This is a genomic window from Enhygromyxa salina, assembly GCF_000737335.2.
GTDB lineage: Bacteria > Myxococcota_A > Polyangia > Nannocystales > Nannocystaceae > Plesiocystis > Plesiocystis salina_C.
The window spans coordinates 1-57,671 of the sequence record NZ_JMCC02000045.1 but is presented as its reverse complement, the minus strand read 5'-3'; the positions used below and the strand labels follow the sequence as shown (position 1 = coordinate 57,671).

The 57,671-nt window shown below is 67.2% G+C and carries 51 protein-coding genes (1 of these 51 running past the window's edge); 18 read left to right on the top strand and 33 right to left on the bottom strand.

Going from position 1 to position 57,671, the window contains the following annotated elements:
• Positions 1 to 340, bottom strand: the 5' end (the start) of a protein-coding gene (locus DB30_RS18400; protein WP_052550719.1) for a prolipoprotein diacylglyceryl transferase. 683 nt of this gene lie to the left of the window's left edge; the window shows 340 of its 1,023 coding nt (coding positions 1–340); its start codon is at positions 338 to 340; its stop codon lies off the left edge, out of view.
• Positions 341 to 403: 63 nt separating this feature from the next.
• Here DB30_RS18400 and DB30_RS18395 point away from each other — a divergent pair, with 63 nt between their 5' ends.
• Entirely contained in the window at positions 404 to 709 is a 306-nt protein-coding gene (locus DB30_RS18395; protein ID WP_052550717.1) for a hypothetical protein, read from the top strand.
• 440 nt (positions 710 to 1,149) lie between these two features.
• Here the strand turns inward: DB30_RS18395 and DB30_RS18390 are convergent, their stop codons facing one another.
• The 6 genes from DB30_RS18390 to DB30_RS42800 form a co-directional block, all read right to left on the bottom strand.
• Complete coding sequence (locus DB30_RS18390; RefSeq protein ID WP_052550715.1) at positions 1,150 to 2,175, bottom strand: S1 family peptidase; 1,026 nt, start codon at positions 2,173 to 2,175, stop codon at positions 1,150 to 1,152.
• Complete coding sequence (locus DB30_RS18385; protein WP_146659488.1) at positions 2,175 to 2,747, bottom strand: hypothetical protein; 573 nt, start codon at positions 2,745 to 2,747, stop codon at positions 2,175 to 2,177. The genes DB30_RS18390 and DB30_RS18385 overlap by 1 nt, the downstream gene beginning before the upstream one ends.
• The gene (locus DB30_RS18380) at positions 2,744 to 3,583 is read right to left on the bottom strand and encodes a hypothetical protein (protein WP_146659486.1); all 840 of its coding nucleotides are present in this window, start codon (positions 3,581 to 3,583) and stop codon (positions 2,744 to 2,746) included. The genes DB30_RS18385 and DB30_RS18380 overlap by 4 nt, the downstream gene beginning before the upstream one ends.
• A 594-nt stretch (positions 3,584 to 4,177) precedes the next feature.
• Complete coding sequence (locus DB30_RS18375) at positions 4,178 to 6,004, bottom strand: hypothetical protein (RefSeq protein ID WP_146659484.1); 1,827 nt, start codon at positions 6,002 to 6,004, stop codon at positions 4,178 to 4,180.
• Between the two features lie 106 nt (positions 6,005 to 6,110).
• Entirely contained in the window at positions 6,111 to 7,310 is a 1,200-nt protein-coding gene (locus DB30_RS18370; RefSeq protein WP_052550707.1) for an OmpA family protein, read from the bottom strand.
• Complete coding sequence (locus DB30_RS42800) at positions 7,310 to 7,864, bottom strand: DUF4398 domain-containing protein (RefSeq protein WP_146659482.1); 555 nt, start codon at positions 7,862 to 7,864, stop codon at positions 7,310 to 7,312. The genes DB30_RS18370 and DB30_RS42800 overlap by 1 nt, the downstream gene beginning before the upstream one ends.
• 451 nt (positions 7,865 to 8,315) lie before the next feature.
• On the opposite strand from DB30_RS42800, the gene DB30_RS18360 reads away from it, so the two are divergent.
• Complete coding sequence (locus DB30_RS18360; RefSeq protein WP_052550702.1) at positions 8,316 to 9,206, top strand: Ig-like domain-containing domain; 891 nt, start codon at positions 8,316 to 8,318, stop codon at positions 9,204 to 9,206.
• Between the two features lie 140 nt (positions 9,207 to 9,346).
• Here DB30_RS18360 and DB30_RS18355 read toward each other — a convergent pair whose 3' ends face one another.
• The 5 genes from DB30_RS18355 to ribF all read right to left on the bottom strand — a co-directional run bounded on the left by DB30_RS18355 (position 9,347) and on the right by ribF (position 14,950).
• Complete coding sequence (locus DB30_RS18355; RefSeq protein ID WP_146659480.1) at positions 9,347 to 9,700, bottom strand: hypothetical protein; 354 nt, start codon at positions 9,698 to 9,700, stop codon at positions 9,347 to 9,349.
• A 121-nt stretch (positions 9,701 to 9,821) separates the two neighbouring features.
• On the bottom strand, positions 9,822 to 11,039 hold the full coding sequence (locus DB30_RS18350) for a DUF4215 domain-containing protein (RefSeq protein WP_052550697.1): 1,218 nt from the start codon (positions 11,037 to 11,039) through the stop codon (positions 9,822 to 9,824).
• A 128-nt stretch (positions 11,040 to 11,167) separates the two neighbouring features.
• On the bottom strand, positions 11,168 to 13,300 hold the full coding sequence (locus DB30_RS18345; RefSeq protein WP_052550695.1) for a protein O-mannosyl-transferase family: 2,133 nt from the start codon (positions 13,298 to 13,300) through the stop codon (positions 11,168 to 11,170).
• Positions 13,301 to 13,304: 4 nt separating this feature from the next.
• The gene (locus DB30_RS18340) at positions 13,305 to 13,859 is read right to left on the bottom strand and encodes a tetratricopeptide repeat protein (RefSeq protein WP_052550694.1); all 555 of its coding nucleotides are present in this window, start codon (positions 13,857 to 13,859) and stop codon (positions 13,305 to 13,307) included.
• A complete protein-coding gene (gene ribF / locus DB30_RS18335; RefSeq protein WP_052550691.1) occupies positions 13,856 to 14,950 on the bottom strand; it encodes a riboflavin biosynthesis protein RibF in 1,095 nt (364 codons plus the stop codon). Before ribF ends, DB30_RS18340 begins: the two co-directional genes overlap by 4 nt.
• Before the next feature lie 160 nt (positions 14,951 to 15,110).
• Here ribF and dapA point away from each other — a divergent pair, with 160 nt between their 5' ends.
• The 5 genes from dapA (at position 15,111) to metH (ending at position 22,086) form a co-directional block, all read left to right on the top strand.
• A complete protein-coding gene (gene dapA, locus DB30_RS18330; RefSeq protein WP_052550689.1) occupies positions 15,111 to 16,007 on the top strand; it encodes a 4-hydroxy-tetrahydrodipicolinate synthase in 897 nt (298 codons plus the stop codon).
• A gap of 46 nt (positions 16,008 to 16,053) precedes the next feature.
• Positions 16,054 to 16,866 carry a 4-hydroxy-tetrahydrodipicolinate reductase gene (gene dapB / locus DB30_RS18325; RefSeq protein WP_205633019.1) on the top strand — a complete coding sequence of 271 codons (813 nt, stop codon included), beginning with the start codon at positions 16,054 to 16,056 and terminating at the stop codon, positions 16,864 to 16,866.
• The gene (locus DB30_RS18320) at positions 16,863 to 17,204 is read left to right on the top strand and encodes an AgmX/PglI C-terminal domain-containing protein (protein WP_052550688.1); all 342 of its coding nucleotides are present in this window, start codon (positions 16,863 to 16,865) and stop codon (positions 17,202 to 17,204) included. Before dapB ends, DB30_RS18320 begins: the two co-directional genes overlap by 4 nt.
• A gap of 196 nt (positions 17,205 to 17,400) precedes the next feature.
• Complete coding sequence (locus DB30_RS18315; RefSeq protein WP_052550686.1) at positions 17,401 to 18,333, top strand: ArsR/SmtB family transcription factor; 933 nt, start codon at positions 17,401 to 17,403, stop codon at positions 18,331 to 18,333.
• 9 nt (positions 18,334 to 18,342) lie between these two features.
• Positions 18,343 to 22,086, top strand: a complete 3,744-nt coding sequence (metH, locus tag DB30_RS18310) for a methionine synthase (RefSeq protein ID WP_276204365.1) — start codon at positions 18,343 to 18,345, stop codon at positions 22,084 to 22,086.
• A gap of 305 nt (positions 22,087 to 22,391) precedes the next feature.
• On the opposite strand, the gene DB30_RS18305 is transcribed toward metH, so the two are convergent.
• A complete protein-coding gene (locus tag DB30_RS18305; RefSeq protein ID WP_276204366.1) occupies positions 22,392 to 22,709 on the bottom strand; it encodes a WD40 repeat domain-containing protein in 318 nt (105 codons plus the stop codon).
• A 545-nt stretch (positions 22,710 to 23,254) separates the two neighbouring features.
• On the opposite strand from DB30_RS18305, the gene DB30_RS18300 reads away from it, so the two are divergent.
• On the top strand, positions 23,255 to 24,073 hold the full coding sequence (locus DB30_RS18300) for a HEPN domain-containing protein (RefSeq protein WP_146659474.1): 819 nt from the start codon (positions 23,255 to 23,257) through the stop codon (positions 24,071 to 24,073).
• A gap of 198 nt (positions 24,074 to 24,271) precedes the next feature.
• Here the strand turns inward: DB30_RS18300 and DB30_RS18295 are convergent, their stop codons facing one another.
• The 11 genes from DB30_RS18295 to DB30_RS18245 form a co-directional block, all read right to left on the bottom strand.
• Entirely contained in the window at positions 24,272 to 24,589 is a 318-nt protein-coding gene (locus tag DB30_RS18295; RefSeq protein WP_052550680.1) for a hypothetical protein, read from the bottom strand.
• 124 nt (positions 24,590 to 24,713) lie between these two features.
• Complete coding sequence (locus tag DB30_RS18290) at positions 24,714 to 25,766, bottom strand: hypothetical protein (RefSeq protein WP_146659472.1); 1,053 nt, start codon at positions 25,764 to 25,766, stop codon at positions 24,714 to 24,716.
• A gap of 76 nt (positions 25,767 to 25,842) precedes the next feature.
• Positions 25,843 to 29,016, bottom strand: a complete 3,174-nt coding sequence (locus tag DB30_RS18285; RefSeq protein ID WP_165703830.1) for a serine/threonine-protein kinase — start codon at positions 29,014 to 29,016, stop codon at positions 25,843 to 25,845.
• 226 nt (positions 29,017 to 29,242) lie between these two features.
• Entirely contained in the window at positions 29,243 to 30,145 is a 903-nt protein-coding gene (locus DB30_RS18280; protein WP_146659468.1) for a hypothetical protein, read from the bottom strand.
• Between the two features lie 136 nt (positions 30,146 to 30,281).
• A complete protein-coding gene (locus tag DB30_RS18275) occupies positions 30,282 to 31,190 on the bottom strand; it encodes a PP2C family protein-serine/threonine phosphatase (protein WP_052550673.1) in 909 nt (302 codons plus the stop codon).
• Positions 31,191 to 31,203: 13 nt separating this feature from the next.
• The gene (locus tag DB30_RS18270) at positions 31,204 to 32,007 is read right to left on the bottom strand and encodes a serine/threonine-protein kinase (RefSeq protein ID WP_052550671.1); all 804 of its coding nucleotides are present in this window, start codon (positions 32,005 to 32,007) and stop codon (positions 31,204 to 31,206) included.
• Positions 32,008 to 32,189: 182 nt separating this feature from the next.
• The gene (locus DB30_RS18265) at positions 32,190 to 33,056 is read right to left on the bottom strand and encodes an acyl-CoA desaturase (protein ID WP_052550669.1); all 867 of its coding nucleotides are present in this window, start codon (positions 33,054 to 33,056) and stop codon (positions 32,190 to 32,192) included.
• 223 nt (positions 33,057 to 33,279) lie between these two features.
• Positions 33,280 to 34,023 carry a hypothetical protein gene (locus DB30_RS18260; RefSeq protein WP_052550667.1) on the bottom strand — a complete coding sequence of 248 codons (744 nt, stop codon included), beginning with the start codon at positions 34,021 to 34,023 and terminating at the stop codon, positions 33,280 to 33,282.
• A 295-nt stretch (positions 34,024 to 34,318) separates the two neighbouring features.
• Complete coding sequence (locus DB30_RS18255; protein ID WP_052550736.1) at positions 34,319 to 35,035, bottom strand: response regulator transcription factor; 717 nt, start codon at positions 35,033 to 35,035, stop codon at positions 34,319 to 34,321.
• Positions 35,036 to 35,052: 17 nt separating this feature from the next.
• Positions 35,053 to 35,985 carry a sensor histidine kinase gene (locus DB30_RS18250; protein WP_052550665.1) on the bottom strand — a complete coding sequence of 311 codons (933 nt, stop codon included), beginning with the start codon at positions 35,983 to 35,985 and terminating at the stop codon, positions 35,053 to 35,055.
• Between the two features lie 9 nt (positions 35,986 to 35,994).
• On the bottom strand, positions 35,995 to 36,942 hold the full coding sequence (locus DB30_RS18245) for a hypothetical protein (RefSeq protein ID WP_146659462.1): 948 nt from the start codon (positions 36,940 to 36,942) through the stop codon (positions 35,995 to 35,997).
• 29 nt (positions 36,943 to 36,971) lie between these two features.
• Here DB30_RS18245 and DB30_RS18240 point away from each other — a divergent pair, with 29 nt between their 5' ends.
• Both DB30_RS18240 and DB30_RS18235 read left to right on the top strand, forming a co-directional pair.
• Positions 36,972 to 37,586 carry a MiaE family protein gene (locus DB30_RS18240; RefSeq protein ID WP_052550661.1) on the top strand — a complete coding sequence of 205 codons (615 nt, stop codon included), beginning with the start codon at positions 36,972 to 36,974 and terminating at the stop codon, positions 37,584 to 37,586.
• Positions 37,587 to 38,032: 446 nt separating this feature from the next.
• Positions 38,033 to 38,635 (top strand): hypothetical protein, encoded by a 603-nt coding sequence (locus DB30_RS18235; protein ID WP_146659460.1) that lies wholly within the window; start codon positions 38,033 to 38,035, stop codon positions 38,633 to 38,635.
• Positions 38,636 to 38,781: 146 nt separating this feature from the next.
• Here DB30_RS18235 and DB30_RS18230 read toward each other — a convergent pair whose 3' ends face one another.
• On the bottom strand, positions 38,782 to 39,039 hold the full coding sequence (locus DB30_RS18230; RefSeq protein WP_052550657.1) for a hypothetical protein: 258 nt from the start codon (positions 39,037 to 39,039) through the stop codon (positions 38,782 to 38,784).
• Between the two features lie 161 nt (positions 39,040 to 39,200).
• On the opposite strand from DB30_RS18230, the gene DB30_RS18225 reads away from it, so the two are divergent.
• Positions 39,201 to 39,365: a hypothetical protein gene (locus DB30_RS18225; RefSeq protein ID WP_153258357.1), complete on the top strand. Its 165-nt coding sequence runs from the start codon at positions 39,201 to 39,203 to the stop codon at positions 39,363 to 39,365.
• Positions 39,366 to 39,442: 77 nt separating this feature from the next.
• Here DB30_RS18225 and DB30_RS18220 read toward each other — a convergent pair whose 3' ends face one another.
• The gene (locus tag DB30_RS18220; RefSeq protein ID WP_052550655.1) at positions 39,443 to 40,771 is read right to left on the bottom strand and encodes a hypothetical protein; all 1,329 of its coding nucleotides are present in this window, start codon (positions 40,769 to 40,771) and stop codon (positions 39,443 to 39,445) included.
• Between the two features lie 953 nt (positions 40,772 to 41,724).
• Here DB30_RS18220 and DB30_RS18215 point away from each other — a divergent pair.
• Entirely contained in the window at positions 41,725 to 41,913 is a 189-nt protein-coding gene (locus DB30_RS18215) for a hypothetical protein (protein WP_052550653.1), read from the top strand.
• 156 nt (positions 41,914 to 42,069) lie between these two features.
• A complete protein-coding gene (locus DB30_RS18210; protein ID WP_052550651.1) occupies positions 42,070 to 43,626 on the top strand; it encodes an FG-GAP-like repeat-containing protein in 1,557 nt (518 codons plus the stop codon).
• A 122-nt stretch (positions 43,627 to 43,748) separates the two neighbouring features.
• Here DB30_RS18210 and DB30_RS18205 read toward each other — a convergent pair whose 3' ends face one another.
• The gene (locus DB30_RS18205; protein WP_052550649.1) at positions 43,749 to 44,393 is read right to left on the bottom strand and encodes an RNA polymerase sigma factor; all 645 of its coding nucleotides are present in this window, start codon (positions 44,391 to 44,393) and stop codon (positions 43,749 to 43,751) included.
• A 371-nt stretch (positions 44,394 to 44,764) separates the two neighbouring features.
• On the opposite strand from DB30_RS18205, the gene DB30_RS18200 reads away from it, so the two are divergent.
• Positions 44,765 to 45,253, top strand: a complete 489-nt coding sequence (locus tag DB30_RS18200) for a VOC family protein (RefSeq protein WP_052550734.1) — start codon at positions 44,765 to 44,767, stop codon at positions 45,251 to 45,253.
• Complete coding sequence (gene pip, locus DB30_RS18195) at positions 45,250 to 46,221, top strand: prolyl aminopeptidase (RefSeq protein ID WP_052550647.1); 972 nt, start codon at positions 45,250 to 45,252, stop codon at positions 46,219 to 46,221. The genes DB30_RS18200 and pip (DB30_RS18195) overlap by 4 nt, the downstream gene beginning before the upstream one ends.
• On the opposite strand, the gene DB30_RS18190 is transcribed toward pip (DB30_RS18195), so the two are convergent.
• Positions 46,210 to 46,872 carry a hypothetical protein gene (locus DB30_RS18190; protein ID WP_205633018.1) on the bottom strand — a complete coding sequence of 221 codons (663 nt, stop codon included), beginning with the start codon at positions 46,870 to 46,872 and terminating at the stop codon, positions 46,210 to 46,212. The two genes, pip (DB30_RS18195) and DB30_RS18190, sit on opposite strands and share 12 nt — an antisense overlap.
• A 486-nt stretch (positions 46,873 to 47,358) precedes the next feature.
• On the opposite strand from DB30_RS18190, the gene pip (DB30_RS18185) reads away from it, so the two are divergent.
• Positions 47,359 to 48,318 carry a prolyl aminopeptidase gene (gene pip / locus DB30_RS18185; RefSeq protein WP_052550732.1) on the top strand — a complete coding sequence of 320 codons (960 nt, stop codon included), beginning with the start codon at positions 47,359 to 47,361 and terminating at the stop codon, positions 48,316 to 48,318.
• A gap of 12 nt (positions 48,319 to 48,330) precedes the next feature.
• The gene (locus tag DB30_RS18180; RefSeq protein ID WP_146659451.1) at positions 48,331 to 49,143 is read left to right on the top strand and encodes a lysophospholipid acyltransferase family protein; all 813 of its coding nucleotides are present in this window, start codon (positions 48,331 to 48,333) and stop codon (positions 49,141 to 49,143) included.
• A gap of 107 nt (positions 49,144 to 49,250) precedes the next feature.
• Here the strand turns inward: DB30_RS18180 and DB30_RS18175 are convergent, their stop codons facing one another.
• The 5 genes from DB30_RS18175 to DB30_RS18155 all read right to left on the bottom strand — a co-directional run bounded on the left by DB30_RS18175 (position 49,251) and on the right by DB30_RS18155 (position 56,202).
• The gene (locus DB30_RS18175) at positions 49,251 to 49,760 is read right to left on the bottom strand and encodes a hypothetical protein (protein ID WP_146659449.1); all 510 of its coding nucleotides are present in this window, start codon (positions 49,758 to 49,760) and stop codon (positions 49,251 to 49,253) included.
• 311 nt (positions 49,761 to 50,071) lie between these two features.
• Positions 50,072 to 53,155 carry an efflux RND transporter permease subunit gene (locus DB30_RS18170; RefSeq protein ID WP_052550639.1) on the bottom strand — a complete coding sequence of 1,028 codons (3,084 nt, stop codon included), beginning with the start codon at positions 53,153 to 53,155 and terminating at the stop codon, positions 50,072 to 50,074.
• Positions 53,152 to 54,357: an efflux RND transporter periplasmic adaptor subunit gene (locus DB30_RS18165; RefSeq protein WP_052550637.1), complete on the bottom strand. Its 1,206-nt coding sequence runs from the start codon at positions 54,355 to 54,357 to the stop codon at positions 53,152 to 53,154. Before DB30_RS18165 ends, DB30_RS18170 begins: the two co-directional genes overlap by 4 nt.
• Before the next feature lie 129 nt (positions 54,358 to 54,486).
• A complete protein-coding gene (locus DB30_RS18160) occupies positions 54,487 to 55,098 on the bottom strand; it encodes a class I SAM-dependent methyltransferase (RefSeq protein WP_052550635.1) in 612 nt (203 codons plus the stop codon).
• A gap of 12 nt (positions 55,099 to 55,110) precedes the next feature.
• Positions 55,111 to 56,202, bottom strand: coding sequence for a glycosyltransferase family 2 protein (locus DB30_RS18155; RefSeq protein WP_052550632.1), 1,092 nt, complete (start codon positions 56,200 to 56,202; stop codon positions 55,111 to 55,113).
• A 232-nt stretch (positions 56,203 to 56,434) separates the two neighbouring features.
• Here DB30_RS18155 and DB30_RS18150 point away from each other — a divergent pair, with 232 nt between their 5' ends.
• Complete coding sequence (locus tag DB30_RS18150; RefSeq protein WP_052550630.1) at positions 56,435 to 57,397, top strand: calcium/sodium antiporter; 963 nt, start codon at positions 56,435 to 56,437, stop codon at positions 57,395 to 57,397.
• Positions 57,398 to 57,671 lie beyond the last annotated feature (274 nt).

Here is a 57,671-nt window from a genome sequence, read left to right as displayed (position 1 = left end):
CCCCAAAGAAGCCGCCGACGCTCGACAGCCCGTTCCACAGCATCAGCAGCACCCACGGGTTCTCGCTGATCTTCTCGGGGAAGTAGAACAGCACCGAGATCCAGTGGGAGATCACGAAGCCGAACACCAGGACCCAGAAGATCTGGTCGCGGAACATCCACTCGTCGAGGTCCTTTTGCTTGGAGTAGACCTTGACCGCGACCTGGATGCCCAGCAGCACGCCGATCGCAACGAGGATCCCGAACACGCCGATCGTGAGGTGGTCGCCAAGCAGCGGAATGTCGCTGCCGAACTCGAAGGTCTTCTCGGGGGCGACGACGTAGGGGATGGCGCCGAGCATCAGTGGGGGAAGGTAGCAGCCCAGCGCGGTTCTCGACAGCTGCCGACAGGGCGGTTGGCGTAGATGGCGCAGGGACAGCTCGGGGTGCGGGCTGCGCCCTGGACGACGCCGGCGGCCCACGAGGACGACCCGTTGTTTGTCCGCCATGCATCCTGTTTCATCGCCATGCAGATGGTCCGTCGGCTCCTTCGTGAGCTCGGCGTGGCAAAGAAGACCCACGATGAGTTTGCTCGGGCCCGGGAGTTGGTGACCGATGCGGACGCGATCGCGGCGCTCTACGCTGAGGCTCTCGACGATGTCCGCGATGCGCTCAACCGCTTCTACGGAGCCCAAGATGTCTCTCGCCAACAACTCGCCGCGACGATCTGATTGAGCGGCTCTGGTCGAAAGAGGTGGCCTGAATCAGAAGGTGATCGCCGGCCCGACCGTGATGTAGGGCCACACTGGCTTTCGTCAATCACCGTTGCTCGACGACTCCGGCGGGGTCCGCCGGAGAATGCGGGCGGGAGGTGGGCCGGGGGGATCACAGCGTTTCACCGTGCACCCTCGAACACCAGGTTCGTAGCACTGACAGGTGTTGCAGTCTTCCATCCACCGAGTCCCCACTTCCCCTTCCTCACAGACTCGCTCTCCCCCTGCTCGAAGGCGCTCACGCGCGACGGCCCGGCGTTCTCGCTCCTCTGCTTCCACCTTCGTCTCCGTCGGTTGCGGAGGTGGGGTATCGACGCTCCCAGTCCCAGGGACGGCGTCATCGGACCCGCCACATCCAGCGATGAGAGAGAGCAACAACACGACCAACGCTACGTATTTCATGGGTTCACCCGAATGATGATCTCTGATGCACGGTGGGCGTGGAATGGATCAACTAGTCGGACCTCGACAGATGCCTCGAGAATCTTGGCTGTGCCCGCGATGAACTCATCCGACACCTGGAGTAGGGTTGGGACGACCACATCTGGATCACCATCAAACGGGTCTATGCTCGCAAGGCTGCCGTCGATATCACTCGGCAGAAACTCCAAGATCGAGTTCATCGCCACGAACGCATCATCCGTGGGCCACGTGGCATCTACGCATGTTTGGTACGAGCGCCCGTCAAAGTTCTGTGAGTAGATACCCAACAACCCACCGTCCTCGGTGAGCAGCGGACCGCCTGAACTGCCTTCCGCGGTCTCCCCCGCCTCCCAAAACTGCACCACGTACCAGTTGACCCCGACCGCCTGTTGGTAGATCGTGGTATCGGGGAGCACGACCGAGATTCGCTTTGGCCCGTTGCACGGATGCGTGATGGCCGCGGCGGCGAAGAGATCTCGAGGTGTGGAATCCCATCCCATGAAGTAGGGCGCCGCCGCCTCCGGAATTGTGGTGGAGAGCTGCAGCAATGCGAGGTCCTTTTGTGGATCGACCTTCAACAGGGTGGCGTGGTCGACCGAGATCGCATCTCCAGGCGTGTCGCCTCCGCAGAACACGTTTTCATACCCCACCGTAAACAACGTCTCATTCTCCAGCGCGTAAACCTGGTTTTCCGTGGGTTGATTGGCCCAGGGAGCAAATGTGTGAGCGGCGGTGAGCATATAGGGTGTTTGGCACCCATTTTCGTTCACCGCGCAATCCCTGTTGTTGATCAGGACACCTGTTCCGTTGATATCCGGGCCGTAGATATGGACGACAGACCGCTTGACGTCCCAATACTCTGCGTACCCTGGGCAAATGATATCCTGGAAGCACCACAATGGTTGCGGCACGAATCCATCACACTCCTGACTCGCCCATGCGCTGCCCGGGGCGAGTGCGAGCGCGACCACGGCAACGGACGCGGCGCGGGAGCTGCTCATCAGTTCGCCACCTCTCGTCGATCGGCCGCCGATATTTCGGCGATGTGGATAGGGTAGCCCAGCTCGTTGAAGATCGTCATCTGCGCGAGCTCGGCGTCACATACTGGTCGGACCGGCTCGACTGCAAGGCTTTTACCTGCCTCGACGTCGCGGTAGGCTACCGAAGTGTGGCAGTCGTCACCAATGAAGTCGACGGAAAGGCGGACCAGGTTGGAGCCGTTGTTCTGGACCGTCACCCCCTGTCCGGTGAAGAACCAGCGGGCACGAACGCCAGCGATGACCTCGGCATCTCGAGACATTGGGTTTTCTAGGACACCCTCGGCCGCCAGAGCCTCCCGCCCTCGGTCAGAGACCTGCTGCAGCGTCAGGACAGGCTTCGGCTCAGGCTGCATGATCTCTCGGTCGCGGTCATCCTCAAAGAGGAGAATCGGGCCATTGGCGGGAGCGGATGGGCCCAGACCATGAGCACCATGCTCACCACTGGGGTCGGCTGGTGGTGACTGCTCCACTGGAGGCTCAGGGTCACAACCAGACAATACGATCGCCAGGACGATCGCACCGATCGTCTTCATTCTTGCGTCTCCCGGAGTTCCGCGAGTTCCCGTTCGAGTCGCTCGATCCGCTTGTTCTGCTCGATCAGGTATAGAGTGAGTTCCTCTGTCTTTCGAAGGAGGGTCGCATTTGTCGATGCGACGTCCATCCCGGACTCCTTGATCTCCATTCCTGACGGAACACCGGGCAGATGATGCTCCGTCCGGACGAAATCCTCCACCTCGGCCAGTGTCGGCAGGGTGTAGTCGTGATCGAACACGTCGTCGGCCCACTGGTCGATATGAACGATGATCTCTTGCGCGGAGAGTTTTCCTCCCACCATCACCAGCGCATCGGAGGCTCGTTCATCGAATGTGGCACCGGGGTATCCGCGCCGGCCGACGCGAAGTCTGTCCATCACGCGCACTTCGTTCGACCATGAGATATCCGAATACAGCCAACCATTGACCGCTATTTCAGTGTCTGGGTGGTCCCAGTCCGGACGCATGAAATTCTGACTGACAGCATAGAGGTGGGGGTTCGCCGTGCCAACTCCCAGACCACCCGCGAAGGGCAGGTACACCCTCTCGGACATAGGCCGATTGCTGTGCACCACAATCGGCCCTCCGTATCGCTGCAGGTTCAGTGACAGGACCGTTTCTGGTGATGGTCCCGACACCTGGATGTCGTTGCGATCGAGTTTCATGTGCACGCCGGTCTGATCGCCGAGGGTCTCCGTGTGGTCCCCGAGGACCAGATAGCCGACACCTGGAGTCGAAGTAACCTCTTCACTAAGACTGCCAAAGATCTGTACCCTGGCTGTCGGTTTGTTGACACCGATTCCCAGTCGCGCCGTCGGCGCAGGTGTCAGCACCATGGAACTCGTGGCTCCGTCTGCCGTCCATTGGGGCGCGGCTGGAACATAGATCGGGGGTGGCTGTGCGCTAGCGTGAGGGGCAAATAGCCCCATCGTAATTCCACAAAGCCCTCCCAGGACAATAATGGGAACGCGCGACATGCGAGAGCTGTATGGCGTGATTCGGATCCTGTCAACGTCGATGGTGTTAGTCCTGGGCGCTTGGCCGCCGAAGCAATAGTCCGTTGTCGCCCATCATCGGGCCTAGCTGCTTCGTCAGGCTTCGTCACGGGTGAGAAACACCCAAGGAGGCCGCGGACGGCGACGATATTGCGGAAGCAGGACTTGCGCAGCGGCCAACGCCGCGACTGCGAACTAGCCCAGTCCAACTCTCGTTCCCGATCGGTGCCTGAGTGACACGACCCACCCGACCGAAGTGGCACCGTCGGCCGTCGACGCGGGGCTGGCATGCGACCCAGTCAACCATGCCCGTCGTGCGACAGCGACGGCGCTGACGAGGACCCACAAGCTAAGATCGCTCGAAGACGCCAGACCCGACCTTGCGGTGGCGCGGATCTTCACGGGCAGCTCTCCGTGCTGAATCAGCCGCCTGAATCAGAAGGTGATCGCCGGCCCGACCGTGATGTCGATCAGCATGCTCGAGTCGCTGGGGAGCCACCCGCCGACGTGCAGCTCACCGAACAGCGCGAAGTTCTTGACGATCTGATAGTTGAAGCCGACCAGCGCGCCGAAGAAGAACGGTCCGATGCGGGCGACGTCGACACGGTTGGCGCTGTTGGCCGTCGCGGTCACGCTGGCCGCGAGGTTGGTGTCGCTCGCGGGATCGGTCTGGTCGCCCGTGCAGGCCCCGTTGTAGGGCCACACCGGATAGCAACCGGCGCCAGTGAGATCCGTGTCGGCGCCGACCTCGAGGTCGTCTGGCACGCTGTTGCCGTTGCGGTCGTTGGCGAAGCCCATGTTGACGCGCAGGCGGGCCGCGCCGCCGCCCGCGAACGCGCCGACGAAGGGCCGGAACTTCGAGGTCTCTTTGCCGAGGAAGTACTTGAACTTGGCGCCGACGGCCCACGTGAACTTCGTGGTCTGCTTGACCCCGACCGGCGTGGGGTTGCGGACGTCTTGCGCGAACGAGGAGGTCAGATCCTTGCCCGGATCATCGCGGAACATCGACGCGCCGGTCACGACTTGCAGGCGTCCGTACACGCCCAGCGACACGCGCTTGCCGACGCGAAACGAGAGCTCTGGCGCGATGTGAAACGGCGCCATGGCGAACCCGGTCGAGACTGGGTGGTGCTCGGCGCACTCTTCTGCGTTGTACGCATCCATCATGGCGGCCGTGGTCCCGGGCGCGCCGAAGCTGTCGAACGCCTGGATGAGCTCTGCTCCCGGGACGTCCTGGACCTCGCGCGGGCCAGCGACCCAGCGGGCGATCGCGCAGCCGGACTCGGCCGGGCCGTAGACCTGCGAACCAGCCGGGAAGAATTGGCGATAGGTGTTCTCGGCGGTGCCGCCGCCAAGGCCCGCGATCCCAAAGCCGGTGCCAACGCCAAGGTTGATCCACACACGCGGGAGCGAGCTGGGTCCGCGGGGCTTCTTGGGCTCGTCCTCGACCGTTGGCTCGGCCTCGTTGGGCGTGTCTTCGGTGCAGCTTTGCTCGAGCACGAGCGGCTGATCTTGGAGGCCAAGGTTCGCCGCCGGGTTCATCGCGGCGTCGAAGGCGTAGATGAAGTACTCGATGTTGTTGTCGCCGTGCTCGGCAGCGGGGATGTCGACTTCGGCGACGTTCGAGAACGCCGGCATCTCGGCGCCAATGAACTCGCTCTCACTGCCGGCCTTGCGCCAATACAGCGCAGCTTGGCCGCCATCGGGGACGCTGAGCAGCACCTCGAAGTGGAGTGGAGCGCCGCACGCCTCAACCGGCTCGGTCAGCGTGATCGCCTGGGGCGCCGAGGCGCCGCTGGCCTGGCGGGCCTGCTGCATGTACGCGGCGATGTCGTCGGAGCGCATCTCCATGGGCACGACCACGTAGTAGTTGAGCCCCACGGCGCGCTGGAGATCGGCGAGGATCTTGGAGGCCGCGCCGTGGCCTTCGGCCGAGAAGGTCAGCGCCGCCCGCAGCATGTAGAGCGACGCGAGCACCGGATCCTGCCCGTTGCCCGCGCCCTCGGCCCCCGAGATCGCCGTGTTCAAGATGTTGAGCGCGGCGTCGTACTCGAGGTTGTTGGCCTGGGTGAGCGCGGCGTCGTAGGCCGCCTTCATCTCGTCGCGGGGGCCGGCCCAGGCGATCTCTGGCGCGAGCAACCCAAGCGCGAGCGCCCCGGCGGTGGCCAGCGACGTCAGAATTGTGCTGGTAGCAGCGAACCCACGGAACGTGCGATGTGAGGAGGGGGAGGTCCGTGGATTCGAAACGGTTAAACGGTCCATGTAGCGCTCCTACCGACGGCCTGGGGGCTGATATCGCGGTGTCGGCCCCCAAGCAGCACTTGGGGGCCGGAACGACGCCCGCTCGGGGCCCCAGGTGCGCGCGGGGTCACTTGTTGAAGCAAGCCGGGTTGTCCGTGCGGAGGAACTCCACGCGGCGGTTGGCTTCACGGCCCTCTTTGGTGAGGTTCGAGTCGACGGGGACATCCTCGCCGTAGCCCTTGGTGGTGACGCGAGCGGGCGCGATGCCCTTGTTGATGAGGTACTCGCGCACGCTGTCGACGCGCCGTTGAGACAGCTTTTTGTTGGCCTTGTCGCTGCCCTTGCTGTCCGTGTGGCCACCGACCTCGACCGTGATGTCCGGGTTGGTCTTGAGGACCGTGACCACGTCATCGAGCAGCTTGTTGTTCTGGGTCGCGTACTTCTTGCTGTCCAGACCCCACTTGGCGGTGTCGAACATGATCTTGTCGTCGAGCTGGATCGCGCAGGGATCAACCTTGACGGCGAGATCCGGGCAGCCGTCCTCGTCCTGATCGCCGTCGAAGTCCTCGGGATCGTTCGGGCACGAGTCGTCCTTGTCGAGGATCCCGTCTTTGTCGTTGTCGGGCTCGGGGCAGCCGTCTTCGTCCTCGAACTGGTCGAAGTCCTCGGGGTCGTTGGGGCAGGCGTCGTCGCCGTCGAGGATCCCGTCTTGATCGTTGTCGGGGTCCGGGCAGCCGTCTTCGTCCTCGAACCCGTCTGGATCCTCGGGCTCGTTGCGGCAGTCGAGATTGTCCTTCTGGTCGAGGTTGATCCAGACCCGGTTCTCGTCGAGGGCGGAGGCGTCTTCGATGCCGTCGCCGTCGTTGTCCTTGTCGGGGCAGCCGTCCTCGTCCTCGAAGGCGTCGAAGTCCTCCGGGTCGTCCGGGCAGGTGTCGAGATCGTCGTCGTAGCCGTCTCCGTCGCGGTCGCCAGCGGTGGGGGCGGCGGCGGCGGTGACGTTGCCGGGCGCCCGACAGCGGACCGGATCGGTCTTGAGCTCGGCGATCTCGGTGTACTTGCCAGCGAGGATCACGTGCTCCTTGCCGCGGTAGTACTCGCCCATCTTGAGCGCCTCTTCGGCGAACTTGACGTTGGCCTCTGCGAGCGCGGTTTCTTTGGGGGCGCAGCCGATGGTCTTGGAGCCGTTGGCGATCGTGTCTTGCAGGCGGGTCTGCGTGCCGCCGACCTTGCCCTCGAGCAGCTTGCCAGCGCAGCTGCTCAGCAACACCAACGAACACAGCGAGGCCAGCGAGACCAGCGGGGTGAGGGAGCGGATCCGGTCGCGCATCAGCCCTTGCTCCCCGTGTTCGCGCCGTCTTTTTCCTGGCCGGCGTCGTCCCGCTTCACTTCGTCGATGCTCTCGATCTGCTTGCCCTCGGAGTCGACCATGTCGGTGGGCGCGGCGACGGACTCGTCGCGCACGACCGAGCCGCCCTTCTTGACCCGCTGCGCCTTGACCTTGGCCTCGTTGGCGAGCTGCTTGGAGCGCTCACCAAAGTCGAAGGAGCGCTCGTACTCGCTGTAGCCCATCAGGATCTTGGACTGCTCGAGGTAGGCCACGGCGCCCCAGTACTCGTAGGGCGCGTACTCCTCTGCGCCCGCGGCCTCGGCATCGGCCACGGCACGGGTCGCGTCGGTCGCGACTTTCTTGAGGTAGCCAAACGGACCGCAGCCTGCGCACGCGACGACACATGCCAGCCCAATGAGCCGGAAGGCCAGCCGGGAGGCAGAACGGGGGGCAAGACGGTCAGAAACTGTGTGGCGGGTAGTCGGAGGGTGCACCGAGAACTCCCTGCTCTTGGGTCCGGCGGGGAAGCCGGGCGCTGGCGGCAAGAGGTACATCCCCCATACAACACCAGCGAATTCGGCGGCGACGATAGCAGGGAGGCGCGCACAGGGTCAACAACGCGGCTCGTTGGGCACCCCGACGGTGGTCGGGCCACCTCAGGTGCGCGGAGTTCACGCGCGTCCGGCCCTGGACGCGGGCTCGAGGCCCTAGAGCGCCAACATCTGGGGCCGCTCCTGCCGTTGTCGGTCGGCGCTCGCAGTATGCCGGATACAGCTTTGGCCTCCCTCCTGGGCAGGAACGGGTCCAGACGCACCTGACGACGCGACTCCAAGCTGATCAGCGCTCTAGGAGATCGTCGATTCTCGCTGGGGTTTTCGCACGTCGCGCGTCCCCTGGGGGCACGATAGTGTGTTCCGAGCCCCTCACATGCCCCTGCGCCCAAGCACTTTGGAGGAGCGAAGCGACCGAACGCGGCAGCGGCCGCGGTCGGGTGGGGGTCACTCCTTGGTTGTCACGCTCGCTGCCGGGCTCGTCGCCGTGCTCGGTTGCGGAGATCTCGACGACAGCCAGCGCTTCGAGCCGGCGGTTGGCGTGTTGGAGATCGTCGAGACGATCCCCCCGGCCGGGTCCGTGGACGCGGACCCGCTGACCCAGATCGACCTGTGCATGTCCGCCGAGGTCGACCCCCGCGTGTTCGACAGCTTTGACGCGACCCTGCACTCGGCCGAGCTGACCTTCGACGTCGAGCACGAGGTTCAGCTGTTCAGCTGGCGGGCGCCGGGGAGTCGTTCGGCGCTGTCGGGCGGGCGCTGGTGCCCGGGCTCGGTGTTGTCGCTGACCCCGAGCGGCGTCCTTCAGCCGGGGCTCACCTATCGGATCCAGCTGCGGCCGGCGTTGCTCGGCTGGGCGGGCGAGGCCCTCGACACCGACGCGGACGGCTGGAGCGCCAACGCCGACGGTGACCCGCGGTGGTTCTTGGAGTTTCGAGTCGCGGGATCACCCGCCGACGACGCCCCCGATCAGATCCCCGAGCTCGAGCCGGGTCCAACGCTGACGCAGCTGTTTGAGCCGGGCGAAGTGTTTGATCCGCAGCGGGCCGCGTGCGGCTGTCACCAAGGCGGCGGCGACGACGTGGCGAGCGCGCGGCTGGATCTCTCGGATCCGCAGACCGCGTGGGAGCAGCTGGTGCTGCGAACGGGGACGGAGTCCACGGGCGCCGTGATGGTCAGCCCGCGGCGACCCAGCGAGAGCTACCTGGTCCACAAGCTGCTGCGCACCGACGCCGGGGAGCCGCTGCATGCGGTCCGGGGCGGGCCGATGCCGCCAGCGGGGCCGCTGCCTCACGCCGACCTGGTGCGGGTCGCTCACTGGATCGCCTCTGGCGCGGCGCTGTAGTTTGGGGTGAGCGAAGGGGGCTCCGCCGCCGAAGCGAGGGGGCTCTTGAAAGCCCCCTTGAAGACAGTACGAGCCGAGAGGTGAGCGAAGGGGGCTCCGCCGCCGAAGCGAGGGGGCTTTTTGAAAGCCCCCTTGAAGACCTAAGGCTCGTGCTGCATGCGGCCGACCATCTTCAGCATGGTCTCGAGCTTGGCGACCTCTTCCTCGGTCTTGGCGATCAGATCGTTCGTCTCTTTGTTGTCAACCCCGAGCTCGCGGGCCTTGTGGAGCTGCTCGAGGGCCGACTTGGTCTTGTCGAGGCACTCGCTGACCTTGGCCGCGTTGATCTGCGCTTGGCCGCCGCGGATGTCGGGCTTGCAGTCGCCGCGCTCTGCCTCGCCGAGCAGGCGCAGGCCCTCGGTGAGGTAGTCGTTGCCGCTCTCTTTGCAACCACCAACGCTCAGCGCGCCGAGCAGCAACAGCGTGGGCACCCAAGTCAGCCGTGAGCGGATCATGGGCGGCAGCATCGCATGGTTCCTGATCGGCGCCCGAACAATGAAGCGGGCCCGGGGAGCGAGTCCCCGAGCCCTCCGAGCAGGCGCTCGGGCCTGCTCCGTCAGCCGCTTGAACCGACGATCAATCGGTGAAGCTACCGACGATGTCGCCGCACCACCCCGGTGACACGACGTCGCCCGGCACGTAGTTCGGGGAGCAGTGACCGTCGGGGTGCGAGTCCCAGTGCCAGTGGAAGCTGCCGTTGCCGCCGCCGCCGTTGCACTCGCCGTACTGCTGGCTGTTGTAGCCGCCCATGATCACGCAGCAATTCCCGATACCAAAGTGCGACTCGCAGGCCTTTTGGGCGCGGACCTGGATCGAGTCCTGCTGGTTGTAGCAGTACATCTCGTTCATGGCGGTGCCGTTCTCGGCGCTCAGGTTGCCGCCGCCTGGGTTCCCACACCCGGCGGTGCAGTTGTTCGTGCAGCCATCGTTGTCGATGTTGTTGCCGTCGTCGCACTGCTCGACGCCCATGTGGACGAAGCCATCGCCGCAGGTCGCGGACGAACAGCTGGCGCAGGCGTCGGTGTTGACGTTGTTGCCGTCGTCACACTCTTCATTGCCCTCCCACACGAGCCCGTCGCCGCACGCTGCCGGCTCGCAGCTATTGGTGCAGTCGTCGGTGTTGACGTCGTTGCCGTCGTCGCAGGCCTCGGTGCCCTCCCACGCGAAGCCGTCGCCGCAGGCCGCGGGGATGCACATGCTGGTGCAGTCGTCAGTGTCGACGTCGTTGCCGTCGTCGCACTGCTCCATGCCCTGCAGCTGCCCGTCTCCACAGGACTCGAGCATGCACGCGGCGTTGCAGCCGTCGCCGTCCTCGTTGTTGCCGTCGTCGCAGCCCTCGACGCCCTCGTTGACGAAGCCGTCACCGCAGATGTTGGTGAGACACGCTCCGGTGCAGTCGTCGCCGTCGCTGGGGTTGCCGTCGTCGCACTCCTCGACGCCCTCGTTGACGAGCCCGTCGCCGCAGATGTTGTTGAAGCACGACGACGTGCAGCCGTCGTTGTCGCTGGGGTTGCCGTCGTCGCACTCCTCGTCACCTTCGACGAGGCCGTCGCCACAAATCGCGTCACCGTCGCCGTCGCCGGTCGTGCCCGGATCGCCGTCGCCGTCGCCGTCCGTGGTCGTGGTCGCGTCGCCGTCGCCCGTCGTGTCCAGATCGCCGTCGCCGTCGCCGTCGCCGGTTGTGGTCGCGTCGGTAAAAGATGTCGTGTCCCTGCCAGGTGGATCTTCGGCACACCCGAGGGTCAGCGAGAACGCGAAGCCAATTGCAGGCAGGTGAAGGGCACGTCGTTGCATCGCCCAATGTTGACAGTCAGGTTGCGCGACCACAACCTGCGCGGATTCGCCAAATCGGTATACCGATTGGATCACGCAGTGCCCGCCTGGGTGGCCGGCCGCGTGATGGGAGGCCGGTCAGGGGTCGCTCAGGGCAGGTGGGCGGCCGCGCGCTCGATGCAAGCTTGGTCTTGCTGGGCCTGGCAGACCAGCAGCAGCCGCGACCAGCCGCTGCGCTTGTCGGCGGCCAGCTCGATGGAGAGCTCGGCCAGCTCGCGGGCCTCGTCGAGGGTCGCCGGATCGCGGGACAAGTACAGCGCCAGATTGGAAAGCGCGGTCGGTCGCTCGGGGTCGAGCGCGAGCGCGCGACGGGTCAGCTCAATCGCTTCTTTGGTCTCGCCAAACCGATCGCGCACGGCTCCAAGCCCGATCAACGAGCGCGCGTGATCCGGCAGCACGCGATCGAGGATCGCCTTGTAGCCCCGCTCGGCCTGCAGCCAGCGCACCGGTGACTCGGGCGCGCGGGAGAACTCGCCGTTGATCCACAGCGCGAGCGCGTCGGCGAGGCGCTCACGATCGACGGGGTTGTCGAGCAGCGGATCCCAGCGCGCGATCGTCTCGGTCAGCGGGTCGCCGTCGCCCGTCACGCTTGGCGGCAGCGCGTGTTCGTCGGGGGGCAGCTGGGCGATCCAGATCGGCGGCGCGCCTGCGCCGGGCAGGGCGATCCCAGCCAGCACGGCGGTGGTCGGGGACTCGAGCACGACCGCGCCGCGCCAGGCCGAGAGCAGGGCGCTCACGCGATCGCGGTCGTCGTCATGCGTGGCGGTTGCGACGGCCTCCCACACCGCGGCTCGGCGCGCGGTCCCGCGTTGCCACGGCGTTGGCGTGCGGTACAGATGTTGGGCCGGGATCGCGATCACATCGGGGCGAGCGCCCTCGAGCGCGCGGGCGGCCATCAGGCCCGCGCTGAGATCGTCGGATTGGCTCAGGAGCAGCGCGTCGGTTGGCGTGTGAGCCAGGACCTCGCGGGTCCACGCGTGCGGGGCCCACGATCGGGTCGCGCGGGCGTCGGGCAGGCTCTCGAACCCGGCGGGCAGCCACAGCGCGCAGGCCAGCAGCGGCAACAGGACCCAGCGCATCAGCGGGCGCTCGGCGGTGAAGCGGTGAACGCCCAAGCCCAGCGCCAGCGCGGCCAGCAAGCCCAGCGCCAGTCCGGTCTGGCGGTCGCGGCCGCCCATGGGGTTGATCGCGACCGCGTATATTAGCTCGACCGCGACCAACCACCCGACCCAGCGCAGCAGCCGATGATCGTCGTCCACGAAGTCTGCGATCTTGGCCCCGCGCTCGGTCCCGTCCTTGCGCTCGCGGGCCGCGAGCGAGAGCGGCCGCGTGAGCCCAAACATCAAGGCTGCGACCGCGACCAGCAAGCCGATCGGCCCGAGATCTTCGACCAGCCGCAGGGCGACCATGCGCAGCTGCAGGACCCACGCCCGCGGGCCCATGCCGTCCAGCTTGATCTCGAAGCTGTCGCGGATCGCCGTGGCTTGTACGTGGGCCCAGATCGTCGACCAGCTGTGGGGATCGCCCCAGTCCGCGATCGTGTCGCGCGCCGACGCCAGCGGCAAGGTCAGGACCACGGCGCTCGCCAGCGCGACGGCCAGCGGCGCCCACCGAGCCCAGGGCTCGGCCCGGCGCCACGCGAGCAGCCACGCGAGGATCACCAGCGGCACCAAGGCCAGGCGCAGGTCGCCAAATCCCCAGGCTGCGACGACCGCCGCGAGCACACCCATGCACCGGCGCGAGAGCTGCCGGTGCTTGTCCACGGCCGGATCAAAGCCCCACAGCGTGGCCATCAACAGCAGCGCCCCAAACCCGTAGATCTCCACGACCCGTCCGTTGCGCGCGAGCGTGAGACCGAGCGGAAGCCACACCCCAAGCGTCCAACTCAGCGCCCAGTGGACGTCGCGGCGGCGCAGCATCGCGAGCAACAGGGCGATCGCCCCAGCCATGCACGCGCTCGAGACCACCGCCATGCGCATGCCGATCGGGCCGATCGGGAGGGCGGTGGCCAGGTGCAGCAGCGGAATGTAGCCGGGCACGCCCGTCGGGTGCATGACGCCGAGCGCCGCGCCGGCCCCGGCGATCTCGCCCGAGTCCAGCCAAAAGTGCGCAGGCGAGGCGGCCCAGGCCAAGAACACGAAGGCCAGCCACACGATCGCTAGTTCGTGGACGATCGAGTGCGGGCCCGGCCGCGCGTCCAACGACGTCGTCTCGTGGCTCACCGGGTCACCAGCTCAGCGGCTCGGCCACCGCCAGCACCCGCGCGGGCGGGCGCCGCGTGTGACCGGAGAGCAGCGTTTTGGGCCGACGCGGACCGGGGCTCAGCACCAACATCACGGCCGCCGAGGCCGGGCCGAGCGGCGCGTCGAGCCGGTGGGTCCCGCTGGGGTCCAGGCATCGGACCGAGCTGTAGCGCAGCGCCGGGCCCACGCCGCGGCTGGCGTCGCGCAGGGCCGCGATCGCGAACACGACGTCGAGCCGGGTGTTGTCAGGCATGCCCGGGAGCTCGAGCAGGCTGTCGGGCACGGACCAGTCAAACTCGAGTTGGCCCGCGCCAAGGTCGACGCCGGTCGCCGAGCTCGCGCAGAACCGCACGCTCAGCGTGGCGGTCTCGACGGGTCGCAGCCGCTCGAGCAGCGCGAGCGCGTAGCCGTTGGTCGCGTCGTGCTCGAGCACTTGCTTGCAGGTGGTGCGCGCGTGCTCGACGTGGCCTTGGGCCAGATACACCTGCGCGAGCGTGGGCGAGGCGAGGCCGTGGTCTTCGGCCAAGGGATCCTTCATCGCCCGCCTCCAATGCGCTTGGCCTGCACGCCCGCCTTGTCGGGAGCCGACTCGGGCTCGACGCGGGTGGCGTGGCGTCGCGCGGCCGCGGCGGGGGTCAGCAGCGGTCGCGCGCGCTCGATGTCAGCGGCGATCGCCTCGCGCAGGTCGTTGACGCTGGCGAAGCGCTGCTCGTCGCGCAGCCGCGCCACAAACGAGACCTCGACCGCGCGATCGTAGAGGCTGGCGCCAAGGTCGACGTCGAGCGCGTGGACCTCGAGCGTGCTTGGGTTGGCGCCCTCACCCGCGTCCTCAAAAGTCGGGTTGGTGCCCAGGTTGGCGACCGCCGGCCAACTCTGCAGCTCGTGGGACCCGTCGGCGTCGAGCAGGGTCAAGAAGCAGGCATAGACGCCGCCCTTGGGGTGCAGCGAGCTGCTGGCCACGTTCGCGGTTGGGTAGCCCAGCGCCCGCCCACGCGCCGCGCCGTGCTCGACCTTGCCTGCCACCGCGTACAGGCGGCCGAGCACCCCGGCCGCCTGCGCGACCTCACCGGCCGCGACCAGCTCGCGGACCGCCGTCGAGCCCAGCTTTTCACCCGCGAGCGGGCCGGCTGCCGCGGTGATCTTCTCGACCACGCTGACCTCGATGCCAGCCGGCGCGAGCAGGGCTTTCAGCTCCGCAGGTCCGCCCGCCCGCTTGGCCCCAAACCGGAAGTCATAGCCAACCACCACTGCGGCCGGGCGCAGGCCCTGCAGCAGAAATTGCTCGACGAATTCCCCCGGTGACAAGCGCGAGACCCCAACGTCGAAGCGCAGGATCACCAGGGTGTCGACGCCCAGCTCGCGGCACACGTGCTCGCGCTGGCCGGGGGTCTGCAAGCGCGGCGGGGCACTGCGCGTCGCCCCGGGCCGCGCCAGCACCTCGGACGGTCGCGGCTCGAAGGTCACGACCGCGACCTCGGACCCGAGCGTGCGGGCCCGCGCGATCAAGCCCTGGTGCCCGCGATGCATCCCGTCGAACGCGCCAAGGCACGCAGCCGTACCAGCCGGCAGCGGCGAGAGCCCACCGGGTGCGTGGGCCGCGGGAACGGTCGAGAAGTCGAGCACGCGCATGTGCAGGTGGCGGCGGATCCCAGGACCGGATCCACAGCGAAGCTATCGGGGGCCAGCACCGAAGTCCATCGACGCGGATGTTCCCTGGTCCGCGCCGGTTACCAGACCCGAATCTCGGCCCCTTGGGCAAGGCTCGCGCATTTGCTACCGTCGGCGATCAATGGCGGACAAGCACTTCCGCGGCGTGTTCACGGCGCTCGTCACCCCGATGGGGCCCGACGGTCGGATCAACGACCAGGCCCTGACGCGCCTGGTCGAGGCCCAGATCGAAGCGGGGGTCCACGGCCTGGTGCCATGTGGGACCACGGGCGAGGCCGCGACGATGTCGCACGCCGAGCACATCCATGTGGTCGAGGTCGTCACCCGAGCGGTCGCGGGGCGCGTGCCCGTGCTCGCCGGCGCCGGCTCCAACGCGACCCGCGAGGCGATCGAGCTCGCGCGCGCGTGCAAGGAGCTGGGCGTGAGCGCGACCTTGCAGGTCGTGCCCTACTACAACAAGCCCCCGCAAGACGGGCTGATCCGCCACTTCGAAGCGATCGCCGACGCCGTCGCGCTGCCGATCATCCTCTACAACGTGCCCGGCCGCACGGTCACCAACATGCTGCCGGCCACCGTGGCGCACCTGGCCCAGCACGAGAACATCGTCGGCATCAAGGACGCCACGGGTGATCTGCACGTCGCCGCCCAGCTGCGCGAGCTGTGCGGCCCGGACTTTGCCCTGATGTCGGGCGACGACTTCACGCTGCTGCCGTTCTTGGCAACTGGCGGCGACGGCGTGATCTCGGTGGTGTCCAACCCCGCGCCCGCGCTGTTGGTCTCGCTCTACGATCTGTTCTGCGCCGGCAAGCTCGACGAGGCGCGGGCGCTGCACTTTCGCCAGCTGCGCCTGACCCGGCTGCTGTTCAGCGATCCCAACCCGATCGCCGTCAAGGCGGCCATGCACATGCTCGGGCTGTCTGGGCTGGACGTTCGCTCTCCGCTGCGCCCGCTCAACCTAGAAGGGGAGCTGGCGTCGGGGCTGCGTGCGTGCCTGCGCGAGCTCGCGCTGCTCGACTGATTTTTTCTCTCTCTCTCGCTCTTCGACTCCGACAACCAGAGGAATCATGAACCAACGCATGCTCTCGATCATCATCGTAGGCGCCCGCGGGCGCATGGGGACGGCGCTCATCCGCGAGGTCATGGACTCGGAGGACATGACCCTCGGTGCCTGCGTCGATCGTTCGGGCGGCCCGGGCATCGGTCAAGACGCGGGGCGGCTCGCGGGTGGCCCCGAGATTGGCGTGCTGGTCACCGATGACCTCAAGCCCCGGCGCGGCAGCGTCGTCGTCGACTTCTCGCTGCCCAACGCGACCGAGGCCCGGATCCGCGCCTGCGTCGAGCAGGGGATCCCGCTGATCATCGGCACCACCGGGCTCAGCGAGGAAGACGACAAGCTGCTCGTCGAAGCTGGCGAGTCGATCCCAATCGTGTACGCCGCCAACTTCTCGGTCGGTGTGACCTTGTTGCTGCAGCTCGCAGGCGAGGCCGCCGCCGCGCTTGGTCCCGACTGGGAGGCCGAGCTGTTCGAGCTGCATCACCGGTTCAAGCGCGACTCACCCTCGGGCACCGCCCTGCGCATCGGCAAGGCCGTGGCCGACGCGAGCGGGCGCAAGTTCTCCGAGGTTGCGATGACGGACCGCGCGTCGCTTCGGCGCGCCCGCGAGAAACAAGAGATCGGCGTGGTCGCGCTGCGTGGTGGCGACTCGCCCGGCGAGCACACCCTGATGTTCCTGGGTGAAGGCGAGCGGATCGAGCTGACTCACCGGGCCGGGGATCGGGCGATCTTCGCCCGCGGGGCGCTGCGGGCCGCACGATGGGCGGCCACCCAGCCGCCCGGGCTCTACGACATGTTCGATGTGCTCGGGCTGCGCGAGTGAGCCGGGCGTTCGCGCTCACGCTGGTGGTGGCGACTTTGGGCGGCTGCGCGCACGGGCCCGACCCGGGCGCCGCCGCGCGGCAGGCCGTGATCGTGGCCAACATGTCCGAGCTGCAAGACTGCTGGGACGAGATCGCCAGCGAGCACCCTGGGGTCGCGGGATCGCTGTTGTTCGAGGTTGATCTGCGCCGCAACGGCAGCGTCGAATGGGTCGACATCGCGGTCGACGAGCTCGGGGTTGCGAAATTGAGCGCGTGTACGGTGCGGCGGATCAAGCGGTGGCGGTTTCCCGAAGATCGCAAGCGTCGCTCGATCAGCTTTGGCGTGGGGTTCGTTTAGACCCTCGCGCCGCGACAAGTGCCGTCTGGCGCGTCCAGCGGCGTCCCGTCAGCCACCAATCATGAGCGATGAGCGCACGACCCTGTGTGCTCAGCGTGCGACATTTGCGCGATCCTGTTGGGCCCATTCGAGGCCTAGTTATCGCCGAATATTCGGATATCATGATGGCCGGATATCGATCTCCCACCTCGCCCGGATGCCCGACCTGACCCAGACCGTGGACCTACTCTCGGTCCTCGCTGATCCAACCCGCGTGCGGCTGTTGTCGTTGCTCGCCGAGGCCGAGCTGAGCGTCGCCGAGCTGACGCGGATCACCGACCTCCCGCAGTCGCGCGTGTCGACCCACCTGCGCAAGCTCAAGGACGCGAGCCTGGTCCGCGATCGTCGTGACGGCAGCTCCAGCTTCTACGGCCTCGACGCCGACAACATGAGCGGCTCGGCCAGCGAGCTGTGGAAGCTGGTCCACGGCCGGCTCGATGATCGCCAGCTCGTCAAGGATCAACGCCGCCGCGAGGCCGCGCTCGCGGCCCGCACGTCGCGGCTGCGCTGGCCCGACGAGGTCGCGGGGCAGATGGAGCGGCACTACTCGCCCGGGCGCACGTGGGAGGCGACCGCCCGCGGGCTCTTGGGCTTCTTGCGCTTGGGCTCGGTGCTCGACATTGGCTCGGGCGACGGCGTCAACGCCGAGTTGCTCGCGCCCCGGGCCGATCGCGTGGCCTGCTTGGATCTGAGCGAGCGGGTGATTGCAGCCGCCAAGCGGCGGCTCGAGCGGTTCGAGAACGTCGACTTTCACGTCGGCGACATGCACGATCTCCCGTTCCAGGCAGGCAGCTTCAACGCGGTCTTGCTGCTGCACACGCTGACCTACTCGGCGCGGCCACAGCTGGCGATCCGCGAGGCCGCGCGGGTGCTCGCGCCCGGCGGCGCGCTGGCGGTCGTGACCCTCGCCAACCACGAGCACCAGACGATCGCGCAGGCCTACGACCACCTCAACCTCGGGTTCGCGGCCGCCGAGCTCGAGGCGATGTTGCACGCGGCGGAGCTGCGCATCGAGCAGTGCGAGCCCAGCTCTCGTGAGCGCCGCAAGCCCTACTTTCAAGTCATCACCGCGTTCGCGCGCAAGCCCTGAGACAACCCCGTGACTACTCGAATTCCAGCACGACTCGACCGAATCGCCACGCTCCGCGACCTGCTCGACAAGCGCATCGTGATGCTCGATGGGGCAATGGGCACGCTCTTGCAAGGCCACAACCTGGTCGAGGCGGACTATCGTGGCGAGCGCTTTGCCAGCCACGAGCGCCCGCTGATCGGCAACAACGATCTGCTCTCGCTGACCCGCCCCGACATCGTCCGCGCCGCCCACAAGACCTACTTTGACGCGGGCGCCGACATCGTCGAGACCAACAGCTTCACCTCGACCTCGATCGCCCAGGCCGACTACGGGCTCGAGACCCTGGCCCGCGAACTCAGCCGCGAGTCGGCCCGGCTCGCCCGCGAGGTCGCCGACGCGTGCTGGACCCAGGAGCGCCCACGGTTTGTGGCGGGCGCGATCGGGCCGACCAACCGCACGCTCTCGCTCTCGCCCGACGTCGAGGATCCAGCCTATCGCGCGATCGACTACAAGACCCTGCGGGCCGCGTACGTCGAGCAGATCCACGGGCTGCTCGAGGGCGGCGTCGACGTGTTGTTGTTCGAGACGATCATCGACACGCTCAACGTCAAGGCCGCGATCATGGCCGCGTTCGACGTGTTCGACGCGACCGGCGACGAAGTGCCGATCATGATCTCGGGCACCGTCACCGATCGCAGCGGGCGGATCTTGTCGGGCCAGACCATGGAGGCGTTCTGGCGCTCGGTCACCCACGCCCGGCCGATCAGCGTGGGCCTCAACTGCGCGCTCGGGGCCGCGGCGATGCGCCCCTACGTGTCGGAGCTGGCCGAGCTGGCCGACTGCGCGGTGTCTTGCTACCCCAACGCCGGCCTGCCCAACGCGTTTGGTGAGTACGACGAGCTGCCCGAGCAGACCGCGGCCGAGCTGCACGAGTTCGCCGACAGCGGGCTGGTCAACATCGTCGGTGGCTGCTGCGGGACCACGCCCATGCACGTGTCGGCGATCGCGGCGTTGGTCCGCGGGCTCGCGCCGCGACGCCTGCCGGATCGCTCGAGTGACTCGATCGTGCTGCGCAACGAGTCCTACTACTCCGGCCTCGAGCCCCTGACGATCGGCCGCGACACCGGCTTTGTGATGATCGGCGAGCGCACCAACGTGACCGGCTCGGCCAAGTTCGCCAAGCTGATCCGCGCCAACGACTACGACCGCGCGCTCAACGTGGCGATCTCGCAGGTCCGCAACGGCGCCAACATCATCGACGTCAACATGGACGAGGGCATGCTCGACTCGGAGCAGGTCATGCGCACCTTCTTGAACCTGATCGGCTCCGAGCCCGAGGTTGCCCGGGTCCCGATCATGATCGACAGCTCCAAGTGGTCGGTGATCACCGCTGGGCTCGAGTGCGTGCAGGGCAAGGCGATCGTCAACTCGATCTCGCTCAAAGAGGGCGAGGCGGACTTCTTGGCCAAGGCGACGGTCGTCAAGCGCCACGGGGCCGCCGTCGTGGTCATGGCCTTCGACGAGCAGGGCCAGGCCGACACCGCCGCGCGCAAGCTAGAGATCTGCAAGCGCGCCTATGACCTGCTGACCGGCACGCTTGGTTTTGATCCCCACGACATCATCTTCGACCCCAACGTGCTGGCGATCGCTACCGGGATCCCCGAGCACGATCGCTTCGCGCTCGAGTTCATCGAGGGCGCCAAGCTGATCAAGGCCGCGTGCCCGGGGGTGCGGATCAGCGGCGGGATCTCCAACCTCTCGTTCTCGTTTCGCGGCAATGATCCGGTCCGCGAGGCCATGCACTCGGCGTTCTTGTTCCACGCGATCAAGGCCGGGCTCGACATGGGCATCGTCAACGCCGGGCAGCTCGAGGTCTACGAGAACATCGAGCCCGAGCTGCGCGAGCGCGTTGAAGACGTGTTGTTCGTCCGGCGCGAGGACGCCACCGATCGGCTGATCGAGCTCGCCGAGCGCTTCAAGGGCAAGAAGAAGTCCAACGTGCTCGACGAGACCTGGCGCGAGCAGGGCGTGGCCAAGCGGATCGAGCACGCGCTGGTCCGGGGGATCACCGACTACATCGAGGCCGACACCGAAGAGGCCCGCCAGACCTTCGCGCGCCCGCTCGAGGTCATTGAAGGCCCGCTCATGGACGGCATGCGGGTCGTCGGTGATCTGTTTGGATCCGGCAAGATGTTCCTGCCGCAGGTGGTCAAGAGCGCGCGGGTCATGAAGCGGGCCGTGGCCTACCTGATGCCGTTCATGGAGGCCGAGCAAGACGGCGGCAAGCTCGAGCCCGCGGGCAAGATCGTGCTGGCCACGGTCAAGGGCGACGTCCACGACATCGGCAAGAACATCGTCGCGGTGGTGCTGCGCTGCAACAACTACGAGGTCATCGATCTTGGCGTCATGGTCAGCGCGCAGACGATTTTGGACAGCGCGCGCGAGCACGGCGTCGACATGATCGGGCTCTCGGGTTTGATCACGCCAAGCTTGGACGAGATGGTCCACGTGGCCAAAGAGATGCAGCGGCAGAAGTTCGAGTTGCCCCTGCTGATCGGCGGCGCGACCACCAGCCGGCAGCACACCGCGGTCAAGGTCGCGCCCTGCTTCGAGCAGCCAACCGTGCACGTGCTCGACGCCTCGCGGGTCGTCAACGTCGTCTCGGATCTGCTCGATGTGGATCGCCGCCGGGCCATGGACATTCGCAATCGCGAGGAGCAACAGGAGCTCCGCGAGCTGCACAAGCGCAAGCGCCAAAACCCGCTCACGCCCCTGGTTCGGGCCCGCCGCAGCGCGCCCAAGCTCGAGTTCTTGCCTGAGGATCTGGCGACGCCGCGCGCGATCGGCCGCCAGGTGATCACCGACGTCAGCCTGGCCCAGGTCGCCGAGTACATCGACTGGACCTTCTTCTTTACCGCTTGGGATCTGCGCGGCGTCTACCCCAAGATCCTCCAGCACGAGAAGTACGGCGAGGCGGCGCGGGAGCTGTTCGCCCACGGCAAGGAGCTGCTCGCCGAGCTGATCCGCAGCGACAAGCTGGGCCTGCGCGCGGTTCAGGGGTTTTGGCCGGCCAACTCGGACGGTGATGACATCGTGCTGTGGCAGCCCGACGCCGTCGGCGAGCGCGAGCTGACCCGGTTTTGCATGCTGCGGCAGCAGCAGCAGCGCGGGGGCAAGGAGGGCGAGGCCAAGGTCTATCGCTCGCTCGCGGACTTCGTCGCGCCGATCGACAGCGGCTTGGTCGACCACGTCGGGGCGTTCGCGTGTACGGCGGGGATCCACGCCGACGCGATCGCAGCCGAGTACGCCGACGCGCTCGACGACTACCGATCGATCATGGTCAAGGCGCTCGCGGATCGGCTCGCCGAGGCCTACGCCGAGCTGCTCCACGAGCGAGCGCGCCGCAGCTGGTACGCGCCCGACGAGCGGATGAGCAACGAACAGCGGATCGCCGAGGGCTACCGCGGGATCCGGCCGGCGTTTGGTTACCCGGCCTGCCCGGATCACACCGAGAAGGCCAAGCTGTTCGCGCTGTTGGACGCGCCCGAGCAGGGCATCGCGCTGACCGAGAGCTTTGCGATGACGCCGGGCGCGAGCGTCAGCGGCATCTACCTGGGTCACCCGGACAGCCGGTATTTCACGCTGGGTAAGATCGCCCTCGATCAGGTCGAGGACTACGCCAAGCGCAAGCGCATGAGCGTTACGGAGATCGAGCGCTGGCTCGGGCCCAACCTTGGCTACGAGGACGAAGCACCCGCCGCGACCGGCTGACTATGAGAGGCTAGGAGCCCGTGGTGCAATGCATCGCGTCGCCTCGCGCCGGGATTTTCGTCGAGATTGAGGAGCCGAAACGCACCTGTACCGGGCGTACTGGAAGAACGTCCGACGGGGTGCGGAGAACCGCAATGATGGCGCGGCTTTGGCCCGCATCCCGTCGGAATGATTGTGTTTTCGTTGATCCCGGCGCGTCCCGGCCAGTGTGGCGCGGTGGTGCAGGGTCACAGCACGCCTGCAGCACACGCTGCGACGGGATCCGACCGACGCGAGGCAGCGCGTCGTCCTCCGAGCGGGCCAAGTCAGAGGCCGCAGATCTTGGCGACTCGGGGGTAGCTGCCGAACTTACGGGCGCGCTCGCAGGCGAGTTCGACGGCCAACTCCGGCATGGGCCAGAGGGTGACGGTCTGGCCCTGGCCAGCGGCAATGTGGTTGCCATCGGGCGAGAACGCGACCGCGAGCACGAAGCCGGAATGACCTTCGAGGGTAGAGATGAGCTTGCCGGAAGCGACGTCCCACAAGCGAGCGGTTTGGTCCTTGCTGGCGGTGGCGATGAGGTTGCCGTCGGGCGAGAACGCAACCGCGGCCACGGAGTCAGTATGACCTTCGAGGGTGGAGATGAGCTTGCCGGAAGGGATGTCCTACAAGCGGGCGGTTTGGTCGTTGCTGGCGGTGGCGATGTGGTTTGAACCTCCCCCACTTTGGTGGACACCGAACATGAGGGAAAATGGGAACCAAAGTGAGCAAGAAAACCAAGAAGCGGACGCGCGCGTCGACCTCGCGGAACGACTCGAGGTGTTGGTAAGGCTTCGGCGCTTCCCCGCCCGCGCGACGGGTCTCATAGCCTAGCCACGCCGCCAAGCAGTTGTACTCGGGGGGGGTCTTGGGGGCGTGTCCCGGCACAGCGTCGCCACGTGGAGGGCTCTTCGAGGGGGGGAGTTGCTGGATCTTCGAAAACTTGTCAGGGCCCTCTCGGGCCCTACTCCAACCCAACCAAATCGCTGAAATGAGCCCCCAGGATTCGAACCTGGCCCTCCTCTTTTCACAGAGGGCTTCGTTTGAAGACCCCTGTGAAAAGAGGCGTGCACCATACACTTGAGGCTCGTGTCTGTTCACGGTACAATACCCCCCCCCAGACTGTCAACAACTAGCCATAGATGCCATCGTGATCGCACACACAAAATCATATCTCCCTCTGAAGTCCAACACCCAAGAAGCGATCGATTTCGTGATACTCGTTACACACTCCGTCCCGGCCCTGTGCGCCTACATGAAGGCGGTTGAACGTAAGCCGGACGAGAAGCCGATGAACATTCCGATGCCCGATCTCCCATGGGCAAAATTAAGTCCAGAGTCACATGAACGACTGCGAGAGATCAAGCAGTCATACAAGAAGAGCCTCGGAAAATACCTTGTGCTGTCCACATTTTCATACTTTGAGGCATACATTGTCGACGTGCTCGGGGAGATCATTGCTTTCCATAATCCTCCCGCCAAAGGAGGAGATAGTGGTGGGCCTCAACCAGGGTGGTCCAGGAAAGCCAAAGAACGGATTTTGTCCAGTCTCCAGACAGCTGAGAACAGCCACGAAGTGTTGCGAGCAACACGGAAACTTCGAGGGCCCTATGAGCCAGGCCAGAGTCAACGGAACAGGGTTTTACACCAAACTCTTGCCTCAAACGGCTACCCCTTGCCAGGTACACTGTTAGTCCCTTTCGCTGTTGCGGAACTGACCCAAAAGGTCAAAAACTTGAAATCGGTCGATGTGCCCGACATCCTCAGCTCCGCGCTTCTTTTTGACTTAACAGGTGACGAAAGCACAAACTATACAAAATACCGCAATCTTCGAAACGGAATAGCTCATGGTCGAACAAAAGCCGTCGACCTCAAGAAAGCGATGGGGATCAATGAGTTCTTCAGGGGTATTGCCGTTCGGCTTGATCAACATATTGTCAAACTATTCCTCCTTCAGGAGGACAGCTGAGCACGGCACGCCACCTCCTACGGTTAGGGAGGACGAGGGCGAACTGTGCTTCCACTGACTCGGCCCGCCAGCCAGGAGGTCACTCAGGTTGCGAGGTGGACCACGCCCGACTCAGTTGGGGGTCCTGGGCAACACGGCTTAGACGGCGCTCGCCAACGTTCGCTCCAGAGCTCGGACGGACGGGGCTGGCTGGGGCGCCTAGCCGGTTGGCGAGCTGCCGAAGCCGGGGAGCTTGGAGGGCGGTAGGTGGCGGCGGCGAAGCGACGCCTCGACGGCCTCCTGGGCGAGGGTCGCTACGACGATCGAGCGCGCCGCCGCGTCGTCCCCAGCGTCGGCGCGGCCGTGGGCGCGCATCAGCTGGCGTCGAGCCTCGGCGACCTGCTCTTGCGAGGACCGATCAAAGTCACCCTGCGCGCGCAGGTCGGACTCGCAGCTCGACGCCCGGGGCAGCTCGGCGGTCACCGCCGCGATGTCCCGGAGCGACTCGCCGTCGGCGGTGTCGAGGGACTCGAGCAAGCTGGACGTGTACTCCCGTTGAGCGTCGAGGCAGCGGGTTCGGCGACACGCGTGGAGGAGCCTACCAGCCCGTGGGGAGGGCTTCTAGCGGCGATGGCGCGGCGATGGCTGACCCGCGTTGAGGTCAGCACCACACATGCGAGTTGTCGGGGAGCGTGAACTCCATCCGCAGGGAACGCGTGGCGCTGATGACGTGGACGAGATCGAACTCGCCGCTGTCTTCGATGAACAGGAACTCGTAGTCCCCGTCGCCGTTCGCGTCGAACACAGCGACGGGCAGCGGATTGGGCGACGTGTCTGCCTCGGTGTCGCGGTCCTCATCGATCTGCCGGACATGGCCATGGACCGGGCCTAGCCAGTGACACGGCGCGAACCTGTACTCGCCAAAACTAAAGGCCACGAAGCGCGCGGCGCCGGCCGAGTCGACCCACACCTGTCGACGCCCCGCGGACACACTCGACCACGGCTCGGCGTCCTCCGCATACTCGGGGTTCACGACGTAAGACTGATATGCGCGGGTAAACTCGATCCCTGCGTCGGACTCGAGCGCGCGGCGTTGCTCGTCGGCCAGCAGCGCGGCGTGATCTTCGACGGGAGCGAGGACGAGCACCTCGGGGGCCGGCAGGCTCGCGTCGCGGGCCCACACCGCGGTCGCGCAGCGGGGATCGGCGGCAAAGCTGCCAACGACCAGAATCGCGACCTCGTAGTCTGCTTCGTTCGACAGCGCCTGCCACAGCGCGGTGTCGTCGAGCAGCTCGTACTGGCCATCGATGTACTGCATCGAGAGGTGGGCTTCGACCGTCAGCGCGTCGATCTTGACGGTGCACACCCGACCACCCGGACCGTAGAGATCGAGCGTTGCCCCTGCGAACTTGCGGAGCTCGGGCGGCAGCGCCGTCGGGTCCGCAGCACGCTCGATCTGCCACTTCTCGTGATAGCGGCTAGAGTCGGAGTACAGCGCCGGACCCATCCCCCAGTGGGGGCGGCCGTCGGTCGAGAGCAGCACGCGGCCCGCGTGAAGCGGCATGACGCTGCCAATTTCCGGGGTAGCGAGCTCGCTCGCGCGGAGGTCGGCCTCGACGATCGTCGTTGGCGGCCCCTCCGAGGGCGCCGGCAACTGAGCGTGCGCGGGCCCGATCGAACGCGCGCAGCCCAGCAGCGCGACAGCAAGGGACACCGGCACCATCACAGGACCTGCGCTCGAGTACACGCGGGCATGCTACTCCACCCACGAACAAACGACGCCGGGCTCCTCAGGGCGTCAGCAGGTCCGGGCGGACACCGTAGTCTGCCAGCGTCGTGCGGCCATGCTCGCGCAGTCGAACGCGCCGCGTCCCTGGGTCGCCCGCGAGCGCGTCCGCGAGCGCGAGCTCGACGATCGCGGCGTGGACCGGCGCGCCCTCGGGGCCGCGCGCCAAGCTCAGCGCGGCCTCCATCTGCTTGATCGCCAGCGCGCGCTGGCCTTCGTCGAGGGCGAGGCGCCCCATCTCGAGCCGGACCGCCCACGCGAACGGGTGCTCGCTGTGATCAGGTCGGGTGAGCTTCGCCAGCGCCAGCGCGAGCTGCTCGCGGGCCTCGTCGCGCAGACCCAGCTCGCGCGAGATCTTGGCCAACAGCACGCGCTCCCGCGCCAGGTCCGGGCTGCTCTGGTCGAGCGCGGTCTCATGAAAGTTGACGAGCTCGCGGGCGTGGGCGTGGGCGGCCTCGAGCTTGCCCTCGTGCAGCTCGAGCAGCGCGAGCGCCGACAGCGGGCCAATTCGGCGCCGCTCGGTTGGCTCGGCCTGCGCGAGCGCCAGCTCGGCCTGCGCCGCGTGGGTGCGCGCGAGCTCGTACTCGCCCAGCCACCACGCGACCTCCGCCATCTGGGAATCCAAGGCCATCCGGCGGCTGTCGTGCAGATCGTAGCTGTTCTCGTACACGCTCAACGCGTGCTCGAACAGCGGCCGGGCCTCGCGGTGCTCACCGACGATCGTCAGCAGAGCGGCCAGGTTGCGCTCGGCCGTTGCGTGGTCGGGGTGATCGATCCCCCGCTTGATCGCGCTCAGCCGCAAGCTCTCGCGGGTGTGGGCGATGGCCTCATGAAATTCACCGGTCGCCCAGCGCAGCGCGCCGAGGTTTTGGATGCAGACGCTGACGTAGGGGTGATCGGCGCCGTAGACCTGTTGAATCTGGGCCAGCGCCGACTCGAGCAGCTCGATCGCGCGGGCGTACTCGTGCAGCCGAAAGTACACGACGCTCAGGTTCATGCGGGTCTTGGCGATCAGCGGGTGGTGGTCGCCGTAGGTGTCGGTCCACAGCTCGATCGCCTGCAGATACGCTGCGGCGCCGCCGTCGAGGTCGCGGCTCGAGCCGACCAACACGTTGCCGTAGCTGACGTAGACCTGGCCGCGCAAGGCGGGGGAGCTGACATGCCGCGCATCGAACAGCGCGGTCGCGGCGTCGAGCTCGGCCAGCGCCTGGTCCCAACGTTGTTGACGATCGTGCATCGCCGCCGCGTTCAGGTGGACACGAACGGCCAGCTCGGGGGTGCGCGCCGCGTCGATCCGCGGCTCGAGCAGCTCGCGGATCGCCAGCGCCCGATCGAAGTCGCCGCGCGCCGTCTCGGTTGCGATCAGATCGACGAGGACCGTGGTCTCGAGCTCACGATCCTGGCGCCGCGCCGCGCTGGCGAGCGCCGCCCGGCTCGCGTCGCGGGCTTCGTCGTGGCGGCCAAGCTCGCGCAACAGGTACCCGCGTTCACGCTGCGCCCGACCGATCCCACCCTCGTCGCCCAGCTCGGTCGCGCGAGTTCTCGCCTGCTCGGCAGACTCGAGCCCGGCGTCGTAGCGGCCAAGCTCCCCGAGCACGCGGGAGCGCGCCAGCGCATCCTCGACGCCAAACAGCGCGAGCCGGGCAGGGTCGAACAGCACGCCTCGATCCTGCCGCGGGTCGGCCCGGCAGCGGTCTGGATCTTCGAGCGACAAGACCGAGTCCCGGGCTCGCGCGACGATCTCGGCATCGGCCACGAGCAGGGTCTCGCTGAGCCCCGCGATCGCGCGCAAGCGGCGATCCAGGCACAGCATCTGCTCGCTCATGCGCTCGACCGGGACCTCGGCGTTGACCACGGTCGCGCGGCAGACCTCTTGGCGGACCACGGACCAGTGCGCGATCTCTTGATCCAACCCCGTCGCAACTTGGTCGAAGGTGTCCGCCGCGAACGCGACCCCCGTCGCCTCGAACGCGGCCTCGACCTCCGCGCGGCGCTCGTTGTCCCAGACCCCGGCGAACTGATCAGGCGGCAGCGCGCACGGGTTGGTCTGGCCCTGCGCGGCCTGGGCCAGACCAAAGCCCGCGCCGACCAGCCCCCCAACCAAGGCGAGCGCGGCGATCCGGCTGCGCCGCCGCTGGCGTGGGTCGTCTCGGAGCACGGCCAGCAGCTCGTCCATGCTCGCGAAGCGCCGCTCGGGATCGAAGGCCAAGCCACGCTCGAGCGCCGCGTGGACGTGGGCGAACTCGGGCGGCAGCGAGGTGAAGCTCGGGGGACCCGCGAACTTCGCGATGAACACGCTCTTGCTGTCGTCGCGATCGAAGGGGCGCTCGCCGTACACGGCCTCCCACAACGACACACAAAAAGCGTACTGATCCGCCCGGCTGTCCGCGAGCAGCCCCTGGTGTTGCTCCGGGGCCATGTACGCGGGGGTGCCTGCCACCCGGGATCGACCGGAGTTGCGGCCTTTGCCGCGCAGCCGTCGACCCACGCGCGCGAGCCCAAAGTCGAGCACGCGGACCCGGCCATCGGCGCCGAACATCAAGTTGGCGGGCTTGAAGTCCAGGTGCACGAGCCCGCGCGCGTGAGCGGCCGCGAGCCCCCGCCCGGCCTCACCAAACACGCGCAGGATATCCTCGAGGGCCGGGGGCGGCTCGGCGACCAGCCACTCGGCCAGCGTGGGACCGGCGAGGTGCTCCATGACGATGAACACCCCGACCGCGCCGTCTTGGTCCGGGTCTGGGTTCGGGTCCGCTCTTTGAAAGCATCGCTCGACCTCCTCGAGGTCCTCGCCGACGAGCGCCTTGATGTTGGACATTGAGCCCATTGCGTCTTCGAGCCGGCCGGCGTCGTGAATGGTGACGACGTTGGGATGCGAGAGCTGAGCCAGCAGCTGCGCCTCTGACAGCAGCTCGTCGCGGGCCGCGTCGGCTGTGGTCTCGCGCCGCGCCCGGCTGTGGACGATCTTGATCGCCACGCGCCGGTCGAGTTGCGGATCGTAGGCCGTCCACACCGTCCCGAACGCGCCGCCGCCCAGGCGATCGAGCAGCACATAGCGCCCCAGATGATCGAGCAGCCCGGCCAGCCCGGCGAAGCGATCGCTGTGGCCAGCGGCCCTCCACGTCGAGTCCATGGGGTTCATCGTGCTGATGACCTTGGTATCCATATCGAGACGACCCATCGCCATTTACGATATGGGCACACCCGCATGGAGCAGGGCGCAAAAACCGAGACGCGAACCGGCAAACAATTCGGGGGTCGCGCTATCGCGCATTCGAGCGGAGGCCCCGAGCCCGCCAACACGAGCGAAAGCAAACGGGCGCCCCGACTTCGCCAGTCGAGACGCCCGTGAGGCCGCGATTGTCTTTAGCTCGGGCGAGGGTTTCTCGCCCGAACTGTCCCGTGGATCACGGAGGAGGCGGGCAGTCGACGTCGAGCAGCGTCACGTAGCGCGGAAGGGTGGGGAACACCGGATGCAGCACGGTGCACTCGCGCACGGGGTGGTCGACGGTGACCGTGTACGCCCCGCCAGCTTCGTCGGGCTCGAGGTTGAACGCGACCCAAAACGGCAGCAGCGACGAGTCGATCAAGGGGCTGTCGAGCAGCGGCATGTGGTTTGCGTCAACCCCGTACGAGGTGCCTGGGGGGGGCGGCGGATCAAAGGTCACCGACGCACCAGTCGCGGTTGGCTGCAGCAGGCGAACGATGACGACGGCCTTGGTCTCATCGGCCATCACCGTGGGGTCTTGCTGCTGCAGGATCGACAGCTGGGTGTCGATCAGCTGGTTGCTGATCTGCCCGAGCTGCAGGTCGTCGATGTCGTCTGCGGGCAGGTGCGCCGGCCGGATGCCGCCCCAATACTCGGCCTCGTTGCCGTCGATCAAGAAGAACACCTCGGTGCTGGGTGGCATGCCCATGATCTCGTAGAGCCCGCCCACGCCGCTGACGGTCTCGAACCCGGGGGTGTCCTTGACCGAGACGTTGGCGGCCTCGATGCCCATCATCGTGAAGAAGTCGGTGACCTCACCGCCAACGACGATCTCCGTGGGGCCCGTGTCGCCGTCGCCGTCGCCGTCGCCGTCGCCGTCACCGTCGCCGTCGCCGTCGCCGTCACCGGTGTCCATGTCCTCGCCACCGGTCTCCGTGGTGCCGGTCGTGTCGCCGGTGTCCGTGGTGTCGCCGGTCGACGATTCGGTCCCGACGGTGGTGTCGTCGGCACACGCGGCCATGCCGACGCTGAGCAAGAGCCCAAGTCCAAGCGTCAGCGCGAGGTGGGGGTGGGGGGGGTGTTTGTGCAGTTCAATCGTCATTTTGTAGTTCCTCCATCCGGGACGGCGGGGGCCGTACGCCGGGCCTAGAGCGCAGCTCTAGCACCCCCACAATAGCAGGCGTGCACGGTCCGGGGCCAGGTTTCTACGCTGCGCGGTCGCGCCACCAGTATGTGTATTAAGTCGCGACGGGCTCCAAGACCGCGCCCGCGTCCACGCTCGTCGGATCCACGCGCGCGCTCGCCTCGGCGGCGCGGCGAGTCGTGATCGCGGTTGGCGGCTGGGTTCGGAACAAGATGAACGACACGTCATCTGGCTTGCACGGGATCTCGGGGTCGTCGCTGGCTCCAGCCATGCGCGCGGCCAAGTTCGCGACGACTCGCTCGGCCGTCGCGTAGGGCTCGCCGGCGCGGACCAGCTGGACAATTTCGTCGTGGTACAAATTGTCGAACACCCCGTCGCTGCCAAGCATCACGGTGTCGCGCGGGGCCAGGGTCAGGCCAGTCGTGGCGGCCACGTGCATGCCTGGCATGCCGACCACGTTCGAGAGCAGGTGGCGCTCGTCGTGCATCAGGGCGCTGGCCTCGTCGAGCAGCCCGGACTCGCGGGCGTAGCCGATCGGCGAGTGCGGGATCGTGCGCAGCTTCAGCTTGCCGCGCTGACCGACGACCATCAGCTCCGAGTCGCCGACCGTGTAGCAGCGCAGGAGCCCACGAGAGATCGTTGCGATGACGAGGGTCGTGGCCGGCGAAGGCGAGCGCGCGACCAAGCGCGTGTTGGCTCGCTCGATCGCGGTCATCACCGCGTCGCGCAGATCACCTTGCTCGGGCTGGAGCTCGTCGAGCTGTTCGGCGAGCGCCTCGAGGGCGACGCGCGAGGCCTCGTCGCCGCGGCCGTGTCCGCCGACGCCGTCGGCCACGGCGAGCACCGCAGCGTCGGGGCCCAGGTCGAACACCCCGACCGCGTCTTCGTTGGGGTCGTCCTCGCGGGTTGGCGACGGCCGCGTGAACACCACCGCCGTCCCGCCACCGACGGGGATCAGCGTCGGGCTGCGCAGCTGTCCATGAAAGAACAGGTGCACCTTCACCGCGGCGCCATCCTCATGAGGTGCGCGCTCGCTTCTCGATCGCGTACCGCAGCGACTTTCGCTTGAGCCGCTTGAACGCGCGGTACATCACCACGCCGTCGCGGTAGCGCATGCGGGCGTCGACCTCGATCGCGCGCCGCACGAATTCACGCAGCTCTGGGTGCAGCCGCTTGATCCGCTCGGCGCCCTCGCAGGGCCAGCCGAACGGCCACTTTGGCAGCTTGCCAGTCAGCAGCTGGTGGATCACCAACCCAGCCGAGAACACGTCCGAGCGAGCCGAGGGCCGGCCCATCGCCTGCTCGGGCGCCATGTAGCCGACCGAGCCCGAGGCCGAGCCCTGAATGGTCTTGCGCGCGAACTTGGCGATGCCGAAGTCCGCGAGGCGCAGGCGCTCTTCGGCGAACAAGATCATGTTGTCGGGCTTGATGTCGCAGTGGATCACGCCGCGCTCGTGCGCGTGGGCCAGCCCGGCCAACATCTGCTCGATGTACTCGATCTTGGTCGTGAACTTGATGCGCTTGGAGATCCGATCATCCAAGCTGTAGTCGCCAAGCGGCTGCACGATCGAGAACACGCCGTCGATGAAGTCGGCGTTCTTGATCGGCATGATGTTGGGGTGGTCGAGCTTGGCGGTGATCCGCACCTCACGACGGAAGTCGTCGATGTTCTCTTGCTTGACCACCCCGCCCAGCGGGATCTTGACCGCCACCGAGATGCCCTCGATGGTGTCGTAGGCCTCGTAGACGTCTCCAAACCCGCCACGAGCCACGCGACGCTTGAGGCGATACTTGCCGAGTCGCTGTCCGACGCGAACCATGGTGATGCGGGGTGTTCGCCTGCGCTCGGGGCCGCAGGGCGGTCAGAGTATCAGGCCTGCCCAGCCGATCACCCAAGCCCTGTTTTCCGTTCGGCGCCGTGTTTTCGGCTCATCTGGCCGGAATTCTCCGCGTTTGGAGCCCGCGCCCAGCGCGTAGGGCGCGAGCGCGGTCCGCCGCGAGCTCAGGCGGCTTCGTCGAGCTCGGTCACCGACGCGGACGCCGGTTGGGCGGCGCGCTTGTTCGGGCGCCAGGTGCCGGCGACCACCGCGGCCGGCGGCTCGCGGATGTCCCAGATCAGGCCGACCATGCTCAGCACCCGCAGCATCGCGTAGGTGATGTCGAGCTGCCACCAGTGAAAGCCTTGGCGGGTCGAGGCTTGGTAGTAGTGGTGGTTGTTGTGCCAGCCCTCGCCCAGGGTGATCAGCGCGAGGATGAAGCTGTTGCGGCTGTCGTCGGTGGTCTCGTACACGCGCTTGCCGAACACGTGGGTCAGCGAGTTGATCGTGTAGGTCCCGTGCCACAGCAGGACCGTGCTCAGGGCGAAGCCGATCAACAGGCCCGACCAGCCCAAGGCCAGCCACACGCCGACGCCGAGCAGGGTCGGCGGGATCCACCAGAACTTGTTGAGGAACATCAGCTCTGGGTAGCGGGCGAAGTCTTTGATCTTCGCGTAGTCGGTGGCCTCTGTGCCGTCGAAGATCCAGCCGACGTGGGCGTACCAGAACCCTTTTTGAACCGGCGAGTGGATGTCGAGCGGCCCGTCCGAGTGCTTGTGGTGATGCCGGTGATGAGCGGCCCACCACAGCACGCCCTTTTGTGCGCTCGACATTGCGAGCAGCGCGAGCACGAACTGGAACCACCGGCTGGTCTTGTAGGTGCGATGCGAGAAGTAGCGGTGGTACACGCCCGTGACCCCGAACATGCGGATCACATAGAGGGCGCCACACACCACCCAGTCGATCGGGCGCACGTGGACGCCGGGCAGCAGCGCGAGCAAGGGGACGAAGTGCAGGGCGATGAACGGCAGCCCCCCGATCCACAAGCGCACGGGGCCAGTGCGCGGCGGGCTGTCGGGCGAGGCTGAGTCGGGCGAGACTGAACTGAGTTGGGCGGTAGCCATGAGACGTTGGCGCCACGAACGGGCGCGCCCCGACAAGCTGCCTCAGAAACGCCGTCCTGCCCCGTTGCGGCGGTCATGGTTGTGGCCGCGATTTGTCTTGGTTGTGTCCCAATGGGTGCGCGGACGCGTTCACGCGCAGCCTCATTCGCGCTCACGCGGACTCGAGCGCAGTGCACGAAGGTCGCGACCAGCTGGTGCGAGGCCCGCTCGGGCGCCGCGCGGCTGCTTGATCCGCGCACGCCTCCAAGGCCTCGAGGTAGCTCTGGGTCACGTTGGTCGCCACGACCGCCCACGAGAGCGCGCGGTGCGGGTACGACTCCAGCACCGCGCACAGCCGGGCGTGGCGAGCGTGAATGCGTGGGTTGGTGTCTTCGATGCGAGCGCGGATGAACCGGCAAGCATCCAGCAGTGGCCCCAGCGATCGCCGACACGCGACGAGCAGCGCCGGACCCAGCACGCGGTCGAGCTCCGCGAGCTCGAGGTCGATCGCCAAGACCAGCAGCGGCTCGGACCGGGTCGGGACCAGCCCGCGCAGCCGGGAGTGGCGATCAATGCGTGGGTCGAGCGGCTGCTGGACCTCGAGCCCGCCGAGGTGCTTGTAGATCTCGCGAAGGTCTTCGTTGAGCGCGCGTTGATGCAGCAGCTCGAGCTCCGCCGCGTCGCGCAGCTCGGCAGCGATCGCCGGATGATCGGCCTCGCAGGCTTCGGCGCTGGTATCGAGCCAGTCGGGGATCGGACGCAGCGGGCCAATTCGCATGCTCAAGTAGTTGAGCAAGAAGCTCAGGGTTCCGGTCGGTGTGTGGAGTCGATCCGCGATCATCTTGGCCCGTGCAGCGGCGAGACGGCGGGATTCGATCACGGCAGGGAGGTACTTGGTGTCCACGCTGTTGGTCATCTCTCCAGCTCCATTCGGTACCCATTGACCCTGAGCGAGTGGCGAGGTCGAGCAACCGACAATTTCAATTGAGCTGAATTTTGCCGAAGTCAGCCATGTGATCGATCGAACAGCTAGCGTGCGTATTCCAATGAGCTCCGTGGATCTAAACGACGTTCTATGTTGACGCTGTGACCCTTTCAGTGAATCAGCTCGAGCACACCGATTTCACCCGACATGTAGGCCAGCGCATTGGGCGCAGTCCTGTGGCGAGCTCCATATTACAGTATTGCTGTAATCATGAATCGCGCGTCGCTCATGCGTCCGGCATGAATTTGTAGCCAGCGCCGCGAATCGAGACGAAGTAGCGCGGCTCTTTTGGATCCGGCTCGAGGTGCTTGCGGAGCCGCAAGATGAAATTGTCGACCATCCGCGAGTTGGGATAGTTGTCGAGCTTCCAGACCTTCTCTTGCAGCTCCTGGCGGTCGAGCACGCGGCCTGGGTTGTCGGCGAAGTAGCGGAGCAGATCGTACTCGAGCGCGGTCAGCTTGATCTCTTCGTCGCCGCGGCTCGCCGAGCGGGCCGCGAAGTCGATCTCGACCGCGCCGATCCGCATTTTCTGAGCGGTCTCGCCGCTCTGTTGCTGCTCCCAGTCGCGCCGACGCAGCAGCGAGCGAACCCGGGCCAGCAGCTCGTCGAGCTCGAAGGGCTTGACGAGGTAGTCGTCCGCGCCGGCCTCGAGCCCGCGCACGCGGTCGGCGGTGCGGTCGCGGGCGGTCAGCATCAACACGGGCGTGAAGTCGCCCGCGTCACGCAGCTTGCGACACAGCACGAAGCCGCCGTCGTCGTTGTCGGGCAGCATCACGTCGAGGATCAGCGCCGCGTACTTGCCCGACTCGATCAAGTGCGCGCCGGCGTCGCGAATCGAGTGAACCAGGTCGACGGTGTAGCCCTCGAGCTCGAAGTTCAGCTTGAGCCCGGTGGCGAGGTTGCGGTCGTCCTCGACGACGAGCAGGCGCGTGGGTTCGGCCATCGGCTTGGATGGTAGCTTCATTTGAGCGACTTGCGCTGGGGCAACTCGACTCGCATGGCCGTTCCCGTGCCCGGCCCAGCCGAGCTCGCCTCGATCCGGCCGCCGAGCCCCTTGACCAGCGCGGCGACCACGAACAGCCCCAGCCCGGTGCCGTGACGTGAGCGCACGGCTTCTTCCGGCACTCGGTAGAAGCGCTGAAAGATCCGCTTGAGGTCGCCCTTGGCGATGCCGATCCCGGCGTCGGTGACGACGATCTGTACGTGGCGATCATCCGAGCGCCCCGTTTGCACGTGGATCTTGGGGGCGCCGTCGGAGTACTTGATCGCGTTGTCGATCAGGTTGGAGACGATCGTGCGCAGCGCGGTCGGATCCACGAACAGCACCATGTCTTCGTCTAGATCGAACTCGAAGATCTCGGTGTCCAAGTAGTGGCGGCGGATGTTCTCGGCCGCGACCTGCTCGATGAGATCGGCGACGACCACCTCGCCATAGTCGGTCTCCTCGGGCCCACCAACCAGGCGGCTGGCGTCGAGGATCCCGTCGACCAGGTTCACCAGCCGCGACACGTCTTGCAGCATCATCACGCGCAGCTGCTCGCGGCGATCAGCCTCGAGCTCGGGCCGCGCGAGGGTCTCGGCGGCCAGCTTGAGCGAGGCCAGCGGGGTCTTGAGCTCGTGGGTGACCGAGTCGATGAAGGTGGTCTGGCGCCGGCCCTCGCTGATCTCGCGGACCAAGAACACGGTGAACATGACGAGCACCGAGATGATCGCCAGGAACGAGACGATGCCGCCGACGAGCAGCGCGACGTTGCCGACGAAGGTCGCCTGCAGCAGCTCCATGTTCTTGACGATCACCAGGATCCACACCAGCAGCAGCGTGATCGTGAGCGCGACGGCGACCGCCGACAAGGTGATCGGCAGCGAGATCGAGCGGCGCTTGGGGTTGACCATGAATGCGGCTCAGGTGCCAGGGAGGGCGGCCGTGGCGGCAGGGAGGGCGAGGTCGGCGGCCGCGGTGGGGAGGCCGTTGGCGTCGGTGAAGATGGCGGCGGCGAAGCGCACCTGGAGCACGGCTGGCTCGGCGTCGACGCACAGATCCAGCACGTTGTCGTCGGCCCGGCCGAGGCCTGGGGTTGGCTCGTCAGAGGCGCGCTGGGCTTGATCGTCGAACCCGGTTGGCGCGAGCACGCGGCCGTCGCCCAAGCGTAGCTCGATGTGGGCGAGGTCGTCGTCGCCGACGTCGGCCAGGGTGTCGGTCCAATAGGTACGGATCACCTGGCGGGCGCCCGGACACCGCGATGGATCGGGCTCGAGTTGCTCGCCGGCGACGACGCGATCGGGCGCGGTGGGGCCGGTGATCTCGGCGTCGAGGCCCGAGAGCGACACGCCGGCTTCGCTGTAGAGCTCTCCGATCACATGGATCGCGACGGGCGGGCTCTCGGGACCGCCAAAATTGCCGGTGAGCGTGAGGCTGCGGTGCTCGTCGCCCTCGTCGGCGGGAGCCAAGAACGCCCGGGTCGGTCGCACGCGGCGGCCGTCGCCGCGCATGATCGCGAAGTTGCGCGGATCGATCGTCATGGGGTCCAGCTGTTCGTCGAACACCAGCAGGATCCGGTCTTCGCTGAACTCGTCGCCCTCGAGCATGCGCGGCGGGCCGCTGACGCTGCCGGGCTCTCGACTGCGCTCGCTCACCGCCGACTCGGTGCCAAACCGGCTCACCTGGGCCGAGAGCAACGCGGGGCTGGGCGCAGGCGCGGCTGCCGGCTCGGGGTGCTGGTAGCGCCCGGCCACACCGTAGTTGCCAGCGCCAGCGCAGGCGAGGGGGGCGAGGGTCGTGAGCGCGAGCACCACCGCGCGGGCGCGGGTCGCCGCGCGGGCGTGGGGCGGACGGTTTCGCGTCGCGGACACGCGCGCAGCATACAAGTACACTCGCGCCGATGCTGCACCTCGCGGCCGGGACCGACGAACGCTGGGGCCAGTGGGCCCTCGAGCACATGGACGCGATCTTGCTGGATCACGCCCACTGCGAGAAGAAGGCGGCCTCGACCGCGCTCAGCATGATCTTCCGCTACCCCGACCGGCCGCAGCTGATGATGCCGATGTCGGCGCTCGCGCGCGAGGAGCTCGAGCACTTCGAGCAGGTCGTCGCGCTGATCCGGCGCAGGGGCGGCGAGTTCGTGCGTCAAGAGCCCAGCCCCTACGCCGCCCGGTTGATGGCCGCGACCCGCAAGCACGAGCCCGGGCGCTTGCTCGACATCTTGCTGTGCTGCTCGCTGATCGAAGCCCGCAGCTGCGAGCGGATGCAGCTGATCGCGGGCGCGCTGGCGGAGCGCGGCGGCGATGCACCGGGTCACGAGCTGCATGAGCTGTATGGCCTCTACAATGGGCTGCTCGTCAGCGAGGCGCGGCACCACGCGACCTACGTCGAGCTCGCGCGGGGGTGTGTGCAGATCGACGAGGCCGAACTGCAAGGGCGGCTGGCCGAGCTCGCGGCCCACGAAGCCTCGGTGATCGAGGCGGCCCCTCGCGAGCAGCCGCGCATGCACAACTGAGCTGGGCGTGGGAACGGGCGTGGTGCCACGCTGGCGCCGTGGTCTACAGGAAAGAAGGGGCGAGTGGCTGCAAGCGGACCCACCCGAAGTCCTCGAGGCGTGGAAGCGAGACGGCGGGGAAATAGCGAGCGCGGTCATCGTCGACAAAGCGCAGACTGACGGCGCGCGCGCTTGGCGCCGAGGTGAGCGGCGCAACGAGACGATGAACGCCTCGAGCACGTCGGGCTCTATCTACGATCGCAGCGCGTGCGCGACGTGAGGCGCGAGACTGAGACGACCCGCCTGCTTCGCTATCATGGCGCGCTATGTCGAGTCGAAGCACATCAGCGTGGGTCCTTGCATGTTTGGCGGCGCTCGTCTGCGCGCTGTTCTACCTCCTCTGGGAGGACACAGACGACACAGTCGACACAGACGACGCAGACGAACAGACCACGCCTGCGGGTCGCGTGGCCAAGGCCGTGACCCCACCGCGCACCGGATCTACGGAGGCGCAACAATCGATCGCGCAAGTACGAGCGAGAGACGAGTGGATCGCACGGAAGAAGCAAATTCTGTCCGAACCCGCCCTGCGCGACCTGGTGGCGAGGCAGAACGACGGCTCGCGAGCAGACATCGCCGAGACGATCGGGGTCGAAGAGTGGTTCGACAACCTCGCGCCCGAGGTCAGCGCTCTCGTTGCGGGGTGCGAGACCTTCGTCGGCGAGGGCCAGGCTCCCGTGCGAATCACCGTCACTTTCATGGGAACGGAGCATTTGGGCGCGATCGTCGAAGAGATTCAAGTCGAGGGCTCCCCGGCCCAGCCCGATGAACTCACGCAGTGCCTGACCGAAAGCATGTACACCGCAGAGCTCACTGACGTGCCCGGGGTCTTCCGCCGGGACGCCGAGTTGACGCTGGGCGGCGTCGATGAGCTCCTCACCATGGGCTGGCTCGATCCCGAGGTCGCAGAGGCGATCCGCCAACAGATGCTGGACGGCGGCCTCGATCCAGACACAGATCCCGCCGTCGTCATCGTGGACGTAGAGCCTGAGTCGACGCCGAGCCCTTGAACACCGCGACGACCCAACCAAGGCTGTGTCGACGCACCGCTCGGTGCGTGCTCGCAGCTGGCGATTCACCTTCACGGGTGAGCCGGATCGGTCGCGGGACGACACGAATGGACACGACTGCGCGCGCTGCGCCATCGGTGGCTCGTTTAGTCGTCGTCATGTAGTTCTCCGCCTGGACCGTGGACGCACCCCGTCTCCTCGTCAACCGGGAACCACTTGCTCCCGATGTCGTAGTAGGCCTTCTTCAGTCGGTCATAGACCCCGCTTTCCAACCAGTTCCTAATGTCACAGGCCGAAGCGTAGTTCGTCGGTTGGTGCAAGAACGCGTTCATTTCTTCGAGTAGCAGATACACATCCCAGGCGTCCTGTTCCTCGATGCTCTTCAGTTTCGGCTTTTCGCTCATCGGTTCATCCTCAACAAATGTTGGGTCTCGTCTCGCCAGGTCCAAGTCTCCCCTAAAAACGAACCGCGGCGAGCCAGCGCGTCGCCAATGGCCGGGCCAGCGTCGACGAGGCGCTCGACGAGGCGCTCGCGGAGATCGCCGAGCGAAACCCGGGACACAGGGTGGAAGGCTTCGCGGCGTTCGCCCAGGACGTGCGCGAGTTCGAGGTGCCGCCAGAGCTGATGGAAGCCGGCGCCCTCTCACTGGCCATGCACGTCGAGCTCATTCAAGGCAGCGACAAGCCGTGGGCGACGCTGATGTTGATGTCCGCGTACGTGCAAGAGTGAGTAGCCCCGGTGCCCGAGCTAAAATCGCTTCGCTGGCACATACTTCCGGCGTCGACTGCTCGCGCGAAGGGCCCGCGTCACAGATCGAAGTATTGCAGCCAGCGCGCCTTGGTCGCCCCGTTCGAGGCGTCTCCGTTTGCATAGCTAAAGCCGAGGGTCAGCGCGCGCCCGTCGACTCGCCGGGTCGCTACGATCAGGCTACCGCATGTCTCGACGCGGTGGGCCCACTCGACCTCTCCGTCGATATCGATCGCCCAGACGATCGGCTGCTGGGGGCAGCTCGACGCGGGGTAGGCGTGACCTCCGGCGATCAGGTAGCCGCCCTCGGCACGCGCGGCGTGGCCCCACGCGGTGTCGACCAGCCAATCGTTGGGCCGCGGCTCGTTCGCGAAGTCGTAGCGGTGGTGGACGCGGGTCCACAGCACGCTGGCGTCCTCGAGCGAGCGTCGCTGGAGCGAGAGGCCGAGCTGCTGGTCGTCGAGCTCGCCGCCATCATGGACGCCGCCGAGCAGGAAACCACCGTATTCGTCGACGACGCGAAAGCTGTGGGGCTCCTCGAGCACCCAGCGCAAGCTGCCATCTTCGGCGAGGGACTCGAACAGGCCCGAGTGCCCCCACAGCAGGCCACCGCCGGGCGTTGGGTAAAGGCTGACAGCGAAGACGCCGCTGGTGCCGTCCCCGAGCGTGACGCGGGGACTCTCGAAGGTGCGCAGGACCGGGCCAGCCTCGGCGAAGCTCGACATTCGCTGCAGCGCGTAGACCTCGCCGTCGTCGTCGTAGCTCTCCCGCGTGATCACCCACAGCCCGCCGTCTTCGGGCCACGCCGCTGACATCGTCCTCGGCTCATCCGCGGGCCACGTGACGCGCTCGAGCAGCTCGCCAGTGCTCGGCTCGATCCGCGAGAGGTAGTCCTGCTCATCGTCGTAGCCCCAGACCCACAGCTCGGTCCCGGTCGCGGTCGAGACCACGTTGGGCTGGCGATAGCGTAGATCGTCGCGGAGCCAGCGGACCTTCTCGGCTTGGTCGTCGAGCCACACGAGCGAGTCCTTCGCCACCTCGACCCCGAGCCTCTCGCTCCACAGCGACTCGCGACCGTAGGGCAAGAGCAGCAATCCTCCCTGCGGGTGGGGTTGGATCCACTGAAAACCGTTGGGGATCTCGATCACCTCGCTCGCGGCGCGGGTCTTGACCCCGTGACCCCAGCCGCTCGCACACTCGACCTCGAACTCGGCCAGCGGCAGCGCGATGAGCCCGGCGAAGTCGAGCTGCCACCCGATTGCATCGTCCTCACACTCGACCTCGTGGATCTGCACGGTGTCTTGCTCACAGCCGGCAGCCCCAGCGAGGGCGAGCCACGCGGCGATGAGTGTCGGCAGGCAGCTCGAACCTCTGAAATCCTCGCGCATGACTTCACCCTACTTACTGCGGGTTCGAATTGATAGCGGCGACTCTCGCACCGCGGTGATCGCTTCCAGCGCGAGCACGAGCGCGGGGGCGTCGAGGGTGCGTGCGACCGCGAGCACGGCAGGCGGGACAAGAAAACTCAATGAATTCTGTGGGTTATTAACCCGTCGGAGGGGCTTCGCTGCCCCTTTTGACTAACTCAGGATCCGTGCCCGATCTGCTCGCGCAGGAGCAGCCGGCCCTGGCGTCATATGATCTGCCCCCGCTGCCGCGGTGCGATGCCCTTGGTCAAGATAGCCAACAAGCCCGACGACATCGCGCGGGTGCTCGCGGACCCGACTCAGCCCGGGCCCACTTCGTCTGCCGAGCCACACGCCTAAAATGAGCGGCGCGACGTTCGCGCCACCCCCGGACCCCATCGCATGTCCTTCCATGGTGCCGATGCTGATCCCGGTGGCCACGAGTATCGTGTTTGGGTTGGCCGCGAGCACGCTGTTGGTGTTGGTGGTGCTGCCGGCTGCGTACGTGCTGCTCGACGACCTCGGGTGGGTCTGAACTGGCCACTGCGACGGGCTGCAAGAGCGGTAATCAGCTAGAATTCATGACCCCAGGCACATCTGGGGTCGCTCCTGCCGTTGTCGACTCGGCCTCGCAGTATACCGGAGTCCGATTTGCTGTGAATCGGGCGTGCCTCTGCAGCGGCTGGGGGCAGGCTCGATGCCGCAGTGCGCCGCTTGCTAGCAGGCGTTGGTGCGATCGCATGAATTGTTGCAAGCTTGGGAGTCCAGGGTCATCGCCTGGCCGTCGAGCTTGGAACCCCCGCCCTTGGTCTTGTGCGACTTGTTGAACGCCTCCCTGCAAACGACGATAGCCTCCTTGCCCCAAATCTTGCGGGCGTCATGGGGTACGGACGCAATCAACGATTCTCGCGGACAAAAGGCCACGTCGGGTCGTCGTGTTGGTCACGTTGATCAGCGGGCGCATCGTCCCGGCGTTCACGGCCTCGGGGTTCGAGCAATCGGGCACGAAGCTCGAGGTCGTCACGCATCCGCGCGTGGGCATCTTCGCCGTCGTCGCGGTCGATCCGCGAATAGCAGGCTTGTGCAGGAGCCTCGGCGACCGACCATTGAGCGTGGGCCTGTGACTCACGCCCATGAACATGCGATGTTCACGCGGCAATTTGTGCGCCTGCGTACTTGATCTATGCCATGTATCGGGCCCGCGCGCTGCTCCATACCCAGCGGAGAATCCTCTCAAACGCGCGTTGATCCAATTGGGGCGCGCTCGAGACTGTGAACCCGTGATTACTACAATTGCCACCACGCTCATCTTCAGTTCGCTCCCCAACATCCCGGCATACGACGCGGAAGGCTACGCGATCGGAAAGGAGGGCGATCGCTTCGGCTTCCAGATCAGCAGCGGAGATCTGGACGGGGACGGCGACCTCGACCTCGTCGTGACCGCGCCGCAGCAAGCCCACGGTAACCGAGTCTACGTGTTTTACGGTCCGATCGACCTGGCCAACGCGCCCGTGCTCGAGGCTGGGATGGCCGACGTGACGATCGAGGGGCCGGCGGCGGCCGAGACGGGCTGGTCGGTCGCGGTCGGTGATCTCGGCGGCGACGGGGTCGACGATCTGATCGTCGCCTCGCCGAGTCTGTCGAATGGTCGCGGGCAGGTCCACGTATTCGACGGCCCACTCCCGCAGCAGAGCACGCTCGGCATCGGCAGCGCCGACCACACCATCACCGGCGGCGCGAGCAATGACTACCTCGGCTGGTCGCTGAGCGTCGGCGACTACGACGGCGACGGCATTGCCGAGCTCGGAGCTGGGGCTTGCGACGTCGGAGCGGGCCTGTACGAGGGCATCGGTGAAGCCTACGTGTTCGACTTCGACGGCGTCCAGTCGCCGACGAGCGTGACCGATGCGACCGCGATCTTCAAGGGTACGGGCCGCAGCGGTTGCTCGCTGGGCACCGCCGACTTCAACGGCGACGACTTCGACGAGCTCCTGATCGGCTCGTACGGCGACGCGATCAACGGCGGGCGCAACTGGGGCGGCTCGGTTGCGATCGTCTACGGTCGCGCGCAGTTCGACGCCGTGTACAGCTTGCGTGACGGCGACTACGAGGACCAGGACATTGCGTTGATCGTGGCCGAGGCCGTCGGAAATAATTTCGGCTTCGACATTGCGAGCGACGATCTCAACCTCGACGGATACGAGGACTTGATCGTCGGCGCGCCCGCGCGCGAGTGCCAAGCCGCCTGCTCGAACTGGGACCGCCGCGGTCGCACCTACGTGGTCCTCGGCGGCAAGGATCAGGGGATCGGCGCCGATCGGATCCTCGCGGGTATCAGCCGCGCGAGCGACGTCGCCGACACCATCTACGAGAGCTCGACGATCACCGATCAGCTCGGCCGCTCAGTCGCCGCGGGCGGCTTCGCGGGGGAGCTCTACAACCGCATCAATCACCCGATCCTCGCCCAGGGTGTATACGGGCCGGCGATCCTGATCGGCAGCGGCAACAATGAAGCGTGGGCGCTGGCCTACGACGCGGGGGTGTGGCTCGAGCTGCCGGCGCAGTTCGACTGCTGGTGGGATGACGACCTCGGGAGCTTCACCTGCGCGATGCAAGAGGACCCCAAGGATCCCCGCCAGCGCCGCGTCGATGTCGGCGCGCTGGGCATCGGCGGCCACCGCTTCTACGGCGACGTCGGCCAGGCGTTCGGCCTCGAGGTCCACGCCGGTGACTTTGATGGCGACGGTGGCAGCGACTTCGTGTTTGGTGCGACCCACCAGCTCGAGTACGAGAGTCCTGCGGGCGACGGCGAGGCGTTCATCTTCCAAGGTCACTGAGCACGACCGAGCGCCTTGTCTCTCGTGCTGCCCGGGTCGGCCAACGTGGGCGGATGAGACATCCGATGCGGGGTCGCAGAATGCGTGAGCATCGCGCCTCCCCGCGAGCCCTCCCAATGCGACTAGTCGCGTCGCTCGAGCCCCAGCTCGGCGACTTGATTCGCAACTTCCCCAGCCCAAGTCTCGAGCCCCTGCATCACCGAAGCCAGCTCCTCCCCCGTGCGGGTCAGCTCGTTGAGCTCGGCCTCGAGCAGGGCCTTCGCCTTGCGAATCCGACCGCGCACTGTGCCCTCGGGGATCTCGAACACAACCGCGAGCTCGCGGGCCTTGAGCCGCTCCCAAAAGTACAGCTCGAGGATCATCTGCGCGTCGATCGGGATGCGCTGCAGCGCGGTGACCAGCAGCTTTTGCTCGCGGGCCTGGGCGAAGGCGGTGCTGACACCCACCCCGAGATCCGCGATCGAGCTGTCGCCGATCTGTGCCTCGCGGGTGCGCTTGCGCTTGCGCTCCCACGCCCACTGGCGCAGCACATTGCGGGCGATCGCCAGCAGCCACGTCTTGACGGCCGCGTCGCCGCGAAACCGGCCGATGCCCTCGAGCGCGCCCGTGAAGGTGCGCTGGACCAGATCCTCGACCTCGACTTGGTGGCCAACCTTGGTCGCAAAGAACATGTAGAGCGATCGGAAGTGACGCGTGAGCAGCTTGCCGCCAGCGTCGCGGTCGCCCTCGCGCCAGGCCGCGAGCAGCTCGATGTCATTCGTTGCCACGCGAACAGCTTATCGCGCCTTGGTGCCCTGCGTGGCAATTCGCGTGGACCCCCGTCCGGGTTTGGCAGCGCGTTCAGTTTGGCACCGTTCGGCTGCAGCTGGGCGTGGAGATCGTTTTCAGCGCGGGCGAGAGCTTCTCGCCCGCTTGCGGACGCTCTCGTAGACTGTTTCACCGAGGGCAGCGAACTGTTTTCAGCTCGGGCGAGGGCTTCTCGCCCGCTTGCAGGCGGCGTTCGTAGACTGTTTCACCGAGGGCAGCGAACTGTTTTCAGCTCGGGCGAGGGCTTCTCGCCCGCTTGCAGGCGGCGTTCGTAGACTGTTTCACCAAGGGCAGCGAACTCATGCGCGCTTTGGCGCTATGCTCCGCGGCGATGCCTCACCCTCGCCCGTTCCGTGTGCTCGGCCTTCAGCAAGTTGCGATCGGTGGTCGCGACAAGTCAGCTCTGTGCGAGCTGTGGATCGGCCTGCTCGGGGTCCAGCAGGTGGGCAGCCATCGCAGCGAGGCGGAGAACGTGGACGAGGACATCCTTCGCCTCGGCGCGGGCTCGGGCGCCGTCGAGATCGACCTGATGCAGCCGCTCGATCCCGGGGGCCGGCCAAAGGTGTCCGAGCCCGCGCTCAACCATATTGGTCTGTGGGTCGACGATCTCCCCGCCGCGGTCGAGTGGTTGAAGCAGCAGGGCGTGCGCTTCGCTCCGGGTGGGATCCGCAAGGGCGCGTCCGGCCACGATGTCTGCTTCATCCATCCCAAGCCCACCGACGAGCACCCGCGCTCGGGGGAGGGCGTGCTGATCGAGCTGGTCCAGGCCCCCGCCGAGCTGGCGACCCACTTGGCCACCGAGGGGAGCGAGCGAGCATGAGCACCCTGCACGGTCGGCGCGAGCTGTACCCCGACATCCACCCGCACGCGAGCGGCCACCTGCGGGTCTCGAACACTCACGAGGTCTACTGGGAGGTCTCGGGCAACCCAGCCGGCAAGCCCGTGGTGTTCGTGCACGGTGGCCCTGGGGGCGGGACCTCGCCGGCGCAGCGGCGCTTCTTCGATCCGGCGGCGTACCGGATCGTGCTGTTCGATCAACGCGGCTGCGGCCAGAGCACGCCCCACGCCAACCTCGAGGACAACACCACCTGGCACCTCGTCGCCGACATGGAGGCGCTGCGCGAGCTGCTGGGGATCGAGCGCTGGCAAGTGTTCGGCGGCTCGTGGGGCAGCACGCTCGCGCTGGCCTACGCCCAGCGCCACCCCGAGCGGGTCACCGAGCTGGTCCTGCGCGGGATCTTCATGCTGCGCCGCAAGGAGCTGCTGTGGTTCTACCAGTCGGGCGCGAGCGAGGTGTTTCCCGACGCGTGGGAGGCCTACCTCGCGCCGATCCCCGTCGACGAGCGCGGCGACATGATGAGCGCCTACTACCGACGGTTGACCAGCTCCGACCCCGAGGTCCGGCAGATCGCCGCGAAGGCGTGGAGCGTGTGGGAGGCCAGCACCAGCTTCTTGCTGCCGAGGCCCGCCTACACGGATCACGCCAGCGAAGACGCGTTCGCCCTCGCGTTCGCGCGGATCGAGTGCCACTACTTTGTCAATCGCGGGTTCTTCGAGGTCGACGCCCAGCTGCTGCGCGACATCGATCGGATCCGGCATATCCCCGGCGTGATCGTGCAGGGCCGCTACGACGTGGTGTGCCCGATGGTGTCGGCCTGGGACTTGTCGCGGGTCTGGCCGCAAGCCCAGCTCGAGATCGTCGAGGACGCCGGCCACTCGTCCTACGAGCCGGGCACGGTCGACCGTCTGGTGCGCGCGACCGATCGGTTTCGGGACTCAGCCGGTTAGCTTGTCGCGCTTCGTGTTCGAGGCCGCGCCCGGAAACGCGTCGCCGCAGTCGAGCCAGGGGCTGACCCAGCGCGGCGTGGTCCACGGCGGCGCGGGCGGGGTCGAGGGCTGTTGAGTCGGCGCGACGCTCAGCCCCGTCGAGGGCTGCTGGCGAAGCTCGTGAAACAGCTCCCACAGGTCTTCAAAGCGCTGGCGCAGCAGCGGGTGCAGGTAGTCGGGGATCCCAAGCTGCAACATCTCGACGACGAGGTCGGGTTCGAACGCGAGCACCATCGGGGGCAGCCACGGGCGCAAGCGCGACAGCAACGAGTGAAACAGCGTGGCAGACTCGAGCAGCACGGTCGCCTCGGAGTCGATCACTGGCAGCAATTCCGACTCGCGGCAAAGATTGCGCAGCAGCCCAGAGAGCGCGATGCGAACACCCGGGTCCACGCGCGGGCTGGTCGTGAGCCGCTCGACCCAGCGCAGCTTGGCGGCGAGCTCGTGGACCACCCGCAGCTGGATACCGGCGACATAGCGGGCCTCGTGCCCGATCGAGGTGAGCTTCTCGTAGGCGAGCAGCTCGAGCGCGATCGGGCTAATCACGCTCACATGCTCGGTCAACGCGCGGTGCTCGCGATCGAGGTCGAGCGCTCGGATTCGGTCGATCACTGCGTCGATCATGACCTGGTCCACATAGCACCCGTCATGCGTTTCGAGCCGCCGTCGCGCTTGCCTGGGGATCAGATTTTTTTGAGCTTCGATGCGACCCAAGACGCCACACGCGGACGCTGACGGTCAGATGCGGCGTGGTCGCGGCGGCCCGCCGGCTGGTGCCGTGTTCGCGAGCTCGATGCGTGCTCGCATCGGTCGCCCCCGCAGGCGTGGGTACACCCGCGATCTCAGGCGCTCGCACAGGCCGCTCGCTGCCAACTTGCATCCGAGTCCACCGCCAGCGATGACGCCGCACGAGACCGCCGACGACCTGACCGACGGTCCAGCAAATCGACTGCCACACCCCTGTTGTTGCAGCCTGACCCAGATCGCAGCGTGCCTGCAGTCCAGGCCCGCGCGAGGCGAGGGGGTGCGCCAACGCGCCGCGCGGGTGTGCGCAGGCCTCGCACGGCGCTAGACGACGCCGCCCTCGTCTGCCAAGCTCTGCCCGTGCCGCAGCCCCGCTCCCTGTATCCTGCGATCACCCCGTACGAGAGCGGCTTTCTCCGGGTGTCGCCGATCCACGAGCTGTACTGGGAGCAGTCCGGCAACCCCAAGGGCAAGCCCGTCGTGTTCTTGCACGGCGGTCCTGGCGGTGGCACCGATCCCAAGCACCGGCGCTTCTTTGATCCGCAGCGCTACCGGGTGGTGCTGATCGACCAGCGCGGCTGCGGTCGCTCGCGCCCGCACGCGTCGCTGGATGACAACACCACGTGGGCGCTCGTAGAAGACATCGAGCGGGTTCGTGAGCACGTGGGCATTGATCGCTGGCAGGTGTTTGGCGGCTCGTGGGGCAGCACCCTCGCGCTGGCCTACGCGCAGACCCACCCACAGCGAACCACCGAGCTGGTCCTGCGCGGCATCTTCACCTTCACCGACGCCGAGATGGCGTGGTTCTACGGCGGTGGCACGGCGACCTTGTTCCCCGACGCGTGGGCGGACTTCCTGGCCCCAATCCCCAAAGCCGAGCGCGGTGATCTGCTGACGGCGTATCACAAGCGCCTGACCGGCGAGGATCCAGTCGAGCGCTCGCGCTGCGCGACGGCCTGGAGCCTGTATGAGTGTCGGGTCGCGACCTTGCTGCCGGATCCCGAGGTCGAGGCCCACTGCGAAGACCCCGGGTTCACCCTGCCGTTCGCGCGGATCGAGTGTCACTACTTCGTCAACGGTGGGTTCTTGCAGCACGATCGCCAGCTGCTGGACGCCTGCGATCGTATTGCCCACATTCCGACATCGATTGTGCACGGTCGCTATGACGTGATCTGCCCGGTGCGCAATGCTTGGCAGCTGCATCAACGGTTGCCGGCGTCGGAGCTGACGATCGTGCCAGATGCTGGGCACTCGGCGTTCGAGCCGGGGATTGTCTCGGCGCTGGTTGACGCGACAGATCGCTACGCGGGCTGAACGTCCTACCCGATGGGCGCCCCGCCACAGCCCCGAGCACCCTCGCGTCGCGTCAAATTGTTCTCGGCGTGGTTTTGGCTGTACCTCGTCGCAAGCCTCACGGTGTTCTGGTTCGCGGTCGTGATCCCGTGGTTGGTGATCACCCCCTTCGATCGCCGCCGCCGATTTTCGCATTGGTACGCCTACACCTGGGCCAACCACCTCCACGCCGTGTCGCCGTTTTGGACGATCGTCGTCGAGCACGCCGAGCGCATGCGCGCAGATCAGGCCTACGTCCTGGTGTGCAATCACCAGTCCAGCGGCGACATCCTCACGATGTTCTCGCTGCGCAAGCAGTTCCGGTGGGTCGCCAAGCGCGGGCTGTTTGCGCTGCCGTTCTTGGGCTGGATGATGGCGATGGCCGGCTACGTCGGGATCAAGCGGGGCGACAAGCGCAGCCGCGAGCGGATGATGGCGAAGTGTCGGCGGCAGCTCGAGCTTGGCAACACGATCGCCATGTTCCCCGAGGGGACCCGCTCGACGACCCGGCACATGCGACCGTTCAAGCGCGGCGCGTTCGTGCTCGCGTGCGAGTCCAACAAGCCGGTGTTGCCTGTGATCATGGTTGGCACCCACGAGACGCTGCCCCGCGATAGCTGGGTGTTCACGCTCGAGCGCAAGATCTACCCGGTGCTGCGGGTGCTCGAGCCGATCGAGCCGGCCGCGCACGACCACGATCCCGAGCGCCTCGCGGACGCGGTGTGCGAGCGGATGACCGCCGCGATCGAGCAGCTGCGCGCCGAGATCGAGGCCCGCGGCGGGCTCGAGGTTCGGCCGCCGCAGTGAAGGAGCGTGCGGGCGCGCTCGAGGGTCAGTCGAGGCACGTTGTGGTGCCCTTCGACTGACCCCAATTGCCGACGCGTGGTGGCGCCAGGATTCGGGCTTGGCGAGGCTCAGACCCGCGGCGGCGCGACGCTAAGCCCACCGTGGCGCGGGCGGAGCGGCGCGGCGACGGGCGGTGGCCCGGTGCGGATCCACTCGATTCCATCGTCTTCGGTCAAGAAGCTCCCGCCGCAGGTCGGCGCGTGGAAGCTGATCAAGTGCTGCAGTCGCGCCGCGTGGATCAAGTCGGGGCCGACGATTGTGCAGATTCGCAGCCCGCGTTGCTCGAATTCGGCGAGCAGCAGCCCGGCGGCCTGGGCAGCGGCGCCGCTGAGCCGCTGGGCGTCGCGCAGATCGATCAAGATCGGGCGCAAGCGGTGGGTGGTCGCAATGCTGCGAATGGTGCGAAGCAGGTGGGCCCACGTCCGCACGGGATCATCGACCTCGCGCCGCAGCGCGACGTGCCAGCTGTCAGCCTCACCTTCGACCAGGCGCCAGCCGGGCCCGCGGGCCATCATCTGCGTGCGCCGAGCGAGCGGCCGCGCGCGGATCGGTGCGGACACGGGGCGTGAGCGAGCCATGACTGGGCTGTACATGCCCATGTATGTCCCACGTCCACCGCCGCGGAAGTAAGCCTGTGTGGGCTCGGGAGCGCGTGAGCGGGGCGGCCGACGTCGCGGTGGGGTCTCGGGCTGATCGTCCCGACCTGTGACTGGGGCCTATTCGGTCGATCGGGATTTGTGGTGATGTGACCCCGGCGTCGAGCGGGGAAATGCTGGCAAGACGATCGGCCGCGTGGTCTTTGGTTCGGGGTGAATTCTACACAGCTGCGGTTGCGAGCGGGGGCCACCTGCGAGGCTGGCCGCCGCGCTCACACGCGCCCGCGGGAGATCTAGTCGCGTCGGTTCGGCTCGCGATGCACGAGCGTATAGACCGCCGGGATCAGCACCAGCGTGAGCAGGGTCGAGGCCGCCAGCCCGCCGAGGACCGCCCGTGCCATCGGGGCCTGGGCGTCCGCGCCCTCACCGATCCCCAAGCCCAAGGGCAGCAGCGCGAGCACGGTCGTCGCCGTGGTCATCAAGATCGGCCGCAGCCGGCGGTGCCCGGCCTCGCGCGCGGCCGCGAGGCGATCGAGCCCATCCTCGGCCTGGAGTCGGCGGGCCTGATCCACGAGCAAGATCGCGTTGTTGACCACGATCCCCCCGAGCATGATGCAGCCGATGTAGCTCTGGACGTTGAGCGTGGTGTTGGTCGCGGCGAGGACCCCAAGCACGCCGATCGCCGCGACCGGAACCGAGAGCATGACGATCAGGGGGTCGCGCAGCGACTCGTACTGGGCCGCGAGGACCATGTAGACCAGCAGCAGCGCGAGCACGAGCGAGACCAAGAGCTCGGCGAACGCCTCTTGCTGCTCCTCGAAGCTGCCGGCCACGCGAAAGTCGTAGCCGAGCGGGCGCGGGATCGTGGCGAGCGCGGTCTCGACGTCGGCGGCGACCGAGCCGAGATCGCGGCCGGCGACGTTGGCGGTGACCTTGACGATGCGCTGCTGATCCTTGCGCTCGATTACGATCGGCCCGCGGCCGGCCTCGCTGGTCACGAGGTTGCGCAGCGCGACCTCTTCGCCGCTGTCGGTTCGGATCGTCAGCTCGAGGATCTCGGACAGCGGGAGGTGCTCGGCGTCGGCGAGCTGGAGCAGGATCCGGTAGGAGTAGCCGCGGATCCGGTACTCGCCGGCCTGGGCCCCGGCGACGGCGGTCTCGAGCGCGACGGCGACGTCGCGGGGGCTGACACCCAAGCTCGCGGCCTTGGCCCGGTCGACCTCGATCGTCGCTTGCGGGACCCCGGCCTCGCGGCTGACGTCGACGTCGGTGATCCCCGGGATGTCGACGATCACCTCGGCCGCGCGCTTGGCGAGGCGGTCGAGGGTCTCGAGCTCGAACCCGCGGACCTCGATCGTCAGTCCTTCCTCGCCGCCAAGGATCCGCTCGAGCAAGAACTGCCCTTGCGGCGCGCGGGTGCGGACCTCCATGCCGGGGATCTTGCCGACGAGCTCCTCGCGGAGGCTGTCGGCGATCTCGGTGTTCGAGCGATCGCGCTCGGAGGCCGGGCTCAGGGTCAGCCGGATCTCCCCGCGGAACGCTTCTTCCGGGTTGCGCCCGCCGGCGCCAACGCTGACGACCGAAGACAGGGTCTCGGGCACGGCCGGGTAGACGTGGGACTCGAGCAGGCGGGTCTGGCGATCAATGAGGTCGAGCTTGGAGCCGATCGGCAGCTCGCCGCTGACCCGGACCTCGCCCTCGTCGCTGGCCGGAAGGAACTCGGTCCCGATCGTGGGCAGCAGCAGCAAGCTGGCCCCGAGCGCGATCGCGGCGAACAGGATCGTCGCGGTGCGCTGACGCAGGGCGCTGTCGAGCAAGCTGGCGTAGCGGGCGTCGAGCGCGGCGAAGGCCCGATCGGCGCGGGCGACCAAGCGGGTGATCCAGATCGCGCGCTCGCTGGGGTCGCGGCGGCGCAGGAGCTTGGCGGCGAGCATGGGAACCAGGCTCAGCGAGACCAGCAGCGAGCACATCAGGCTGAACGCGATCACGATCGCTAGATCCGCGAACAAGACCCCGGAGACGCCGCCGACGAAGGCCAGGGGCAGGAAGATGACCAGGGTCGTGACCGTGCTCGCGACGATCGCGGGCCCGACCTCGGCGGTTCCGGCGACCGCGGCGGCGCGGATGTCCTCGCCGAGCTGGTCGCGGCGACGAAAGATGTTCTCGAGCACGACGATCGAGTTGTCGACCATCATCCCGACCCCGAGCGCGAGCCCGCCGAGGGTCATGAGGTTCAAGGTCAGGCCGACGAAGTAGACAAGCGCGAAGGTTGCGATCAGCGAGACCGGGATCGCCACGGCGATCACCGCGGTGCTCCGCAGGTTACGCAGGAAGAACAGCAGCACGACGACCGCCAGGATCCCGCCATAGAGGACCGACTGGGCCACGTTGGAGATCGAGCGCTCGATGAAGTTGCCCTGGTTGATGACCGGGACGACCTGGATCTGCGGGAAGTCGCGGTTGATGGCCACGACCTCTTCGAGGACCCGCTGCGCGACCTCGACGGTGTTGGCGTCGGACTGCTTGCGGATCGCCAGGCGGAGCCCGCGGGCGCCGTTGACTCGGGCGAGGCGCTCGAGCTTTTCGTAGGTGTCGCGGACCTCGGCGATCTGGCGCAGCTCGATCGCCGCGCCGTTGCGCACCCCGACGACGGTCGCGCGGATCTGCTCGAGATCACGAAACTGCGCGGGCGCCCGCACCGAGATCGCTTCTTGGCCCTGCTCGATCTTTCCAGCTGGGAGATCGAGGTTGGCGTCGAGCAGAGCCTGACGAATCTCGTCGAGCGGGATCCCGATCGCCCGGAGCTTGGCGGGGTCGAGCTCGACCCGGACCTCACGCTTGAACTCGCCCCAGGGATCGACCTGGGCGACGCCGGGGATCTGCGAGAAGCGGTGGCGCAGCTGCTCGTCGACCAAGGTCGTGAGCTCGACGGGATCGAGCTCGCTGGAGATACCCAGGATCACGACCGGGAAGCTGCCGACGTCGAATTTGCTGACCCGCGGGCGGATGATGTCGTCGGGCAGCTCGTTGATCTCGTCTTCGAGCTTGGCGTTGACGTCGATCGCGGCCATGTCGACGTCGACGCCCCAGCCGAAGTTGACCGTGACGCTGGAGTCGCCCTCGGACGAGGTGGACTCGAGGCGCTCGACCCCGGGCACGGTCGCAACGATCTCCTCGATGATCGTTGTGACCCGCTGCTCCATGACCTCGGGGCTCGCGCCCTCATACTCGGTTCGGATCGTGACGGTCGGGAGCTCGATCTCTGGGAGCAGGTCGATCTGCAGGCGCCCGAGCGCGACCCCCCCAAGGACCACGACGATCAACGTCAGCATCATCGTGAGCACCGGGCGCTCGACGCTGACCTTGGCGATCTTCAACTCGAGGCTCCTCCGGCCGGGACCCGGCGCTCTGGGATCACGATCGCGGCGCCGTCGACCAGCTGCTGCTGCCCGAGCGTGACCACCTGGCCCGAGATCGCGGCCCCATCCTTGGCCTCGACCGCGACGTGCTCGCCCTCGCGGACCCCGACCTCGACCGCGCGCATGCGGACGGTCTCGCCGCTGGCGTCGACCTCGAACACGATCTGCTCGCCGCCGCGCTCGACCAGCGCCGCGGCTGGGACGATCGTGGCCTCGTCGAGGCGCTCGAGCACCGCGCGCGCGCGCACGAACATGCCAGGCTTGAGGCGGCCGTCGGTGTTGGGCACCCGCATCTCGATCCTGGCCTGGCGCGACTCGGACCGAAACACTGGCGCGATGCGAGCGATGGCGCCTTCGAACTCGACCCCGGGGTAGGCGTCGGTCCGCAGCGTGATCGGCATGTTGATGGCGAGCTCGGCGTAGTCGGCCTCGGTCACGTGGACGACCACGATCACCGGATCGAGATCGACGATCCGCAGCAGCGGCTCGTTGGCCCCGAGCATCGCGCCCTCGTCAGTGTAGCGAGCCGCCACCAGGCGGGTGTCGCCGGGCTCGGCCGCGCTCCACGACGCGCGGATCTCCGTGTAGTCGCGGCGGATCTTGGCGGCTTCGAGCGCGGCCCGGGCCCGGGTGACCTCGGCGCGCGCGACCTCGAGCTCGGCCTCGGCCTTGGCCTTGTCCGAGCGGGCGAGATCCATGTCCTGCTCCGAGTTGATGTCGCGCCCGCGCAGGCCCTCGATACGTTGGAAGCTGCGCCGGGTGACCTCGACGACCTTGTCGGCCGCGCGGACTCGGGCCTGGGCCACGGTGAGGTTGGCCTGAGCCTGGGCGACGGCCTGATTGAGCTCGCTGTCGTCCAAGGTTGCGACGAGCTGCCCGTGCGTGACCGTGTCGCCGAGGTCGACCGCGATGTGCTCGATCTGGCCGCCGACCTTGGGCGCGACGGTGAACTCGGCCGCGGCCTCGAGCGTGCCCGTGAACTCGCGCCGCCGCTCGATCGGTCCGCGCTTGGTCGCCGCGACCTCGACCGGGACCGGGCCTGACTGCGCGGCCGAGCTGGGGTCCGCGCTAGGGAACACCCACACGCGAAGCGCGACGCCGCCAGCGATCAGCGCCGCTACGACCGCGGCGATGCCCGCCCATGTCTTGCCGCTGCTCATGGATCAGGTCCAGGGTAGCAGCTGTGTCGGTGGCGTCGCCATGTCGGCGCCGATTGTCGTCGCCTTGATCGCTCACGCGGTGGCCGCCGGGCGCGGGCCGTGGGCCGTGGGCCGTGGACGCGGTGCCTGCTAGCGCGAGCGCGCGAGCGCCATTGTCCAGGGGAACACCTGCGGCATCGTGATGATGTCGAAGCGCGAGCCGATGAAGCGCGAGAAGCCCTTGCGGCCCCAGTGGTTGACGTGGTCCGGATCGTTGCCCAGCCGCGTGATGTTCTTGCCACGCATGAGGTTGAGCCCGCGAAACGCTGGCTCCCACGGCACGCTGAGCAGCAGCCAGCCGTTGCTGAGCTGGTCGAGGATCGGCAGCATCTGCTCGGGCTCGGGGATGTGCTCGAGGACCTCGAGCATCACGACCATGTCGAACCGGCGGCCGTCAGCGGCGAGCTCGCGCGCGTCGCGGTGCTCGATCGTCGCGCGCTCGCCAAGCCGCTGCTGGGCGATCTTCACCGCGCGGCTGTCGAGCTCGACGCCGGTCAGCTCGGCGTTGATGTTGGCGTCTGCGAGGGCGCTGAGCACGTAGCCCTCGCCGCAGCCGAGCTCGAGGATCGTTGACGGCTGGGCACGGCGGATCAGCTTGATCGCCTGCGCGTGAAAGTTGTCGATCAGCGCGCGCTGGATCGGGTTGCGGCTCTCGTGCTTGCGCTGGTTCGAGCTGCGTTCGTCGAGCTGGGGCGAGGACATGGTGGGCTCTCTTCAGTCGCCCGCGGGTTCGGGGCGGATGATCGGGATGTCGCTGCGGGTCGCGGCGGCGGGATCGGGGCGCGGCGCGTCTTCGCTGGTGATGATCTCGGCGCTGCGGGTACCCGAGCTCAGGCCGGCGGGCGCGGTCTGTGGGCGACGCACAGACTCGCGGATCGAGTAGATCTCGCGGGGCGCGACGGTGGTGCGGACCAACAGCTCGCCAAGCAGGCCAAAGCACACGAACTGCAGGCCCATGATCGTCAGCAAAACACCCAGGGTCAGCAGCGGCCGGGTGCCGATCGGCTGGCCGATCGACCACAGGACGGTCAGGTAGATCAGCAAGCCAACCCCGGCGCCGCTGAGCGCCATGCCGGGGACCCCAAAGAAGTGCAGCGGCCGGGTGCGGTACTTGGTGACCAGCAGCACCGTGAGCAGATCCAGGATCCCGTCGAAGAAGCGCTTGACGCCAAACTTGCTGACGCCGTGCTTGCGCGCCCGATGGTTGACGACCAGCTGCTCGATGCGAAAGCCCTTCGAGCCAGCGAGCACCGGCAAGAACCGGTGAAAGCCGCCGTACACCGACAGCTCGCGGATGCACTCGATCCGGTAGGCCTTGAACCCGCAGTTGAAGTCTTGCAGCGGGATCCCGCTGAGCCGACGGACGATGAAGTTGAACACCTTCGAGGGGAAGGTCTTGCCGATCGGATCGTTGCGGCGCTTCTTCCAGCCCGAGACCAGATCGGCGCCCGCGTCGATCCGCTCGACGAACTCGCCGATCATCGAAGGGTCGTCCTGCAAGTCGGCGTCGAGGGTCAGCACGACGTCGCCCTGCACGCGCTCGAACGCGGCGGCGAGCGCCGGTGACTTGCCGAAGTTGCGGCGGAAGTGGATGACGTGAACGTTGGGGTCGCGGGTTGCGAGCTCGTCGAGCTTGCGATCCGAGCCGTCGCGGCTGCCGTCGTTGACGAACACGATCTCGTGACCGCGGCCGATCCGATCGCACGAAGCCGTGATGCCCTGGTAGAGCTCTTCGAGCGAGTCGACCTCGTCGAACACCGGGACGACCACGGAGATCCCCGGTCGCGCTGCGACGCTGTCGCTCATCGGCCGGTGGATAACACGTCAGGCCAGACTTGGAAGCAGCTCGCGCGAGCAGGGGTCTCGCGCGCCGCAGGGCCGTGTGCAGCCCAAGGTGGGGTCGAAGGGTGGGGCGGTGCGTAAGCTCTCAGGTGATCCGAAGCCCGAATCGCGGGCGCGAACGCCACTACACGCGATCGCGGCTGGCGAGCGCGCGGCTCGGGGATCGCGTGCGAGACATCGCGTATGCTGACGGTCCGTGGATCTCGTCCTTGCCGGAGTTGTGGTGGTCGTTGGGCTCGCGGGCCTGGTGTTGGGCGCGGACCGCTTCGTGTTCGGCGCCTCCAGCCTCGCGCGTCGGCTGGGCGTGTCGCCGCTGTTGGTCGGGATGGTGATCGTCGGGTTTGGGACCTCGGCGCCCGAGATGCTGGTCTCGGCGGTGGCTTCGATCGAAGGCAGCGGCGGCATCGCGCTTGGCAACGTGGTGGGCAGCAACATCACCAACATCGCGCTGGTGCTTGGGGTCAGCGCGCTGATCAAGCCGATCACCTTGCACCGAGACATCGTGCGTCGCGAGCTGCCCGTCGTCATCGGGATCACGGCGTTGGGGGCGTTGCTGTTGATCGATGGCGAGCTGACGGCGCGCGACGGTGGGGTGCTGATCGTGCTGCTGATCCTGTTCTTGCTTCGCTCGGTCCGCAGCAGCCGCGAGGCCGCAGAGACGGAGGACGAAGACAAGCCGCCGGTGGTTGGCTACGGCCGGGCGTCGCTGTGGTTGGGGATCGGCCTTGCGCTGCTGATGGCTTCTTCGCAGGGCGTGGTCTGGGGCGCCTCGAAGATCGCCACTTGGCTCGGGGTCAGCGATCTGATCATCGGTCTGACGATCGTCGCGATTGGCACGAGCCTGCCCGAGCTCGCGGCCACGGCCGCTGCGGCGTTTCGCGGCGAGCACGAAATGGCGATCGGCAACGTGCTGGGGTCGAACGTGTTCAACCTGCTGGCGGTGCTGCCGTTCCCCGCGCTGCTGGATCCGGGCGCGCTCGAGCCTGGGCTGTTGGAGCGCGACTACGCCGTGATGGGCGGGCTGACCTTGTTGTTGCTGGTCTTCTCGATTGGCTACGGCAAGCAGGGCCGCATCAACCGGATCGAGGGCGGGGTACTGGTGTTGGCCTACGCCGGCTACCTGACGATGCTCGTGCTGTCCGCGATGGGACAGGTGTGATTTTTCGCCGCGAGAGCGCCAATCAGTTTGCATGGACGTCGCCTCGGTGAGCGGGTGCGGGGTTCGATGTGCTGATGGGGCAGCGCGCACGACCCGTGAGGGTCGCTCCGGGCACGGAGGGCTCAAGACGCTACTTTGCGTTGTCATGGATCGCTGTCGGCGAGGGCGGGCTGTGGCTTCGGTGGTGCACTCGCAACGCCCTCTTATTGTGCCCGGAGCGACCCTCACGGGTCTTCTGTGCGCTTCTCGTCGTTCGAGACGGCGGCTACGCGCT

Coding starts and splice junctions, on each gene's coding strand:
- DB30_RS18395 (WP_052550717.1), top strand. CDS start 404: ATGGCGCAGGGACAGCTCGGGGTGCGGGCTGCGCCCTGGACGACGCCG.
- DB30_RS18390 (WP_052550715.1), bottom strand. CDS start 2,175: ATGAGCAGCTCCCGCGCCGCGTCCGTTGCCGTGGTCGCGCTCGCACTC.
- DB30_RS18385 (WP_146659488.1), bottom strand. CDS start 2,747: ATGAAGACGATCGGTGCGATCGTCCTGGCGATCGTATTGTCTGGTTGT.
- DB30_RS18380 (WP_146659486.1), bottom strand. CDS start 3,583: ATGGTGCTGACACCTGCGCCGACGGCGCGACTGGGAATCGGTGTCAAC.
- DB30_RS18375 (WP_146659484.1), bottom strand. CDS start 6,004: ATGGACCGTTTAACCGTTTCGAATCCACGGACCTCCCCCTCCTCACAT.
- DB30_RS18370 (WP_052550707.1), bottom strand. CDS start 7,310: ATGCGCGACCGGATCCGCTCCCTCACCCCGCTGGTCTCGCTGGCCTCG.
- DB30_RS42800 (WP_146659482.1), bottom strand. CDS start 7,864: ATGTACCTCTTGCCGCCAGCGCCCGGCTTCCCCGCCGGACCCAAGAGC.
- DB30_RS18355 (WP_146659480.1), bottom strand. CDS start 9,700: ATGATCCGCTCACGGCTGACTTGGGTGCCCACGCTGTTGCTGCTCGGC.
- DB30_RS18350 (WP_052550697.1), bottom strand. CDS start 11,039: ATGCAACGACGTGCCCTTCACCTGCCTGCAATTGGCTTCGCGTTCTCG.
- DB30_RS18340 (WP_052550694.1), bottom strand. CDS start 13,859: ATGAAGGATCCCTTGGCCGAAGACCACGGCCTCGCCTCGCCCACGCTC.
- ribF (WP_052550691.1), bottom strand. CDS start 14,950: ATGCGCGTGCTCGACTTCTCGACCGTTCCCGCGGCCCACGCACCCGGT.
- dapA (WP_052550689.1), top strand. CDS start 15,111: ATGGCGGACAAGCACTTCCGCGGCGTGTTCACGGCGCTCGTCACCCCG.
- dapB (WP_205633019.1), top strand. CDS start 16,054: ATGAACCAACGCATGCTCTCGATCATCATCGTAGGCGCCCGCGGGCGC.
- DB30_RS18315 (WP_052550686.1), top strand. CDS start 17,401: ATGCCCGACCTGACCCAGACCGTGGACCTACTCTCGGTCCTCGCTGAT.
- DB30_RS18285 (WP_165703830.1), bottom strand. CDS start 29,016: ATGGGTCGTCTCGATATGGATACCAAGGTCATCAGCACGATGAACCCC.
- DB30_RS18280 (WP_146659468.1), bottom strand. CDS start 30,145: ATGACGATTGAACTGCACAAACACCCCCCCCACCCCCACCTCGCGCTG.
- DB30_RS18270 (WP_052550671.1), bottom strand. CDS start 32,007: ATGGTTCGCGTCGGACAGCGACTCGGCAAGTATCGCCTCAAGCGTCGC.
- DB30_RS18260 (WP_052550667.1), bottom strand. CDS start 34,023: ATGACCAACAGCGTGGACACCAAGTACCTCCCTGCCGTGATCGAATCC.
- DB30_RS18255 (WP_052550736.1), bottom strand. CDS start 35,035: ATGGCCGAACCCACGCGCCTGCTCGTCGTCGAGGACGACCGCAACCTC.
- DB30_RS18250 (WP_052550665.1), bottom strand. CDS start 35,985: ATGGTCAACCCCAAGCGCCGCTCGATCTCGCTGCCGATCACCTTGTCG.
- DB30_RS18240 (WP_052550661.1), top strand. CDS start 36,972: ATGCTGCACCTCGCGGCCGGGACCGACGAACGCTGGGGCCAGTGGGCC.
- DB30_RS18230 (WP_052550657.1), bottom strand. CDS start 39,039: ATGAGCGAAAAGCCGAAACTGAAGAGCATCGAGGAACAGGACGCCTGG.
- DB30_RS18220 (WP_052550655.1), bottom strand. CDS start 40,771: ATGCGCGAGGATTTCAGAGGTTCGAGCTGCCTGCCGACACTCATCGCC.
- DB30_RS18200 (WP_052550734.1), top strand. CDS start 44,765: ATGCCTCACCCTCGCCCGTTCCGTGTGCTCGGCCTTCAGCAAGTTGCG.
- pip (WP_052550647.1), top strand. CDS start 45,250: ATGAGCACCCTGCACGGTCGGCGCGAGCTGTACCCCGACATCCACCCG.
- DB30_RS18180 (WP_146659451.1), top strand. CDS start 48,331: ATGGGCGCCCCGCCACAGCCCCGAGCACCCTCGCGTCGCGTCAAATTG.
- DB30_RS18175 (WP_146659449.1), bottom strand. CDS start 49,760: ATGGCTCGCTCACGCCCCGTGTCCGCACCGATCCGCGCGCGGCCGCTC.
- DB30_RS18165 (WP_052550637.1), bottom strand. CDS start 54,357: ATGAGCAGCGGCAAGACATGGGCGGGCATCGCCGCGGTCGTAGCGGCG.
- DB30_RS18160 (WP_052550635.1), bottom strand. CDS start 55,098: ATGTCCTCGCCCCAGCTCGACGAACGCAGCTCGAACCAGCGCAAGCAC.
- DB30_RS18155 (WP_052550632.1), bottom strand. CDS start 56,202: ATGAGCGACAGCGTCGCAGCGCGACCGGGGATCTCCGTGGTCGTCCCG.